The organism is Xanthomonas floridensis, assembly GCF_001642575.1.
Lineage (GTDB): Bacteria > Pseudomonadota > Gammaproteobacteria > Xanthomonadales > Xanthomonadaceae > Xanthomonas > Xanthomonas floridensis.
Genome location: NZ_LXNG01000005.1, coordinates 1 through 57,671, shown reverse-complemented (window position 1 = coordinate 57,671; position 57,671 = coordinate 1). Strand labels below are relative to the sequence as shown.

General features: G+C 64.6%; 47 protein-coding genes (1 of these 47 running past the window's edge). 24 read left to right on the top strand and 23 right to left on the bottom strand.

All coding sequences use genetic code 11. The features are described from left to right. On the top strand, positions 1-1,315 hold the 3' portion of the coding sequence (locus tag A7D17_RS03720; RefSeq protein ID WP_064507867.1) for an Svx/AvrXca family virulence/avirulence protein. The gene continues 539 nt to the left of window position 1, outside the view; the window shows 1,315 of its 1,854 coding nt (coding positions 540-1,854); the start codon falls outside the window, past its left edge; the stop codon is at positions 1,313-1,315. Between the two features lie 243 nt (positions 1,316-1,558). Here A7D17_RS03720 and A7D17_RS03715 read toward each other — a convergent pair whose 3' ends face one another. Next, positions 1,559-1,879, bottom strand: a complete 321-nt coding sequence (locus tag A7D17_RS03715; RefSeq protein ID WP_064507866.1) for a hypothetical protein — start codon at positions 1,877-1,879, stop codon at positions 1,559-1,561. Positions 1,880-2,189: 310 nt separating this feature from the next. Further along, positions 2,190-3,356, bottom strand: coding sequence for a class I SAM-dependent rRNA methyltransferase (locus tag A7D17_RS03710; RefSeq protein ID WP_064507865.1), 1,167 nt, complete (start codon positions 3,354-3,356; stop codon positions 2,190-2,192). Between the two features lie 263 nt (positions 3,357-3,619). Here A7D17_RS03710 and A7D17_RS03705 point away from each other — a divergent pair, with 263 nt between their 5' ends. Both A7D17_RS03705 and A7D17_RS03700 read left to right on the top strand, forming a co-directional pair. After that, positions 3,620-4,576, top strand: coding sequence for a TerC family protein (locus A7D17_RS03705; protein ID WP_064507864.1), 957 nt, complete (start codon positions 3,620-3,622; stop codon positions 4,574-4,576). Positions 4,577-4,967: 391 nt separating this feature from the next. After that, positions 4,968-5,753 (top strand): rhomboid family intramembrane serine protease, encoded by a 786-nt coding sequence (locus tag A7D17_RS03700; RefSeq protein ID WP_064507863.1) that lies wholly within the window; start codon positions 4,968-4,970, stop codon positions 5,751-5,753. 393 nt (positions 5,754-6,146) lie between these two features. Here the strand turns inward: A7D17_RS03700 and A7D17_RS03695 are convergent, their stop codons facing one another. Then, positions 6,147-7,247, bottom strand: coding sequence for a glycerophosphodiester phosphodiesterase (locus A7D17_RS03695; protein WP_064507862.1), 1,101 nt, complete (start codon positions 7,245-7,247; stop codon positions 6,147-6,149). Positions 7,248-7,509: 262 nt separating this feature from the next. After that, the gene (locus tag A7D17_RS03690; RefSeq protein WP_064507861.1) at positions 7,510-9,825 is read right to left on the bottom strand and encodes a TonB-dependent receptor; all 2,316 of its coding nucleotides are present in this window, start codon (positions 9,823-9,825) and stop codon (positions 7,510-7,512) included. Between the two features lie 194 nt (positions 9,826-10,019). Here A7D17_RS03690 and A7D17_RS03685 point away from each other — a divergent pair, with 194 nt between their 5' ends. After that, positions 10,020-10,877 (top strand): acid phosphatase, encoded by an 858-nt coding sequence (locus A7D17_RS03685; RefSeq protein ID WP_064507860.1) that lies wholly within the window; start codon positions 10,020-10,022, stop codon positions 10,875-10,877. Positions 10,878-11,031: 154 nt separating this feature from the next. On the opposite strand, the gene mnmE is transcribed toward A7D17_RS03685, so the two are convergent. The 5 genes from mnmE to rpmH form a co-directional block, all read right to left on the bottom strand. Further along, positions 11,032-12,372, bottom strand: a complete 1,341-nt coding sequence (gene mnmE, locus A7D17_RS03680) for a tRNA uridine-5-carboxymethylaminomethyl(34) synthesis GTPase MnmE (protein ID WP_064507859.1) — start codon at positions 12,370-12,372, stop codon at positions 11,032-11,034. Positions 12,373-12,533: 161 nt separating this feature from the next. After that, positions 12,534-15,239, bottom strand: coding sequence for a polysaccharide deacetylase family protein (locus tag A7D17_RS03675; protein ID WP_064507858.1), 2,706 nt, complete (start codon positions 15,237-15,239; stop codon positions 12,534-12,536). A 79-nt stretch (positions 15,240-15,318) separates the two neighbouring features. Beyond that, positions 15,319-17,046 (bottom strand): membrane protein insertase YidC, encoded by a 1,728-nt coding sequence (gene yidC, locus A7D17_RS03670; RefSeq protein WP_064507857.1) that lies wholly within the window; start codon positions 17,044-17,046, stop codon positions 15,319-15,321. A 25-nt stretch (positions 17,047-17,071) separates the two neighbouring features. Further along, complete coding sequence (gene rnpA / locus A7D17_RS03665) at positions 17,072-17,509, bottom strand: ribonuclease P protein component (protein ID WP_082861703.1); 438 nt, start codon at positions 17,507-17,509, stop codon at positions 17,072-17,074. Positions 17,510-17,547: 38 nt separating this feature from the next. Further along, positions 17,548-17,688, bottom strand: coding sequence for a 50S ribosomal protein L34 (rpmH, locus tag A7D17_RS03660; RefSeq protein ID WP_002805908.1), 141 nt, complete (start codon positions 17,686-17,688; stop codon positions 17,548-17,550). Positions 17,689-17,928: 240 nt separating this feature from the next. Between rpmH and dnaA the strand changes: the two genes are divergently transcribed. From dnaA to A7D17_RS03600, 12 genes are all read left to right on the top strand, one after another. Continuing rightward, positions 17,929-19,257 carry a chromosomal replication initiator protein DnaA gene (gene dnaA, locus A7D17_RS03655; RefSeq protein ID WP_064507856.1) on the top strand — a complete coding sequence of 443 codons (1,329 nt, stop codon included), beginning with the start codon at positions 17,929-17,931 and terminating at the stop codon, positions 19,255-19,257. Between the two features lie 277 nt (positions 19,258-19,534). After that, positions 19,535-20,635 (top strand): DNA polymerase III subunit beta, encoded by a 1,101-nt coding sequence (gene dnaN, locus A7D17_RS03650; RefSeq protein ID WP_064507855.1) that lies wholly within the window; start codon positions 19,535-19,537, stop codon positions 20,633-20,635. A gap of 986 nt (positions 20,636-21,621) precedes the next feature. Beyond that, complete coding sequence (gene recF / locus A7D17_RS03645) at positions 21,622-22,728, top strand: DNA replication/repair protein RecF (RefSeq protein WP_064507854.1); 1,107 nt, start codon at positions 21,622-21,624, stop codon at positions 22,726-22,728. 112 nt (positions 22,729-22,840) lie between these two features. Further along, positions 22,841-25,285, top strand: coding sequence for a DNA topoisomerase (ATP-hydrolyzing) subunit B (gene gyrB, locus A7D17_RS03640; protein ID WP_064507853.1), 2,445 nt, complete (start codon positions 22,841-22,843; stop codon positions 25,283-25,285). Positions 25,286-25,352: 67 nt separating this feature from the next. Beyond that, positions 25,353-26,189, top strand: a complete 837-nt coding sequence (locus tag A7D17_RS03635) for a CPBP family intramembrane glutamic endopeptidase (RefSeq protein ID WP_064507852.1) — start codon at positions 25,353-25,355, stop codon at positions 26,187-26,189. Between the two features lie 343 nt (positions 26,190-26,532). Continuing rightward, positions 26,533-27,339, top strand: coding sequence for a M48 family metallopeptidase (locus A7D17_RS03630; protein ID WP_064507851.1), 807 nt, complete (start codon positions 26,533-26,535; stop codon positions 27,337-27,339). A 280-nt stretch (positions 27,340-27,619) separates the two neighbouring features. Then, positions 27,620-28,816 carry a tetratricopeptide repeat protein gene (locus A7D17_RS03625; protein WP_064507850.1) on the top strand — a complete coding sequence of 399 codons (1,197 nt, stop codon included), beginning with the start codon at positions 27,620-27,622 and terminating at the stop codon, positions 28,814-28,816. Between the two features lie 152 nt (positions 28,817-28,968). Beyond that, positions 28,969-29,640 carry an energy transducer TonB gene (locus tag A7D17_RS03620; protein WP_033897859.1) on the top strand — a complete coding sequence of 224 codons (672 nt, stop codon included), beginning with the start codon at positions 28,969-28,971 and terminating at the stop codon, positions 29,638-29,640. An 85-nt stretch (positions 29,641-29,725) separates the two neighbouring features. Next, positions 29,726-30,487, top strand: coding sequence for a TonB-system energizer ExbB (exbB, locus tag A7D17_RS03615; protein WP_029218134.1), 762 nt, complete (start codon positions 29,726-29,728; stop codon positions 30,485-30,487). A 46-nt stretch (positions 30,488-30,533) separates the two neighbouring features. Next, on the top strand, positions 30,534-30,956 hold the full coding sequence (locus A7D17_RS03610; RefSeq protein WP_005912447.1) for an ExbD/TolR family protein: 423 nt from the start codon (positions 30,534-30,536) through the stop codon (positions 30,954-30,956). 3 nt (positions 30,957-30,959) lie between these two features. Further along, a complete protein-coding gene (locus A7D17_RS03605) occupies positions 30,960-31,373 on the top strand; it encodes an ExbD/TolR family protein (protein ID WP_039411682.1) in 414 nt (137 codons plus the stop codon). A gap of 721 nt (positions 31,374-32,094) precedes the next feature. Beyond that, positions 32,095-32,502 carry an ExbD/TolR family protein gene (locus tag A7D17_RS03600; protein ID WP_064507849.1) on the top strand — a complete coding sequence of 136 codons (408 nt, stop codon included), beginning with the start codon at positions 32,095-32,097 and terminating at the stop codon, positions 32,500-32,502. Positions 32,503-33,071: 569 nt separating this feature from the next. Here A7D17_RS03600 and A7D17_RS03595 read toward each other — a convergent pair. The 3 genes from A7D17_RS03595 to cls form a co-directional block, all read right to left on the bottom strand. Next, on the bottom strand, positions 33,072-33,839 hold the full coding sequence (locus tag A7D17_RS03595; RefSeq protein WP_064507848.1) for a pyridoxine 5'-phosphate synthase: 768 nt from the start codon (positions 33,837-33,839) through the stop codon (positions 33,072-33,074). A gap of 8 nt (positions 33,840-33,847) precedes the next feature. After that, positions 33,848-34,117: a hypothetical protein gene (locus A7D17_RS03590; protein ID WP_029218131.1), complete on the bottom strand. Its 270-nt coding sequence runs from the start codon at positions 34,115-34,117 to the stop codon at positions 33,848-33,850. A 71-nt stretch (positions 34,118-34,188) separates the two neighbouring features. Then, entirely contained in the window at positions 34,189-35,649 is a 1,461-nt protein-coding gene (gene cls, locus A7D17_RS03585; protein ID WP_064507847.1) for a cardiolipin synthase, read from the bottom strand. A gap of 415 nt (positions 35,650-36,064) precedes the next feature. Between cls and A7D17_RS03580 the strand changes: the two genes are divergently transcribed. Further along, on the top strand, positions 36,065-36,784 hold the full coding sequence (locus A7D17_RS03580; RefSeq protein WP_064507924.1) for a helix-turn-helix transcriptional regulator: 720 nt from the start codon (positions 36,065-36,067) through the stop codon (positions 36,782-36,784). Positions 36,785-36,834: 50 nt separating this feature from the next. Beyond that, a complete protein-coding gene (locus A7D17_RS03575; RefSeq protein ID WP_064507846.1) occupies positions 36,835-37,200 on the top strand; it encodes a DUF1330 domain-containing protein in 366 nt (121 codons plus the stop codon). A gap of 140 nt (positions 37,201-37,340) precedes the next feature. Here the strand turns inward: A7D17_RS03575 and A7D17_RS03570 are convergent, their stop codons facing one another. The 3 genes from A7D17_RS03570 to A7D17_RS03560 form a co-directional block, all read right to left on the bottom strand. After that, the gene (locus A7D17_RS03570; protein ID WP_064507845.1) at positions 37,341-38,471 is read right to left on the bottom strand and encodes a PA0069 family radical SAM protein; all 1,131 of its coding nucleotides are present in this window, start codon (positions 38,469-38,471) and stop codon (positions 37,341-37,343) included. 237 nt (positions 38,472-38,708) lie between these two features. Continuing rightward, positions 38,709-39,413 (bottom strand): 2OG-Fe(II) oxygenase, encoded by a 705-nt coding sequence (locus tag A7D17_RS03565; protein ID WP_064507844.1) that lies wholly within the window; start codon positions 39,411-39,413, stop codon positions 38,709-38,711. A 551-nt stretch (positions 39,414-39,964) separates the two neighbouring features. Next, the gene (locus tag A7D17_RS03560) at positions 39,965-41,305 is read right to left on the bottom strand and encodes an outer membrane protein transport protein (protein WP_046962788.1); all 1,341 of its coding nucleotides are present in this window, start codon (positions 41,303-41,305) and stop codon (positions 39,965-39,967) included. 218 nt (positions 41,306-41,523) lie between these two features. Between A7D17_RS03560 and A7D17_RS03555 the strand changes: the two genes are divergently transcribed. The 3 genes from A7D17_RS03555 (at position 41,524) to A7D17_RS03545 (ending at position 43,598) form a co-directional block, all read left to right on the top strand. Next, positions 41,524-42,216: a rhomboid family intramembrane serine protease gene (locus A7D17_RS03555; protein WP_064507843.1), complete on the top strand. Its 693-nt coding sequence runs from the start codon at positions 41,524-41,526 to the stop codon at positions 42,214-42,216. Between the two features lie 75 nt (positions 42,217-42,291). Then, positions 42,292-42,612 carry a DUF1820 family protein gene (locus A7D17_RS03550; protein WP_064507842.1) on the top strand — a complete coding sequence of 107 codons (321 nt, stop codon included), beginning with the start codon at positions 42,292-42,294 and terminating at the stop codon, positions 42,610-42,612. Then, entirely contained in the window at positions 42,612-43,598 is a 987-nt protein-coding gene (locus tag A7D17_RS03545; protein WP_064507841.1) for a D-2-hydroxyacid dehydrogenase family protein, read from the top strand. Before A7D17_RS03550 ends, A7D17_RS03545 begins: the two co-directional genes overlap by 1 nt. A 128-nt stretch (positions 43,599-43,726) precedes the next feature. On the opposite strand, the gene A7D17_RS03540 is transcribed toward A7D17_RS03545, so the two are convergent. Further along, positions 43,727-45,256 carry a S41 family peptidase gene (locus tag A7D17_RS03540; RefSeq protein WP_064507840.1) on the bottom strand — a complete coding sequence of 510 codons (1,530 nt, stop codon included), beginning with the start codon at positions 45,254-45,256 and terminating at the stop codon, positions 43,727-43,729. Between the two features lie 506 nt (positions 45,257-45,762). Then, the gene (locus A7D17_RS03535; protein ID WP_064507839.1) at positions 45,763-47,025 is read right to left on the bottom strand and encodes a murein hydrolase activator EnvC family protein; all 1,263 of its coding nucleotides are present in this window, start codon (positions 47,023-47,025) and stop codon (positions 45,763-45,765) included. Positions 47,026-47,158: 133 nt separating this feature from the next. On the opposite strand from A7D17_RS03535, the gene A7D17_RS03530 reads away from it, so the two are divergent. Further along, positions 47,159-47,815, top strand: coding sequence for a hypothetical protein (locus A7D17_RS03530; protein ID WP_064507838.1), 657 nt, complete (start codon positions 47,159-47,161; stop codon positions 47,813-47,815). Between the two features lie 55 nt (positions 47,816-47,870). After that, positions 47,871-49,682, top strand: coding sequence for a M28 family metallopeptidase (locus tag A7D17_RS03525; protein ID WP_064507837.1), 1,812 nt, complete (start codon positions 47,871-47,873; stop codon positions 49,680-49,682). 310 nt (positions 49,683-49,992) lie between these two features. Here the strand turns inward: A7D17_RS03525 and A7D17_RS03520 are convergent, their stop codons facing one another. The 4 genes from A7D17_RS03520 to A7D17_RS03505 form a co-directional block, all read right to left on the bottom strand. Beyond that, positions 49,993-50,436, bottom strand: coding sequence for a PepSY domain-containing protein (locus A7D17_RS03520; RefSeq protein WP_064507836.1), 444 nt, complete (start codon positions 50,434-50,436; stop codon positions 49,993-49,995). 246 nt (positions 50,437-50,682) lie between these two features. Next, complete coding sequence (locus A7D17_RS03515; RefSeq protein ID WP_064507835.1) at positions 50,683-51,777, bottom strand: glycoside hydrolase family 5 protein; 1,095 nt, start codon at positions 51,775-51,777, stop codon at positions 50,683-50,685. 360 nt (positions 51,778-52,137) lie between these two features. Next, positions 52,138-53,187, bottom strand: a complete 1,050-nt coding sequence (locus A7D17_RS03510; protein ID WP_064507834.1) for a glycoside hydrolase family 5 protein — start codon at positions 53,185-53,187, stop codon at positions 52,138-52,140. Positions 53,188-54,043: 856 nt separating this feature from the next. After that, positions 54,044-55,120 (bottom strand): glycoside hydrolase family 5 protein, encoded by a 1,077-nt coding sequence (locus A7D17_RS03505; RefSeq protein WP_064507833.1) that lies wholly within the window; start codon positions 55,118-55,120, stop codon positions 54,044-54,046. A gap of 308 nt (positions 55,121-55,428) precedes the next feature. Between A7D17_RS03505 and A7D17_RS03500 the strand changes: the two genes are divergently transcribed. Next, positions 55,429-56,487, top strand: coding sequence for an NAD(P)-dependent alcohol dehydrogenase (locus tag A7D17_RS03500; RefSeq protein WP_046962776.1), 1,059 nt, complete (start codon positions 55,429-55,431; stop codon positions 56,485-56,487). An 85-nt stretch (positions 56,488-56,572) separates the two neighbouring features. On the opposite strand, the gene A7D17_RS03495 is transcribed toward A7D17_RS03500, so the two are convergent. Both A7D17_RS03495 and A7D17_RS23885 read right to left on the bottom strand, forming a co-directional pair. Then, complete coding sequence (locus A7D17_RS03495) at positions 56,573-56,974, bottom strand: hypothetical protein (protein WP_153041888.1); 402 nt, start codon at positions 56,972-56,974, stop codon at positions 56,573-56,575. An 87-nt stretch (positions 56,975-57,061) separates the two neighbouring features. Next, positions 57,062-57,565: a hypothetical protein gene (locus tag A7D17_RS23885; protein ID WP_153041887.1), complete on the bottom strand. Its 504-nt coding sequence runs from the start codon at positions 57,563-57,565 to the stop codon at positions 57,062-57,064. Positions 57,566-57,671: the final 106 nt, after the last annotated feature.

Below are 57,671 nucleotides of genomic sequence, written 5' to 3'. Positions count from 1 at the left end.
CGATGTGCATTGCTCGAGCATGCTGGTGAACTACCCGCACGTGTATCTGGGCTCCACCCGCGATCGCTACTGCAACTGGCAATTCATGGAGTACCTGAAGAACCGCTTCGGCTACGCCATCATCAACGACCTGTGGGCCAAGGCGCCCAAGCCCGGCGACGCCGGCCAGCGCACCGCCGATCCATTTTCGGTGATCAAGGCCAACATGGGCTGGAGCCAGTCGCAGATGAACGATGTGTTCGGCGACTGGGCCATGCGCAACGTCAACTGGGACTACACCAACCCCGATGGCAGCGACCAGGGTGCGCTGTACCGCGCCCGCTATGGCAGCAACCTGGCGTTCAATCCGCAGCGTCCACAGGACTGGGACAACCGCGACCGCGCGTTGCGCATGACCGTGCTCGATCCGGTAGCCGGCCAGGCCAATCGCTATCGCGTGCCGTTCGAGTGGGCGCCACAGCGCTGGGGCTACAACCTGGTGCAGCTGATTCCGGCCAGCGGCGCCAGCAGCCTGCAGGTCGCGTTCGAAGGCCAGGTGCAAAGCGCCCCGGCGGTCACCACCCTGCCCGGCCTGGCCACCGACCCGCCCAGCATCCCGCTGCCGGATTCGGACTGGCGCTGGGGCGTGGTGACCATCGACAGTGCCGGCAAGGCGCGTTACAGCACGCTGCAGCGTGGCGCCAAGGCCAGCCTCAGCGTTGCCCTGCGCAGTGGCGACCGCGCGGTGTACCTGATGGTGATGGGTGCGCCCAGCACCATGCAGAAGATCAAGTGGGACCAGTCGTACTACGCCATCTACCGCTACCCGTGGAGCGTGACGCTGACCAATGCCGCCCCGGCCGGCAGCCAGCCCAACGCGCCCACGCCAACCCCGGTGGGCCGCCGCCACGCCAATGGCGGCGGCTGGGTTGCCAATACCGCCAATGTCGCTTCCACCGCCTACGTGGGCCCATTTGCACGGGTACTGGCCGGCAGCGTGCTGGGCAATGCACGCATCGACGGCCATGCCACGGTGATGGGCGGCACCGTGCAGGGCAACGCCGTGGTCGGCGGGCTGACCGTGTGGCATCCGGGCGCCACCATCGGCGCCAACGCCCAGGCCAATACCGTGTTCATGGGCCCGGGCGCATTCGGCACGGTCAGCATCGCCGGTACCACCCAGGTGCGCGGCGATCTGGAATTGCGCGAAGGCACCACGCCCAGCCAGGGCGTGTTCTACGGCTACGCCGATGAAGCGACCATGCGCAATCCCGAATTCGGTGCGGACCTGCGCCAGGCGGTGCCGGAAATCACCGCACGTCCTGCCGGTTGGTGAGCAGGCCACTACCGTATTCATGGGCCCGGGCGCGTTCGGCGCGATCGACGTGGGCGAAACCGCACAGCTGCGCGGCGACATCGAGCAGCAGGGCGCCTCGCCTGTGCAAGGCGTGTTCTACGGCTTGGTCGATTCGGGGACGATGCTCAAGCCCTGGTTCGGTGCGGATCTGCGCCAGGCGGTGCCGGAGATCACCGCTCGCCCGGCCGGCTGGTGGGCGCGTGCTGCGCGTTCACCGCCTGCTCAATCGTCCAGCTCTGCCAGCCGCGCACGCACGCTGTCCACATCGATGTGCTCGCGCACATGCGGCCATTGCCGCGCCCACACCGAGCGGAACACGATCCACGCACCGAACACGCCCAGACAGGTCGAGCCCAGCGCCAGCAGCAACGGGTGCAGCGGCGAACCGTCGCCAGTCTGGAACAGGTACATGAAGGCACCGGAAAACAGCAGCCACACGCCGAACACCGGCCAGTTGCTGGCCAGCAGGCTGGCATTGGGCCGCTCGATCTCGCGCAGCAACCGGCGCAGCGCCTTGCGTTCGTCTTCGTCGGTGGACCTCATCGGCTGCCGCTCCCCAGTAAATGTCTAGCTTGAATCCCGGCTGCAGCGCGCTGCGATCCACCATTGCCGTCGCGCACGGGTTACGCCTGTCGCACGATGACGAAGGTCGCATCGCGTCATCTGTGCTGCATGCACCCTCGCACGCCAGGCGATGCGGCAGCTACTTGCCAGTGCCCGCCCTGCACCGCTTGCCGACAGCCGGCGTCGCCACGTGTGGCGTCATCGTGCCGGCCACGCCTGCAATGCCCTTTGACCTGCACAAGCACGCAGCGGGCGTTACGCATCGCCCGCTGCCTCATGGCCACCGCCATCACACCACGCGGCAGAACACCGCCTTGAGGTAGCGCGATTCCTGCACGTGCGCCATGAACGGATGATCGGGGCCGGCGCCGGCCACCTTCAGGATCTGGATGGTGCGGCCGGAGAAATACGAGGCGCGCCGCAGCATGTCCAGAAACTCCTGCTCGGCCACCAGGCCGGTGCACGAGAAGGTGGCAAACAGGCCGCCTGGCTTGACCACGCCCAGGGCCAGCTTGTTCATGTCCAGGTACTTCTTCAGCGCCGGGATCACCTGCTCGCGGTCGCGGGTCATCTTGGCCGGGTCCAGGATCACCACATCGAACTGTTCGCCGCGATTGGCCGCATCGCGCAGCCACGGAAAGATGTCGGCCTGCACGAACTTGGGCCGCACGTTGTTGAGCTTGGCGTTGCCCTTGGCGATGGCGATGACGTCTTCGTCGATATCCACGCCCAGCACCTCGGCCGCACCGCGCGCGGCCGCGTACACCGCAAATCCGCCGGTGTTGCAGCACAGGTCCAGCACGGTCTTGCCGTCCACCTGCTCGCTCAGCCACTGGCGGTTGTCGCGCTGATCGGCAAAGAAGCCGGTCTTGTGCGCGCCGGCCGGGTCGGCGCGGAACTTGATGCCATGCTCGGTGATCACCGCCGCTTCGGTGGTGGTGTTGCTGTGGAAGTCGAAGCTTTCCTGCTTCTGCACGTGCTCGTCGGCAAAGCTGTGGAAGCGGCAGCCCGGGAACTGCTCGCGCAGCGCCTCGTAGATCCATTCGCGGTGGCGGAACATGCCGGCGGCGAAGAACTCCACCACCACCAGGTCGCCGTAGCGGTCCACCACCAGGCCGGACAGGCCGTCGCCTTCGCTATGCACCACGCGCCAGGCGTCGGACACTCCGTCGAGCTTGAGCCAGTCCCGGCGCAGGCTCACTGCGGCGGCGATCTTGCGCGAGAACCAGCCCGCATCCACCGGCACCGCCTGGTCGGTTTCCAGGATGCGCACGGCGATGCGCGAGTGGCCGTTGTAGAAGCCGCGGCCGATCCATTCCCCATCCACGCCGACCACATCGACGATGGTGCCGGGCTTGGGCTTGGCGGCGGGCTTTTCCACCAGCTTCTGGAAGATCCACGGGTGGCTGGAGCGCCACGCATTCTTGAGTCGGACGACGGGGACAGGAGTATTCATTCACCTATTGTATCCGGCTGGATTGACGTGCCTGGCCCCTGCCCGCAGAATCGGCGCCAGAAGGGGAGTAGCTCCCAGCGTTGTCGCCGTCATTCCGAGTCCTGGCATCAGGCGCTCCGGTGCAACGGCAGCCGGCCCAGCCGGCTGCGAGCGAGACCTTCGCCGCGCAGGCGAAGGTCCGTCACCCGGAATCCACGATTTCCGTGTCACAAGGCCTCAGCCCAACCGGCTGTCCAGGTCGTTTCACTTTTCGGGATTCTTTTATGCAAACCATTGGCAATGTCTGGTTATGGGGCGGTTTCGGGGTCGTGGTGATCGCCGCGCTGCTGATCGATCTGGTGCTGATGCGCCACGGCGGCGCCCACAAGGTGACCTTCAAGGAAGCCACCTGGTGGAGCATCGGTTGGGTGCTGCTGGCGCTGGCCTTCAACGCCGGGCTGTGGTGGTACCTGCAGGGCAGCGTGGGCGATGCGCAGGCCGACCAGATCGGGCTGCAGTTCCTCACCGGCTACCTGGTCGAAAAATCGCTGGCGGTCGACAACATCTTCGTGTTCCTGATGGTGATGACCTACTTCGGCGTGCCCGAGGAACAGCGCCAGCGCGTGCTGATCATCGGCGTGCTGGGCGCCATTGTCCTGCGCGCGATCATGATCTTCGCCGGCTCGATGCTGCTGGCCAAGTTCCATTGGCTGCTGTACGTGTTCGGCGCGTTCCTGCTGCTGACCGGCATCAAGATGTGGTTCTCCGCCGGCAAGGAACCGGACCTGGAAGCCAACCCGGTGCTGCGCTGGATGCGTGGCCACCTGCGCCTGAGCCCGCAGTACCACGGCAACCTGCTCAGCGTGATCAAGGACGGCAAACGCTGGTTCACGCCGCTGTTCGTGGTGCTGATCCTGATCGCGGTGATCGACGTGATCTTCGCGGTGGACAGCATCCCGGCGATCTTCGCGATCACCACCGACCCGTTCATCGTGCTCACCTCCAACGTGTTCGCGGTGCTGGGCCTGCGCGCGATGTTCTTCCTGCTGGCCGGCATGGCCGACCGCTTCCACCTGCTGCCCTATGGCCTGGCGGTGATCCTGGTGTTCATCGGCACCAAAATGATGATCATCGATCTGTACAAGATTCCGGTGCTGGTCTCGCTGGGCGTGGTGGTGGCGATCCTGGTTGCCACCATCGTGCTGAGCCTGCTGCGCCCGCCCAAGCCGGCCGGGCACTGACCGGCCGGGAATCGGGAATCGGGAATCGGGAATCGGGAATCGGGAATCGGGAATCGGGAATCGGAGTTGTGCTTGGCTGTAAGTGGTGGTGCAAGGGATGCCGCGGTTTTGGCTTGGTCTCTTGCCACTGAGCCCGGTCGGGGTCTTCAGCCTTGATCGTTTGCTACGCCGCCTACTGCTCGGCTGGGCTGCAGCGCACCACAGGCGATACCGGAACCTCGGTGCTGCGCCCGGGTTGCCACCCCAACTGCGGTGAATGCGTTGCTGCCGCGGCCTGCCTGCCGGGCTTCGTATCGGCCCGGCGGGCAGCAGGATTATCCCGCCGCCGGATCTGGTTATCCCGCGCAAACGGGGCTTGCAAAGGCAAAACCACGCCGCCATCCGTGAATGCATGACAACGCATTCCCTCGCCTCCGACCCCGCCACCCAGAGCCGCCTGGACCGCTCGCGGGTGCTGCGTGCCTTCAACATCAGCCTGGCTGCCGTGTTGCTGCTGGTGGCGGTATTTACCGCGCAAGGCATGTTCGACTGGCGCGCCTGGGCGGTGGCGCCGCTGCAGGCCGACGGGCTGATCGGCATCCTTACCGCTCCGCTGCTGCACGGCTCGCTCGCGCATCTGGGCGCCAATGCGGCCGCGCTGCTGATCCTGGGCACGCTGGCCGGCAGCGTGTATCCGCGCGCCACCGCCATGTCGCTGCCGTTGCTGTGGCTGGGCTCGGGATTGGGAGCGTGGTTGTTGGGCGAACCTGGCAGCCGCCACCTGGGCGCCAGCGGCATCACCCACGGGCTGATGTTCCTGGTGTTCGTGCTGGGCCTGCTGCGCCGCGACCGCCCGGCGATCGCCACCAGCATGATCGCCTTCCTGTTCTATGGCGGCATGCTGATGACCATCCTGCCGCATGAAGCCGGCGTGTCCTGGCAATCGCATCTGGGCGGCGCAGTGGCCGGCCTGATCGCCGCCCTGCTGCTGCGCCTGCGCGACCCACAGCAGGCCAGGCCGCGCTATAGCTGGGAAGACGAGGACGAAGACGCTGCCTGGGAGGTGAGCAACTCCGAACACGCGATGCTGGAGCCACCGCCACCGCGTCAGGTGCCGGTGCTGTGGCAGCGCCAGGACGATGGCTCGGAAAACGTGGTGCTGCACTTCCCGCCGCGCGAACGGCCACCGGGCAGTTAGTTCCCGCGTGCAGCGAAGCCCGAGACGGCCCTGGGTTTTCCGTGGGAGCGTGCCTGCGCGCGACAGGGCATTACCTGGATGCCCAGCCACGCGCGCGCACGTTCTTATCGACGCGGTGTCATATGTTCGCGCGCGTGATCGCCCGGCACAGTCACTCTCTTCAGGCGAAGATCAGGCCCATCGATGCCGTCATGCCGCGTTGCATGGCGGCGTGCCCAGACGATGACGCATTACCGGTGATGCCGTGATCGGGAGCGCTTGGGACACTGCAACGAATGTGAGCTGGTGCATCGCCATCGGGCCGGTGTCACCGTACCGCGTACGCTCGCCTGCGCGCTGAAGCTCACTGGCAACGTCCCGTCGCGCTCGGGCGTGCTCCTACCAAAACATTGCCTAGCGCGATGCTGGCCCGCTCAATGCACGCCGCGCCAGGCCCGGATCATCGGCGAAGAAGGCATCGATGCCGGTAGCCAGATACCGTTTCAATTCCGCCAGCGCACCGGCCTCGTTGCGTGCGGTCGGCGCGTCGCCGCTGCGGTGATCGGCGGCCAAAAAATAGTTTTCAGGCCGGAACGTATACGGCTGCACCTGCAACCCGACCGCGTGCGCATCGCGCACCAGGCTGGTGGGCTGGCCCAGGCGCTGCTGCGTGTCCAGCGGAATGATGGCGCGAATGTCCGGCCCGATCGCATCGGCGTAGGTGGCCACCTGCTTGAGCCCCGCGGGGGTCATCAGGTCCGCATATGTCCCCGGCGCATCGCCCTTGCCTGCATCCGGCAGCGGCATCTGCGCTCCACCGAGCAACTGCAGCAGACGGATGTTGCCTTGCCGCCCGATCTTGCCGCGCAGGTAGCGCAGGTTGCCGGTCTCGAACGACTGGATCACCACCGGTGCGATACGTGTGTATGCATGCGCCTGCAAGGTGGCCAAAACCTTGTCTTCCATCGGCAAGCCCAGCGCACTGAAATAGCTCGGATGCTTGATCTCCGGAATCAGCCCGATCGTGCGCCCGGTCGCTGCCGATTCTGCCGCGACGAAATCGATGATCTCGTCGAAGGTCACGATCTGAAACTGCCCGTCCCAGCGCGTGCCACGCAACTGCGGCAATCGCTCGCGTGCGCGCAGGGTCTTCAATTCGGCCAACGTGAAGTCCTCGGTGAACCAGCCATCCATTGCCTGGCCATCGATGGTCTTGCGCGTCTTGCGTGCGGCGAACTCCGGATGGTTGGCCACATCGGTGGTGCCACCGATCTCGTTCTCGTGACGCGCCACCAGCACACCATCCTTGGTGGACACCAGATCCGGCTCGACAAAATCCGCGCCATCGACAATGGCTTTGGCGTAGGAGGCCAAGGTATGTTCCGGCCGCAACGCACTGGCGCCACGGTGCGCAAAGATCTGCACCGTCTTGGCCAACGGCGCCTCTGCCAATGCGGGCACGCTCATGCCAACCATCATCGCTCCCACCAGCCAGATACGCCCGAACTGCATCATGCCTCTCTCCAACGAAAAACAGCTACCGAATCGACGCTGGCCACCAAGTCGGCGTGGCCGATGAGCCACGCAGGAGGCACGACTGTCCATCCCGCGCCCGCACCTGCCCGACAACCACTGGTGACGTCTTATTGACCACTCTAGCCGGTCCCGCATCGACGGACCTCGGAAATCAGACCTCAGAGAGCAACAGCAAAACCCGCTCTTGCGATTCCCAATTCCCAATTCCCAATTCCCAATTCCCAATTCCCAATTCCCGTCCTCAGAACTTGGCGTCCAAGGTCAAAAACACCTGCCGCGGCGCGCTGGCGTGGAAGGCCAACTGCCGTCCATTCGGATCGCTGTTGGCGAACGCGGTGAGGTTGGAGGCGTAGCGCTTGTCGGTCAGGTTGGTGACGTTGAGCGAGAGCTTGAGCGCCTGCAGCACGCCGACCTGGCCGAATTCATAGCCGGCACCGGCGTCGAACGAGGTGTAGCCGCCAAAGCCCTGGTCGTTGGTGTAGGTGTAGAAGCGCTCACCGGTGTACTTGCCGCGCAGGTTGACGTTCCAGCCTGCGTAGTTGAAGGCGATTTCGCTGGCCAACATGCGCTTGGGCGTGTCTACCGTGTACTTGCCGGCGGTGGGAATCACCACGCCGTTCTGCACGTAGTTGTCGTCGTAGGTGGAACGGTTGATCGAAGCCGAGTTGTACCACTGCAGGTAGCTGGTCGGCTTCCAGATCACCGTCAGCTCGCCGCCGCGGCTGCTCACCGAGCCCACGTTGAAGAAGCGCGTGGTGCAGGCCGGCGTGGTGCCCTGCTGGATGCTGGCGCAGGGGTTGAGCGAGAGCAGGCGGTTATCGAAGGTCACGTCGTAGCCGACCAGCGAGGCCTCGAAGCGGTCACGCACGAAGCGGTAACCGGCTTCCAGCGTGCGCGACTTTTCCGGTTCCAGCGCGCCCACGCTGGCATCGAACGACGCCTGCGTCACCAGCAACGGGCCACCGGCACCGCCGCCCTGGAACGCGGCGATATTCTCCGCGTACGAGGCAAACACTTCCTGGCCCTCGGCGATGCGATAGCCCAGCCCGATCTGCGGCAACACCGATTCGCTGGCCTTGAGCGAGCCGGTCGCCACCGGTGCTTCCACCGCCACGCCCGGCGTCTCGCGCGCGGTCATTTCGGTGCTGGGGCTCTTGATGCCCAGGTCCAGGCTCAGGCGCTCGTCCAGGAACTTGAAGTTGCCCTGCACGTAGAACTGCCGCGTGGTGATGATGTAGTTCTGCGAGAACAGCCGGCGATCGGGATTCTGCAGGAACTTGTCGTCGCTGACCGGGCCATCGATCCAGTAGAAGTTGCGCTCCACATCGTGGTGGTTGCGCTCGTACCACAGGCCGGCTTCCAGATGATGCGGGCCCAGGTCCCAGCCCAGCGAGGCGATGCCGCCGGTACGATTGATCCAGTAGTTGGTGCTGCGGATGGAGATCGGCAGTGCCTGCGGCGTACCCGGATTGGAGGCCTGGCCCGGCGACCACCAGTGGCCCTGGCCCTTGTTTTCGTGGTGATAGACCTGGGTGTGCAGGCTGATCGCGTCGTTGGGCTGGAAGTCGCCGGCCACGTAGAACAGGTCGTCGTCGCGCAGCGCGCGGCTCTGGTAGTACGCATCGTCGATGTTGTCCACGCCGCCACTGAAGCCGCAGCGCGCCGCATTGCGTGTGGCCGGCGCGCAGTACGCCGCTGCGAGGGCGCGGTTCCAGTCCGGCGCATACAGGTTCCAGTCCCAGCCCAGGCCGCGCGCCATGCCGCTCTTGGACAGATAGGAATAGTCCGCCTGCGAGGTGCGCGACGTATCGGCAAAGGCGGTCAGCTTGCCGCCGTCGAACTGGTACACGCCCTTGGCGTTGAACTGCCGCGTGGTGGTCGGCGATTCCGGGCGCGCCCACATGTCCGCTTCTGCATTGATGCCGGACAGGTACGCCGAAAAGCCGTTGTAATCGCCGGTGTCCACGCGCAGGAAGGTGCGGCGGTTGGCGTCCGAACCCACGGTCTGCGACACCTGCCCACCGAACACGCTGGACGGATCGGCCGAGTAATACTGGATCGTGCCACCCAGGTTGCTGGTGGACGCGGTGCCCAACGCACCGATGCCCGAGGCCAGCTCCACGCCACCAAAGTTTTCTGCGATCAATGCGCGGCTGATGTTGAGGCCGTTGTAGTTGCCGTAGGCGTTGTCGCCCAACGGCAGACCGTCAAGCGTATAGCCCAGGCGCGTACCGTTGAAGCCGCGCAGGCTGATCGTCTGCGACTCTTCGTTGGCGCCGAAGGCATCGTTGGATTGCACGTTGACGCCCGGCATGCGGTTGAGCAGCTTCTGGATGCTGGTGCCTGGCGGCAGCACCGGAATGTCCTGCTGGGTGATGCGCTGCACCTGGCGCGTTTCGCCCTGGCCGATCACCGACACCGCATCGAGCTGCTGCACGGTGTCCGCGGCGGCGGAGACATCGGCCGATCCGTCGGCCGGTGTATCGGCCGCCTGCACGGCCGGCGACAACACGAGCGCGGTGAGCACGGCAGCACTGAGGAGATGAGTCTTGGGCATGGGAGGCGTGGGGGACGAGTCAAAAGATGGCGGCAAGCGTGCGACAGCTGTCTTGCGTCGATGCGACGAGCAGATGACAGTGCCGCGACAGTCGGTGCGCATGCCGCGCCGCAGCTGCGTCGTGCCGGCATGCAGCTGTCATCTGCACGTCGTAATCTGCGAGCTCTTCCATGCGCGTTGTTGAGGGTTGGTCCATGTCCCATCGCATTGCTCGCCCTTATCGTCGAACGCTGACCGGCATCGCCATCGCCGCGCTGATGCTCGGCAGCGGCATGCTGAGCGCGCGGGAAAAGCCCGCGGCGGCAGGCTCGGTGATCGCGACCGATGCGCGCGGCTATCTTGAAAAAGACCAGCTGCCCGACAGCCTGCGCCTGGTGCCACCGCCACCGGCGGACAGCAGCGCCGCGCTCGCCAACGACGAAGCCGTCGCCAAGGCCATGCTCGCGCTGCGCGACACACCGCGCTGGAACTTGGCCACACAGGACGCCGCATTGAGCTTCCCCGCCGCCGCCACCCACTTCAGCTGCGCGCTCGGCGTGCAGGTCGACCAGGCCAGCACCCCGCACCTGCTGCGCCTGCTCGAACGCAGCATGCGCGACGCCAGCAGCAGCACCAGCGCCGCCAAGGCGCACTTCCAGCGCCCGCGTCCGTTCATGCGCAACGCGCAGCCGATGTGCACGCCCGACGACGACGCCAGCCTGCGCAAGAACGGCTCCTATCCGTCCGGCCACACCGCCATCGGCTGGGCCTGGGGATTGATCCTGTCGGAAATCGCCCCGGCTCAGCGCGATGCATTGCTGGCACGCGGCCGTGCCTTCGGCGACAGCCGTCTGGTCTGCAACGTGCATTGGCAGAGCGATGTCCTGCAGGGCCGCGTCATGGGCGCGGCCACCGTTGCCGCCTTGCATGGCGATCCAGCGTTCGAGAAAGACCTGGCCGCGGCCCGCAAGGAGATCGACGCCGCGCGCGCAACGCCGTTGCCTGCCGCTGCCGCAACAGCCTGCGCCGCAGAGAACGCCGCATTGCAGACCGTATTACCGGGCGTGATGTAACGCACCCCGGCGTGGAGCCTCCAGGCACTGAGGCTCGCCTGTCGATGGATGCATGACGCCGCCGCGCTCAACGCCGGCAGGCCACGCCGTCGTCAGACGACGTTCCAGGGACGCAAGGTGGTTCGGATGGCGAATTCAACATCGCCACGTCGTTTCACTTGCCGATGCAGAAGCTCGAGAAGATCTGGCCCAGCAGTTCGTCGGCGCTCATCTTGCCGGTGATCTCGCCCAGCGCTGCATGCGCCAGGCGCAGTTCTTCGGCGGCCAGTTCGAGTTGTTCGAAGCCCAGTTCCAGGTCGGCGGTGTCGGCGTGTTGTTGGGCGCGGCGCAGCGCTTCCACATGGCGGGTGCGTGCGGAGAACTCGCCGTCGACGCTGTCGCTTGCATCGCCAAGCGCCAGGTCGCGCAGCCGGGTGTGCAATTGCTCCAGCCCGTATCCGGTGATGGCCGAAACCGCAATCGCATCGCTGCCCAACGGTGTGCTGTCGGCCAGCAGGTCGCATTTGTTGTGGATCCATAGCTGGCGTGGCACTGCATCGATGGCATCGCCGATTGCCTCACGCGCAGCCTGCGGGTCGCGCGCATCCAGCACCACCAGCGCCAGGTCGGCACGTTCGAGCTCGGCGCGCGCGCGGCGCATGCCTTCGCGCTCGATCGCATCGCCGCCGTCACGCAGGCCGGCGGTATCGACCAGGGTCAATTCGAAACCATCGAGCTGGATGGCTTCATGCAAGGTATCGCGGGTGGTGCCGGCGACATCGGTGACGATCGCACGGTCGCTGCCGGCCAATGCATTGAGCAGCGAACTCTTGCCGGCGTTGGGTGGGCCGATCAGCACCGCATGCAGGCCATCGCGCAGCTTGCGTCCGCGCTCTGCGTCACGCAGCAGCTGCTCCAGCCCTATCCGCGCCTGCTGAAGCCCGTCGCGCACCTGCGAGCCACCCAGGGTATCGAGCGGCTCGTCGGCGAAATCGATCGCCGCCTCCACATGCACGCGCAGTCGGGTCAGCCGCTCGCTCACCGCCTCGATGCGGCGCGAAAACACACCATCCAGCGAGCGCCGCGCGGCACGTGCGGCGCGCACGTCGCCAGCGGCGATCAGGTCGGCGATCGCCTCGACCTGGGCCAGGTCGAGCTTGCCGTTGAGGAAGGCGCGCTCACTGAACTCACCCGCACGCGCCTGGCGTGCGCCCAGCGCAACGCAGCGCGCGACCAACTGGCGCAACAGCACGGGGCTGCCGTGGCCCTGCAGCTCCACCACGTCTTCACCGGTAAAGCTGCGTGGCGCCTTGAACCACAGCGCGATGCCATCGTCGATGACCTCGCCCTGCGCATCACGAAAGCGCGCGTACTGCGCCTGCCGTGGCTGCATCGGCGCAATGCCCAGTCCCGCCGCGATCTGCAGTGCCTGCGGCCCGGACAGGCGCACGATTCCTACGCCACCGGCTCCGGCGGCACTGGCGATGGCAACGATGGTGGACGTGGAAGACGACATGGGCACTGCTCTGACGTGGAGTGAAAAAAACCGGCGCGGCGACGCATCGACCGCGCGGCCGGCGGTGGCATCCAGCCGATGCGCATCCTTGGCGTATCACGCCTCCATCCCGGGGCGCGTTCTGCTGACAAGCGTCGCTGCAATGGGTCAGCCGTATGGAATCACAGCGACTGCAGCTGGGTACGCGCCTGCTCTGCACCGCTGCCTTGCGGTTGCAGTTCCAGATAGGTGGAGTACGCCTTGCGCGCCTTCTCGCGATCACCGGCCTTGGCATAGGCATCGCCAAGATTGAGATAGGCCACTGCACGCGAGGGGTCGATCTTCAAGGTGTTTTCCAGCCAACGCGCCGCTTCGGCATAACGTTGCTGACGGTAGTACACAAAGCCCAGGTTGTTGGCAGCCAGCGCGAAGTCCGGACGCAGCTTCAATGCTTCGGCAAATTGTTCGGCGGCGTCGGCATAGCGCTTTTCCTTGTACAGCTGCAGGCCACGTTCGTTGGCCAGCTGGGCGCGCTGGCGGTCGCTGCTCTTCACCGCCGTCGGCAGCACCAGCTTGGCTTCGCCGCCTTGCAGCGTCTTCACCGTGACCGGCGCCGCGGGGGCAGCGGTACCGGCCGGGGCCGGCGCGGGACGTGCAGCATCCACGCGCCCGTTGAGCGCAATGGCATCAGCCGACAGCTGCGCGGTATCGGCAGTGAGGAATTCTTCACCGCTCGGCACCTGGAACACGAACTCACCGCCCTGCGATCCGGGCAGGCTGCCGAACGCCGGCGTCTGCGCCGATACTGCCGACACTGCCGGTGCCACATATGCGGCCAGCTCGGTGCCGGTGATCAGGCCATCGCCGTTGAGATCACCCTTGCCGGCCAGCGCCTGCAGCAGCACCCAGGTAAACACCGAATGTCCGTTCGGGCCGCTATCGGCCACTTGTTGATCGGCACCACCGGCGGTGAGCATCTGGCGCGCGATGCGGCGCGCGTTTTCGCGCAGATAGGCGCTTGAAGTCGGCCCGCCCCGCGTCAGTCCCAAGCCGCTATAGCAGGCATCCATCACGAACAACACGTGCTTGGCCTGCAGGCTCTCGGCGATGTTCTGCAGATCGCTCATCGCGATTGCGTCGCTGGCCAGATGCTCCGGGTCCGAATCGACCGGAATGATGTAGCCCAGGTCGCGCCCGGAGGCGAGCCGACGCGTGGCGCCATGCCCGGCGAAGAACACGAACACGCGGTCGTTGGTCTGCGCGCGGCCTTCACCAAGGCGGTCGTGGAACGCGGCGAGGATATTGTTGCGCGTGGCCTGTGCGTTCTTGAGCACGATCACCTGCGAGGACGGAAACCCCAGCGGCCCGGTCAGGGTATTGGCAATCGCTTGCGCATCGTTGGCTGCATATTCCAGCTTGGGCCAGTGCGCGTAATCGTCGATGCCGATCACGATCGCCCAGGATTTCGCGTACCCGGTGGTCACCGTGGCATCGGCCACCGCGCTGGGCGAACGCGCCACGGAAAACTCGCGGCCATTCCAGCCGGCAAACTGGTAACCATCAGCGATAAGACGATCAAGAATCTGCGGCAGCGCTTTGACCGCGCGGTCGTGGATGTCATGGAACAACACGATGCCGCGCTGCTCCTTGTTCACCTGGTCGAGCACGCGCTGCACGATCGATTCCGGCACCGGGTCGGCCCAGTCCAGCGAATCGATGTTCCACATGATCGATTTCAGCCCCGCTTCGCCCAGGAGCTGCAGCCCTTCGGCATTGCGCGCGCCATACGGAAACCGGAACAGCGGCGCGCGCTTGTCGTCCACCGCACGCAGCAAGGTGTCGGTATCGAGCACCTGGCTGCGCAGTGCATCGCCGGTGGTCTTGGACAACTGCGCATGGGTCAGGCTGTGATTGCCCACCGCATAACCTTCTTCCATCAGCGTGTGGCTGATCTTGGACAATGGCGCCAGCTTCGGTTTGCCATCGGCGTCCAGGCTGCCGAGATTCCGCCCCACTTCGAAGAACACGCCAGGAACGTCGTAGCGCTTGAGAATCGCCACGATTTCTTCGGTGTAGGCCTTGTGTGGGCCATCGTCGAAGGTCAGCACCACCGTCTTGGGCGGCAGGTCGCGGCCGAAGACTTCGCTGTCGCTGTCGCGCGCGGAGAACGGATACGGCTCCACCACGCCGTGGTCGCGCAGAATGGTCTCGCGCGTGTACAGCGTGCGCAGATGCGCCACGTAGTCGTCCCACTTCTCGCGCTTGGGCACGATCGCGCGGCTACGGTCGAAGCGGCTGAAGATCTGGGTCAGCTCGGTGTTGTAGCTGCGCTCGATCTCATCCAGCGCTTCCAGATCCTCACCAATGCGCTGGTGCAGTTTGACGGCCGGCAATGCCGAATCCTTGCCGATGCGCGCATGCAGGTCGCGTAACACCTCACGGAATGCCAGGCGGTCGGCATCGTACAGATCCGGCGCCGATTCCACTTCGTCCAGCACCGTGGCAATGGTGGTCAGGCGGGCTGGGTCCTTGGATGCCAGAACCGTGTCGAAGCGTGCGGCGATGCGTTCACGCTGTTCCAGATTTTCATGGAACAACTGCTGCCCCACGCTGCTGGACGTGGCGCGATCGCGTGGGCTTTGCTTGGCCTCATCGGCCAGCAGCACGATGATGCGGCGATGCCGATCCAGCTGTTCGCGCAGCTGGGCAATCAGCGCACGCGCATTGTTTGCCTCGCCCGTTTGCGCAGCAGCATTGGCAGTGCCATCGGCCGCTGTTGCCGAAGCCGGTGCCGGGGTGCCGGCATCGCGCCGCCCACAGCCGGCCAGCGCCAGCAGTCCCGCGCAACTTGCGCACAGCAACAGGCGATGCAACGGCGATGAGGTCACGACGGCGTCCTTGGCGATGGAGACAACAGATTGCGCGGCGGCATGCAGAAAGCCCGCCTTGCGGCGGGCCTTTTTGAACTTACTTGGCGTTGGCCTGGATGATCTTGCTCGGCTTCTCGCCGTGCTGGCGGATCATCCACCACTGGATCAACAGACCCAGGCCGCCGTTGACCACCCAGTACAGCACCAGGCCGGCCGGCATGAAGGCCATCATGACGCCGAACACCAGCGGCATGAACTGCATCATCTTGGCCTGCATCGGGTCCATGCCCGGGGTCGGGGTCAGCTTCTGCGTCGCCCACATGATGGCGATGTTGAGCACCGGCAGGATGAAGTACGGGTCGCGCGCAGTCAGATCCTGGATCCAGCCCAGCCACGGCGCCTGGCGCAGTTCCACCGATTCCACCAGTACCCAGTACAGCGCGAAGAAGATCGGCATCTGGATCAGCAGCGGCAGGCAGCCCCCCATCGGGTTGATCTTTTCCTTCTTGAACAACTCCATCGTCGCCTGCTGGTACTTGACGCGATCGTCGCCGTAACGCTCCTTGAGCTGGGCCAGGCGCGGCTGGAAGCGACGCATCTTGGCACCGGACTTGTACTGCGCGGCAGACAGCGGATAAAGCGCCAGACGCAGCAGCACCACCAGGCCGATGATGGCCCAGCCCCAGTTGTGCAGGAAGCTGTGCAGGTGGCTCAGCACCCAGAACAGGCCCTGGCCGATGATAGCCATGATCGAGAAGCGGCTGTAGTCGACCACACGGTCCAGCCCCTTCACGTCTTCCTTGGCGATCAGGCTGACCAGCTTCGGGCCCACCCACAGGCGTGCCTCGGTGCTGGCGGTCTGGCCCGGCGCCACGGTGAATGCCGGTCCGCGCAGCTCGGCCACGTCACGCGGGCCGTCCTGGGCCAGTACGTACAGCGACGCTTGGTCCTTCTGCGGAATCCATGCGGTAAAGAAGTGGTGCTGCAGCAGCGCCACCCAGCCACCGGTGATCTGGCGGTTCAGGCCACCGTCGTCCATGTAGTCCTTGAACGCGCGGCGCTCGTAGCCTTCCTGGGGGCTGTACCAGGTCGCGCCGTTGAAACTGAAGGAATCCGGATTGGTCATGCCACGGCTGAGGATGGTCGGCACCCGGCTCAGCTTGCGGAACACATAACCGTTCCACGGTGCGCCGCTCTTGTTGATCACCTCATCCTTGATCGAGATCGCGTAGCGGCCGCGTTCCAGGGTGAAGGTGCGGCGAATCGACACGCCATTGGGGCCATTCCACACGAACGGCACCACCAGGGTGTTCTGACCCTTGGCCAGCTCGAATGCGGTGCCTGGCTGTTCGGCACGGAAGCCGCCCACGCCCGGCACCGGCGAATGATTCTCGCTGGCCCAACCGCTGGTGGCGTTGTAGGGGTGCGCTGCATCTTCGGTCAGCAGGCTGACCGGTTCGGTGCCGTCCTTGGTCTGCGGGAACTGCAGCAGCTCGGCGTCCAGCACGCTGCGGCCATCCAGCTTCAGGCGCAGCACATCCGAGCTCAGCGTGATGACCGGCGCAGCGCCAGCCGCTGCCGGCGTCGCTGTCGTGGTACTGGTGGCCGTCGGCGCTGCGCCCGGCACACCCGCCTGCGGGATCGCCTGGGCGGCGGGCACATTGGCCGCCGGCGCCGAGGCATCCGGGTCACGTGCAGCCGGTACCGATTGCGTGGCGACTGCGGCAGGTGCGTTGGCCGCCGCCTTGTCCTTGCCCCACTCCATCCACAGCAGCGCCGCGACCATCAGCCAGGCAAAAATCAGGAAAACACGGGTCTGGTTCATCGGGCAGCAACTCGCTCAGTCGGAACTACAGTTCCGGCTCTGTCGGGGAAAGGGAGGATGGGTGCATCGTCCTGGCGGGCGGCATTGTGCCGGGCGCGGCAGGCAGGGGCAATGCGCCGGCACGGCGCAGCAGACGCACGAAGGCGTCGCGAATCTGTGGGTTGGTCGCCTTGGCGGCTGCCGAACGCGCCACAATCACGTAGTCGCCGCCGGCCAGCTCGGGCAGCAGGTGGCGCATCGCATCGCGCAGGACGCGCTTGATGCGGTTACGGCCGACCGCACGGGTATCGACCTTGCGCGACACGGCCATCCCCAGGCGCGGCGGCGTATCGCCAGTGCGCCAGTGCAGACTGAGCAGCGGATCGGAGGTCCGACGCGCGGTGTCGAAGACAACCGTATATTGCGCACGCGTACGAACCCGCGCAGAGCGAGGAAATCGCCTGCACGGGTTCGATGCGTTCACGGGTGGGACTGCCTCGGCCGCAGGGAGCGGCGCGGCAATCAAGCGCTCAGGCGCTTGCGGCCCTTGGCGCGGCGGCGAGCCAGGATCTTGCGGCCGTCGGCGGTTGCCATACGTGCGCGGAAACCATGGTCGCGTGCTCGCTTCAGGTTGCTGGGTTGGAAAGTACGCTTGGTGGCCATGGGGCCCTCTGCATGAATGGAAACGGTGAACCGGCAATTTTATAGGACCGCGTCGGGCCGGGTCAACTCCCCTGGTGCTTTGACCATGACGAACAGAGCTGCATCCTGTGGATGGACCTGTGAATAAGTCTGGGAAAAGCCGGCCTGCGGTGCTAGGCTGGTCCATCCTCTTTTCACTTCCGGGCTGCGTGCACGGCGCCTTGCTGCGCGCCGCAGCCAGCAACAGATGATCACACTTTGATGGATGCTTGGCCCCGCTGTCTGGAACGTCTCGAAGCCGAATTCCCGCCCGAAGATGTCCACACCTGGTTGAAACCCCTGCAAGCCGAAGATCGCGGCGACAGCATCGTGCTGTACGCCCCGAACGCCTTCATCGTCGACCAGGTCCGCGAACGCTATCTGCCGCGCATCCGCGAACTGTTGGCCTATTTCGCCGGCAACGGCGAGGTCGCGCTGGCGGTGGGGTCACGACCGCGTGCGCCGGAACCGCTGCCAGCACCGACATCGGCGCCCAGTGCGCCGGTTGCCGCGCCAATCGTGCCGTTCGCGGGCAATCTGGATTCGCACTACACCTTCGCCAATTTCGTCGAAGGCCGTAGCAACCAGCTCGGCCTGGCGGCAGCGATCCAGGCCGCGCAGAAGCCCGGCGACCGTGCGCACAACCCGCTGCTGCTGTACGGCAGCACCGGTCTGGGCAAGACCCACCTGATGTTTGCCGCCGGCAACGCGCTGCGCCAGGCCAACCCGGCCGCCAAGGTGATGTATCTGCGCTCGGAGCAGTTCTTCAGCGCGATGATCCGGGCGCTGCAGGACAAGGCGATGGACCAGTTCAAGCGCCAATTCCAGCAGATCGATGCGCTGCTGATCGACGATATCCAGTTCTTCGCCGGCAAGGACCGCACGCAGGAGGAGTTCTTCCACACCTTCAACGCGCTGTTCGACGGCCGCCAACAGATCATCCTGACCTGCGACCGCTACCCGCGCGAAGTCGAGGGCCTGGAGCCGCGGCTCAAATCGCGTCTGGCCTGGGGCCTGTCGGTAGCAATCGATCCGCCGGATTTCGAGACCCGCGCCGCCATCGTGCTGGCCAAAGCACGCGAACGCGGCGCCGATATTCCAGACGACGTGGCGTTCCTGATTGCCAAGAAAATGCGCTCGAACGTGCGCGACCTGGAAGGCGCGCTCAACACCCTGGTGGCACGCGCCAATTTCACCGGACGCGCCATTACGGTGGAATTTGCCCAGGAAACCCTGCGCGACCTGCTGCGCGCGCAGCAACAGGCCATCGGTATCCCCAACATCCAGAAGACCGTGGCCGACTACTACGGTCTGCAGATGAAGGATCTGCTGTCCAAGCGCCGTACACGCTCGCTGGCGCGCCCGCGCCAGGTGGCGATGGCGCTGGCCAAGGAACTCACCGAACACAGCCTGCCCGAGATCGGCGATGCCTTCGCAGGCCGCGACCACACCACCGTGCTGCATGCGTGCCGGCAGATCCGCACCCTGATGGAGGCCGACGGCAAGCTGCGCGAGGACTGGGAAAAGCTGATCCGCAAGCTCAGCGAGTGAGGGTTTGATGCCCTTTTCGCCCTGCTTGGAAAAAAGCGTGGATGAGTTGGGGTCAAATGCGGGAGAATCTGTGGATAACGTTGCCTCGCAGGTCGGGCGGAAAACTATCCACAGGTTTTACCGCTAGACCAGGGGCACTAGTCCAACGACTTTCAGGCGCTAATTTGTCTTTGGAAACAAACAGTTATGGTGGTTATCCGCTGAAAACGGCCCTACCATCACCACCAAGCTTTTGATTTATTCCATTATTTTTTAAAGCATAGGGGCACGGAACCACATGCGTTTTACACTGCAGCGCGAAGCCTTCCTCAAGCCATTGGCCCAGGTGGTCAATGTGGTCGAACGCCGTCAAACCCTGCCGGTTCTGGCCAATCTGCTGGTGCAGGTCAAGGACGGACAGGTCTCCTTGACCGGTACCGACCTGGAAGTGGAAATGATCTCGCGCACGATGGTGGAAGACGCGCAGGACGGCGAAACCACGATTCCGGCGCGCAAGTTGTTCGACATCCTGCGCGCCCTGCCCGACGGCAGCCGCGTCACCATCTCGCAGACCGGCGACAAGGTCACAGTGCAGGCCGGGCGTAGCCGCTTCACCCTGGCAACGCTGCCTGCCAACGACTTCCCGTCGGTCGACGAAGTCGAAGCCACCGAACGGGTCGCCGTGCCGGAAGCGGGCTTGAAGGAGCTGATCGAGCGCACTGCGTTCGCGATGGCCCAGCAGGACGTGCGCTACTACCTCAATGGCCTGCTGTTCGACCTACGTGATGGCTTGCTGCGTTGCGTCGCCACCGACGGCCACCGATTGGCCTTGTGTGAAACCGAGCTGGAGAAATCCGGCGGCGCCAAGCGCCAGATCATCGTGCCGCGCAAGGGCGTGACCGAGTTGCTGCGCTTGCTGGAAGCGGCTGATCGTGAGGTGGAACTGGAAGTCGGCCGGAGCCATATACGCGTCAAGCGCGGCGATGTCACCTTTACCTCCAAGCTGATCGACGGGCGCTTCCCGGATTACGAGGCAGTGATTCCGATCGGCGCCGATCGCGAGGTCAAGGTGGATCGCGAAGCCCTGCGTGCCTCGCTACAGCGTGCGGCAATTCTGTCGAACGAGAAGTACCGCGGCGTGCGTGTGGAAGTGTCGCCGGGTCAGCTGAAGATCAGTGCCCACAACCCCGAGCAGGAAGAAGCCCAGGAAGAGATCGAGGCAGACACCAAGGTCGACGATCTGGCCATTGGCTTTAATGTGAACTACCTGCTGGATGCCTTGTCTGCGCTGCGCGATGAGCACGTCGTCATCCAGCTGCGCGATGCGAATTCGTCAGCACTGGTGCGTGAGGCCAGCAGCGAAAAGTCACGTCATGTGGTGATGCCGCTGCGTCTCTGACGCTGCGTTCCACGTGGAACACCGAAGCCCGGCGAGAGCCGGGCTTTTTTGTGGGTGGGGCTCTACGACATTGACCCTCGCAGACAGAGTCGAGCTTGTAAACGGGAAGACGTCCCGGGGCCGATTGTGTTCGCGGTCGCGCATTGATGTGCTCAAAGCATCGGTAATTCCAGGCTCAGGCGTGGCCGGGGTGTGCCCATTGGTCGATGAGCGCCTCTGACTCGCTGTGGGGTCGACGGACAGCATTGGTTGGTCACGGAGTGGCTGTTGCAGGACGCCCTTGGCTGCAGTGCGATGTGTTGCTGTCGCGATGTGCAATGACGTGATGCGCTAGCCGTGAAGACCAGGTTTCCCGGAGCAGTGATCGAGATTGAATCCGTTGGAGGAGTGGAGCTTCTCGTCATTACCTGGTTCGATCGCATCAGACGCCGACCAACCTGCAAACACGAACAACGTGAAAGAGACCAGGTCTCAGTGCTTGGTTCAAGGGGCAAAGCGATCAGACGACATGAAACGACGGGCAGAGAAGCGAATCGAGGTCAACCAAGTCTCACAGGTGTGAGAGACAACTCTGCCGAATTCGGAACTGTTGTGTATTTCGACCATCGGGTTGAAGGTCCCACCTGTGGTCCCCGGCCGTCTCAGCAAGTTGCCAGTTTTGACTTATGCACATCTGCTTTTGCTTTTAAATCTATAAATAACTTAAGAGCTTTGTGGTGATGGTAGGAGCAGATTTCGCCTAAAAGTAGGTTAAGTGTTTGTTTTAAAAGGATTTTTACGCATCGAAACCCTGTGTTTTAAGGTGGGTTTTGGGCCTGATAGCTTGTGGACAAGTGTGGTGAGGGTCTCCAGCAGCTTTTTTGTCCCCAAGTTATCCCCAGGCCATTCTCGGAAGATCGCGGGCGCTGGCTGCGCGTAAACTGTCCAATCACGTATCCTCCGCTGCGACCGGAAGCGCCGGATCACAGCCCGGAGTACACCGATCGATGCACGTAGTGCGGTTGTCCATCCATCGACTTCGTCGATTCGAGACGGTTGAGCTCTACCCGGCCAGCTCGCTGAACCTGCTGACCGGCGACAACGGTGCAGGCAAGACCAGTGTGCTCGAGGCACTTCACCTGATGGCCTACGGCCGTAGCTTCCGTGGCCGAGTGCGTGATGGATTGATCCAGCAAGGCGCCAGCGATCTGGATGTCTTCGTCGAATGGCGCGAGGGCAGCGGCACGGCACAGGACCGCACGCGGCGTGCAGGCCTTCGCCACAGTGGACAGGAATGGACCGGGCGGCTCGACGGAGAAGATGTCGCGCAACTCGGCACCCTCTGCGCCGCGCTTGCCGTGGTGACGTTCGAGCCGGGGAGCCACGTCCTGATCAGCGGTGGCGGCGAACCGCGTCGGCGCTTTCTGGATTGGGGGTTGTTCCACGTGGAACCTGACTTCCTGGCGTTATGGCGCCGCTATGCGCGTGCACTCAAGCAGCGCAACGCCCTGCTCAAACAGGGGGCGCAGCCTCGGATGCTGGACGCTTGGGACCATGAGCTTGCCGAGTCGGGAGAAACGCTCACCTCCAGGCGAATGCGCTACCTCGAACGACTGCAGGAGCGCTTGATTCCGGTGGTGACTGCCATCGCCCCGTCGCTCGGCCTGTCTGCGCTGAGCTTCGCCCCGGGGTGGAAACGTCACGAGCTGTCGCTTGCAGATGCCTTGCTGCTAGCACGCGAGCGTGATCGCCAAAACGGCTATACCTCGCAAGGGCCACACCGCGCCGACTGGGCGCCGCAATTCGATGTGCTCCCCGGCAAGGATGCGCTGTCGCGAGGACAGGCCAAGCTCACGGCCCTGGCCTGCCTGCTCGCTCAGGCGGAAGACTTTGCCCAGGAACGTGGCGAATGGCCGGTGATTGCGCTGGATGACCTGGGGTCCGAACTGGATCGACACCACCAGGCAAGCGTGTTGCAGCGACTGGCGCAGGCCCCCGCACAGGTGCTGATCACAGCGACCGAGACCCCGCCTGGGCTGGCCGAAGCCGGCGGGTTGTTGCACCGGTTCCACGTGGAACACGGAGCGCTCGCCCACCAGGCGGCGCTGCAGTGAGCCAACGGCCAATGCGGGCCGACTGGTATAATTTCCGGGCTATCCCCCTTTTCCCACGGTGCGAAGCGGCTCCCGCCGCCAGCGCCCGTGTTGTGGAGCCAACGGCACGCGCATGACCGACGAACAGAACACCCCGACGACCCCCAACGGCACTTACGACTCCAGCAAGATCACCGTGCTGCGAGGCCTGGAAGCCGTCCGCAAGCGGCCTGGCATGTACATCGGCGATGTCCATGACGGCACCGGCCTGCACCACATGGTCTTCGAGGTGGTCGACAACTCGGTCGACGAAGCCCTGGCTGGCCACGCCGACGATATCGTGGTGAAGATCCTGGTCGATGGCTCGGTGTCGGTGTCCGATAACGGGCGCGGCGTGCCGGTCGACATCCACAAGGAAGAAGGCGTCTCCGCGGCCGAGGTGATCCTCACTGTGCTGCACGCCGGCGGCAAGTTCGACGACAACAGCTACAAGGTGTCCGGCGGCCTGCACGGCGTGGGCGTGTCGGTGGTCAATGCGCTGTCCGAGCACCTGTGGCTGGATATCTGGCGCGATGGCTTCCACTACCAGCAGGAATACGCGCTGGGCGAGCCGCAGTACCCGCTCAAGCAGCTGGAAGCCTCGACCAAACGCGGTACCACGTTGCGCTTCAAGCCCGCGGTGGAGATCTTCAGCGACGTCGAGTTCCATTACGACATCCTGGCCCGCCGCCTGCGCGAATTGTCCTTCCTCAACTCCGGCGTCAAGATCACCCTGATCGATGAGCGTGGTGAAGGTCGGCGCGACGACTTCCACTACGAAGGCGGTATCCGCAGCTTCGTGGAGCATCTGGCCCAGCTCAAGACCCCGCTGCACCCGAACGTGATCTCGGTGACCGGCGAGCACAACGGCATCGTGGTCGACGTCGCCCTGCAATGGACCGACGCCTACCAGGAAACCATGTACTGCTTCACCAACAACATCCCGCAGAAGGACGGCGGCACCCACCTGGCCGGCTTCCGCGGTGCGCTGACCCGTGTGTTGAGCAACTACATCGAGCAGAACGGCATCGCCAAGCAGGCCAAGGTCTCGCTGACCGGCGATGACATGCGCGAAGGCATGATCGCGGTGCTGTCGGTGAAGGTGCCCGACCCCAGCTTCTCGTCGCAGACCAAGGAGAAGTTGGTCAGCTCGGACGTGCGCCCGGCGGTGGAAAACGCCTTTGGCGCGCGCCTGCAGGAGTTCCTGCAAGAGAACCCGAACGAAGCCAAGGCCATCACAGGCAAGATCGTCGACGCCGCGCGCGCGCGCGAAGCCGCGCGTAAGGCGCGCGACCTGACCCGCCGCAAGGGCGCGCTGGACATCGCCGGCCTGCCCGGCAAGCTGGCCGACTGCCAGGAAAAGGATCCGGCGCTCTCGGAACTGTTTATCGTCGAGGGTGACTCGGCAGGCGGCTCGGCCAAGCAGGGCCGCAATCGCAAGAACCAGGCAGTGCTGCCGCTGCGCGGCAAGATCCTCAACGTCGAACGCGCCCGCTTCGATCGCATGCTGGCCTCCGACCAGGTCGGCACGCTGATCACCGCGCTGGGCACCGGCATCGGCCGCGATGAGTACAACCCGGACAAACTGCGTTACCACCGCATCATCCTGATGACCGACGCCGACGTCGACGGCTCGCACATCCGTACCCTGCTGCTGACGTTCTTCTACCGGCAGATGCCGGAGCTGATCGAGCGCGGCTACATCTACATCGGTCTGCCGCCGCTGTACAAGCTCAAGCAGGGCAAGAGCGAGCTGTACCTGAAGGACGATGCGGCGCTCAATGCCTATCTGGCCAGCAGCGCGGTCGAAGGCGCGGCGCTGATTCCGGCGGCCGACGAGCCGCCGATCACCGGCGAGGCGCTGGAAAAACTGCTGCTGCTGTTCGCCGGTGCCAACGATGCAATCGCCCGTAATGCCCATCGCTACGATCCGGCCCTGCTCACCGCGCTGATCGACCTGCCGCCGCTGGACGTGGCCCAGTTGCAGGCCGAAGGCGACGTCCACCCCACCCTGGATGCGCTGCAGGCAGTGCTCAATCGCGGCACCCTGGGCACGGCGCGCTATCAGCTGCGCTTCGATCCGGCCACCGACAGCACCGCGGCGACGCTGGTGGCGATCCGTCGCCACATGGGCGAGGAATTCACCCAGGTGTTGCCGATGGGCGCGTTCGAGAGCGGCGAGCTGCGTCCGCTGCGCGAGGTGGCGCTGGCGCTGCACGGTCTGGTCCGCGAGGGCGCGCAGATCGTGCGCGGCAACAAGTCCCACCCGATCGCCAGCTTCGGCCAGGCGCAGGCCTGGTTGCTGGAAGAGGCCAAGAAGGGCCGCCAGGTGCAGCGCTTCAAGGGCCTGGGCGAAATGAACGCCGAGCAGCTGTGGGAAACCACGGTCAACCCCGATACGCGCCGGCTGTTGCAGGTGCGCATCGAGGATGCGGTGGCCGCCGACCAGATCTTCAGCACCTTGATGGGCGATGTGGTGGAACCACGTCGCGACTTCATCGAGGACAATGCGCTGAAGGTCTCCAATCTGGATATCTGAGCCGCCGTTGTCGTAGCGGCGCAGCGCTCCGGTGCTGCGTCGGCGATGCGGCGTTCGCAGGACGACGATGCGCACAGATCTCCCCTCTTCCCCGGCGCCGTCCGGTGCCGCGGGCAAGCCGCCGCTACTGCCCGTGTTGCTCGGGTTCGGCATCGATGCGCTGATCGCCATCGGCCTGTTGCTGAGCCTGAGCGTGGCCGGTTTCGCGTTATGGGGCGCGTTCCGCGGCATTGCCCATGTGCAGGCAGCCAAGGCGCAGGGCCTGACGCCCTCGCCGGCCGATGTCATGGCGGCGATCGGCCAGCCCGGGGTGATGGTGCAATTGCTCACCGCACTGGTCAGCACGGCCACGCCGGCGGTGTTGCTGTATTACTGGCGCCGCCGCGCAAGCGCGAGCGAGCAGGCTGCCTCGCGCGCAGCGGTACGGCGGACTTCTACCTGGGGCTGGACAGCATTGATCGCAGCGGCGGTCTTCCTGCTCAGCAACCTGGTCAGCGTGGCGGCCTCGGCGCTGGGCATCAAGCCGGTGCCGACCAACCTGCCGCTGATGGAAGAAGCCATCAAGCAATGGCCACTGGCGCTGACGATCTTTGCGGTGCTGATCGCACCGGCGTACGAAGAACTGCTGTTCCGGCGGGTGCTGTTCGGCCGCCTGCTGGCCGCCGGCCGCCCCTGGCTGGGCGTCGTGCTCAGCGGCGTGCTGTTCGCGTTGGTGCATGAGGTGCCGGGTATCAGCGGCAATGGCCCGGCCGCCATCGCCCAGCTGTGGCTGGTCTACGGCAGCATGGGCGCGGCATTTGCGTGGTTGTACTGGCGCACCGGCACCTTGTGGGCGCCCATCGCCGCCCACGGCGTCAACAATGCCACCGCCCTGGCGGCGCTGTATTTCTTCGGCTTCGGCTGAGCGTAGCGAACCGAACGGCCGCGCCACCGGACTGCGGGCGCGGCCGGGGTCTGGACGTCCTCAGGACGGGTCATCCCTCCGGATCCCATGCGTGGTCCACCCTATCCCGGCAATCGCCCACGACGATCTCGCCGCTACCGGTCAGCCCATCGCCTTAACCATTATCCAATCGTCCTGCGCAGGCGTTGGCCGGCGCGGATGCATCGCCCACGTGCGCCGTTCTGGCGCGTCAGCGGTATGCGCTGGGCTACCGTTGACTATGTTTTTACGGGCATTCCAGCTCGCTTGACGAAAAGTTAAGACGAGCCTGCCAAAATGTCCCTCAGGGTTACAGGGGGATCGAATGAAAGCCAAGCTGTTGATCGTTGTTGCCGTCCTCGCGTTGACGGCGTGTGCCACCACGACCTCGCCGACCGGCCGTCGCCAGGTTGTGGGAGGCGTGTCGCAGGAACAGCTTGACCAGTTAGGCGCGCAGTCGTTCGCGCAGACCAAGGCCAAGGAGAAGGTCAGCACCGACGGCAGGCAGAACGCCTACGTCCAGTGCGTGGTCAATGCGCTGGTGGCGCAACTGCCGCCGCAGTGGCGTGAGACCAAATGGGAAACCGCGTTGTTCGTCGATGACGAAGCCAACGCATTCGCCCTGCCCGGCGGCAAGGTCGGGGTCAACACCGGCATCTTCACCGTGGCCAAGACCCAGGACCAACTGGCAGCCGTGCTCGGGCATGAAATAGGCCACGTTATTTCACGGCATCACGAAGAACGCATTACCCGCCAGCTTGGCGCGCAGACCGGGCTGGGGATCATCGGTGCCCTGGCCGGTGCGGCGTACGGCGACGGTGCGGCCAGTGCGGTCAACCAGGTCGGCGGCATGACGGCGCAGACAGTGTTCCTATTACCCGGCTCGCGCACCCAGGAAAGCGAGGCTGACGTCGTCGGACAACGGCTGATGGCGCAGGCCGGCTTCGATCCGGCCCAGGCGGTCAACCTGTGGCAGAACATGATGGCCGCCAGCGGCAATCGTCAGCCGCAGTGGCTGTCCACCCACCCCGACCCGGCCAACCGCATTCGCGAACTGCAGGCCGACGTCAACCAGCTCGAGCCCGTCTATCAGCAGGCGCAGCAAGCTGGGCGCAAGCCGAAGTGCGGCTGATCGCGCGACCCGGGCAGCCGGCTCGGCAGCACCCGCGCAGCACCGGCAGGCGCGAATCGCCCTGCGAGGGCGAAGTCACATCGCCGCAACCATGCGCTCACTGCCGATGACGTAGCGTTAGCCCTCCTAAGCAAGTGCCGTTCATCCTGTTTGCCGCACCACAGCATGGAAACCGTTTTCGGGAACTGGGACTTTCTGCTAAGTTTGCCGGCTCAGATTTTTCGTACAGCTTCCATTCCGCTTTTCGTACCGCCCGACGGCGGCTCGTCCGAGGTGAAACATGAAACTGCTCAACCGCAAGCAAGCCCTGTTGTCCCTGTTTATCGCAGCGTCCCTGGGCGGGGCTGTCATCACCGATGCGGTCGCGCAGTCGGACCGCTCGTCCGAGCGTGCCAGCCGCAAGTCCAAGAACAGCGGCAAGGCCGAAGAGCTGTACCCGCAGTCGACCCGCCAGGCACCGACGATCAAGCCGTCGTCCAAGCTGAGCAGCAAGCTGCAGAAGCTGATCGAAACCTTCAACAAGGGCGAAGACTATCCGGGCGTGCGCAGCCAGGCCGATGAGATCCTGGCCAACAGCGCCGCCAACGAAGCGGACAAGGCGCTGGCCGCACAGCTCGCTGCGCAGGCCGCCTATAACCTGGACGACACCGCCGGCGCCAAGAAGTACCTGCAGCAGGCCATCGGCCTGAATGCGCTGGACAACAACGGCCAGTTCCAGTCGATGCTGATGCTGGCCCAGCTGCAGATGCAGGACGACCAGCAGGCCGAGGGTCTGGCCACGCTGGACAAGTATCTGGACGAGAGCAAGTCGCAGCGTCCGGAAGACCTGATCCTCAAGGGTCAGGCGCTGTACCAGGCCGAGCGCTACAAGGAAGCGATTCCGGTGTTGAAGCAGGCCATTGCCGCCTCGCCCGAGCCGAAGGACACCTGGAACCAGCTGCTGATGGCGTCCTACGCCGAAGCCGGCCAGACCGGTGAAGCGGTCGCCGCAGCCGAAGCACTGGCGGCCAAGACGCCGAACGACAAGAAGGCCCAGCTCAACCTGGCCAGCATGTACATGCAGGCCGACCAGATGGACAAGGCCGCGGGCGTGATGGACAAGCTGCGTGCCGCCGGGCAGTTGACCGAAGAAAAGGAATACAAGCAGTTGTATTCCATCTACGCCAACACCGAGAACAAGGAAAAGGACGTCATCGCGGTGATCAATGAGGGTATGCAAAAAGGCATCCTCAAGCCTGATTATCAGACATACCTCGCGCTGGCCCAGTCGTATTACTACAGCGAGGACGTGCCGAAGGCGATCGAGAACTGGCAGAAGGCTGCACCGCTTTCCAAGGACGGCGAGACCTATCTGAATCTGGCCAAGGTGCTGCATTCGGAAGGTCGCATCCCGGAGGCCAAGCAGGCCGCGCAGCAGGCGATCGCCAAGGGCGTCAAAAAACCCGAAGACGCCAAGAAGATCATCAACCTGAAGTAAAAAAGAAAATAAACCCCCGAAATCCCTGTGTTTTTAGTGGTTACAGGACTCGGGATTGGTATAAGCTTGGGAGTTCCTGCGGTGTCAAAACCGTCCGAAAACCTGGGGATCATCACAGTGATCCGGGCCCCCACTGAAAGAGCCATTGGCGCATGACGGAACAACTCGTTATCCACAGGCATGACTATGATGCCGGGAACCAGGGTCTGAGCTGGGCCCGCATTATCGGTATTGCTTTTGTAATTGCCCTGCACCTCACTGCACTGATGATGTTGCTGATCCCTGCAGTGGCGCCGAAGGCTCCGGCAGAGAAGGAGCGCACCACCATGGTTACCTTGGTGGATGCACCGCCTCCTCCCCCGCCGCCGCCGCCGCCGCCGCCGCCGGAAGACAAGCCGCCACCGCCGGTCAAGAATCTGTCGCCGCCGAAGCCGTCACCGGTTCCGCCGCCGCCGGAAGCGCCGGTCGTCGATGTTCCCGAACCGCGTCCGAGCGATATCGTCACGCCGCCGAGTCCTCCGTCTCCGCCGCAACCGCCGAGTGACATCGGCGCCAGTGTCGATATCTCGTCCAAGAACATGAACCCGCCGAAGTACCCGCCAGCAGCATTCCGTGCCGGCGTCCAGGGCGAGGTCATCCTGATCGTGGATGTGGATGCCAGCGGCAACGTGACCAACGTGTCGGTCGAAAAGTCCAGCCGCAACCGCGACCTTGACCGTGCCGCGATGGACGCAGCACGCAAGTGGAAGTTCAACGCCTCCACCGTCAACGGGCAGAAAGCCGCCGGACGCGTCCGCGTCCCGGTCAACTTTGCTCTGAACTGATCCCACGGGCCGGCTACGGCCGGCCCAGGATCCTGTCTTCCTTTCGCTCCACCCTTCATCACCACACACAACAAAGGTAAGCGTCATGCTGCAGGAATTCTTTATCGCCGCCGCTGCAGGGGGCTCCAATCCGTCGGCCGCTCTGTCGCAGATGGGCTTCGAGCACTTGATCACCGAAATGACCTCCAGCCCCGGCGACTTCGCCGTGTCCTGGGTCGTGTTGATCACCCTGATCGCCATGTCCGCTGCCTCCTGGTACTGGACCGTCATCAACATCTTCCGCGCCACCCGCCTGAAGAGCGCGGCTGACCGCGTGACCACCGCGTTCTGGGATGCCCCGAATGCACAGGACGCCATCCGCGCCATGGAAGAACAGCCGGCTTCCGAGCCGTTCTCCAAGATCGCACTGGACGCAGCCCAGGCTGCTGCCCACCACCAGCGCGCCGAAGGCAACACCGGTGGCCTGGGCGAGAGCCTGAGCCGTTCGGAGTTCGTCGACCGCGCCCTGCGTCAGGCCGTGACCCGCGAAAGCACCAAGCTGCAGTCGGGCATGACCCTGCTGGCTACCGTCGGTGCGACCGCGCCGTTCGTCGGTCTGCTCGGTACGGTGTGGGGTATCTACGGTGCGCTGATCAAGATCGGTGCAACCGGTTCGGCCTCGATCGACGCCGTTGCCGGCCCGGTGGGTGAAGCGCTGATCATGACCGCGATCGGTCTGTTCGTCGCCATCCCGGCCGTGTTCGCCTTCAACTTCTTCTCGAAGGTCAACAGCTCGGTGATCGCCAAGTTCGACACCTTTGCCCACGACCTGCACGACTTCTTCGCCACCGGTTCGCGCGTTCGCTAATCCGGTCGTAAAGAACGCCTTCGCAACGATTTAGACGGAGCCCGTTATGGCCTTCAGTAGTGGAAACAGCGGCGGCCCGATGGCCGACATCAATGTGACGCCCCTGGTGGACGTCATGCTGGTGCTGCTGATCATCTTCATCATTACGGCACCGCTGATGTCCCACAAGGTCAAGGTGGAGCTGCCAGAGGCCAACTTGATCCAGAAGGAAGATGCGGAGAAACGCGCCGCGCCGATCACCCTGGCCGTCAAGGAAGACGGGTCGCTGTACTGGAACGACGAGCCGATCTCCAAGGAAGCCCTGGAGTCGCGGCTGTCCACCGCCGCACAGCAAACCCCGCAGCCGCCGCTCAACTTGCGTGGCGACCGCACGACCAAGATGCGTACGATCAACGAGATCACCAAGATCGCGCAGGGTCAGGGCATGCTGGACGTCGGTTTCGTTGCAACCAAAGTGAAGGGGCAGTAAGCCATGGCATTTAGTACTGGTGGAAGCCGTGGGCCGATGGCCGACATCAACGTCACGCCCCTGGTGGACGTGATGCTGGTGCTGCTGATCATCTTCATCGTGACTGCGCCGATCATGACCTACCCGATCGCCGTGGATCTGCCGCAGCGGGTGCTCAACCCGCCACCGCAGACGACCGAACCGCCGCCGCCGATCGAGCTGCGTATCGACGCTAGCAACCAGGTGTTCTGGAACAACAGCCCGACGCCGGTGGATCAGTTGCAGCAGAAGATGGAAGAAGTGGTCCAGGCCGATCCGACCAATCAGCCCGAACTGCGCATCGATGCAAATCAGGATGCGGAGTACGAAGTGATGGCGAAGGTGCTGGCCGCTGCGAAGAACTCGCAGATGAAGAAAATCGGCTTCATGCAGCAATAAACGTAGTTGCGAGACCGCAACACAACAGTCATGACGCGACTGCAACGCCACCGGAAACGGTGGCGTTTTTTTTGTGTGTCACCTGGGCGATCGGGCTGCGATAGCGGCGGCCATGCGATGCATGGCGGGGACGAAGCAGAAGTCGTTGTGGGCGGGCGGCCTGTCATGCGCTGTGGGCTCGTCGCACATCAGTCCGATGCCGCTGCCCTATCAAAACAAGCGACGACCCTTGCCCGTGTGCCCTGGTAATGCCGAGCCCGCGCGGCCTGCCTGCGACGGAAAATCATCAGCGGCCTGTTTGCGATCGCAGGAGACCAAGCCGATGCAACCAGCCTTGGACACGCAGACAAGCCGATGTGTGACCTACTAGTTGGGCACTGTGGCTCTTCATCGCAGATCGCTGTGGCCCAAGACCTCGCATTGCCATCTGCCCTTTTTTGCAAGCATGGATTTTCTACGCAGACATCGATGCGTGCCGCATGCCGGAATGACCACGCTGCGGGCGCCGGTCTTGTCGGCTGGTGAGTTGCCGGACACCTCTGTGTATCCGTCCGACCACGGACTGGCAATCCGAACTCACCGTACCGATACACGCCACCACACCGATACACGCCACCACAGTGTCCGCACTGGTGGGCGCCCCTCCAGCCTCCTTCCCGATTGCCGCAGCAAGCGTACGCTCGGAAGTGCAGCACCCACGATCACAGAACCGGAGGCAGTCATGGCTTTCAGTACGACAGGGAATCGGGGACCGTTGGCGGAGATCAATGTCACCCCGCTGGTGGATGTCATGTTGGTGTTGTTGATCATCTTTATCGTCACCGCACCGATGGTGACGCGCACGATCACGCTGGACCTGCCGCAAACCACCCACCAACCGCGCGTACCACTCGAGCCGCCTGCACCGATCGCATTGCGACTGGATGCCGATGGCCAGGTGTTCTGGAACGCCGGTCCGGTCAGTTTTCAGGAGCTGCAACCACGCCTGATCGACACGATGCGCGAGACGGCCGGTAATCAGCCTGAGCTGCGTATTGCTGCCAACCAGGATGCCGAGTACGCGGTCCTTGCCAAGGTGCTTGCCGCCGCCAAGAACGCACAGGTGCAACGCATCGCGTTTGTGCAATGAATGTGCACGGATGGCGCAGGCAGTAACCGTGATGCCTGGATCATTGACTGCTCACGCTGCGGTGGTTTCGGCCACCGCAGCGCTTTCTGGCAGGCGACATCGCTGCGTTGTTCATCACCTGCCGTGCCGCCCCATGCCTGTCACTCAGCACGTAGCGGATCGGTCGGGCGAGCGGCACCCATGCGGCCAATCTGTTTGACGATTCGCCGCTGTTGGCGCGTTGTCGGATTCGTCAAATACGCAATTTCTACGTCGCCGCGGTAGGCTCTTTCGAAGCTTTCGCACTTGCTCGCCCACGCTACGTGACTGGCTGGCCACCGCTCAAAACGCAGGTGCCGGGCATGGCGAACAAGACGGCGAATGTGCCCGATTGCGAATCCAAGACGACTTTGCTCACTTCGGAGCGACCAACCCCAGCTGGCGAGCAACCCTCAAGCAGATGTGGGCTGCGTATGGCAACCAGGCGCACAGAGGCACTTGAAGAGTGCGGACACAGGCCGCGACACCGGTGTTTTGTCAGCCGCTTTCAGGCAATGGCGAACACCATCCACCAGCGCAGCGCAGGCGCGCTATGCCTGCGCGCTTGCCCCGCGTAGCAGCTGCACATACGCGCGCACCGTGGCATCCAGTCCCTGGTACAGCGCTTCGCCGATCAAGGCGTGGCCGATCGATACTTCCAGCACACCCGGCACGGTGGCGAGAAACTCGCCAAGGTTGGCTTGCGATAGATCGTGCCCGGCATTGATCCCCAGGCCGTGTCCTGCGGCGCGACGCGCGGCGTCGGCGAACTCGGCCAACGCCTCGGCTGGCTGTCCGTCGGCATGCGCTTGTGCATACGGGCCGGTGTACAACTCGATGCGGTCCGCACCCAGCACCGCTGCCTGGCCGATCTGGAGATTGCCGGCATCGACGAACAGGCTGACGCGGCTGCCCAGTGCCTTGAATGCGGCGATCAATTCGCCCAGCCCGGTGGTGTCCTGTGCGAAATCGAAGCCATGGTCGGAGGTGAGCTGGCCGTCGCCGTCGGGCACCAACGTCACCTGCTCCGGACGCGTGGCACGGCACAGCTCCAGCAACCCCGGGTAGCCGGGGCGCGGCGGCGCGAACGGATTGCCTTCGATATTGAATTCGACCCCGTGCTCGCGGGTCAGCGTACCCAGTGCCAGCACGTCGTCGGCGCGGATATGCCGCTGGTCCGGACGCGGATGCACGGTGATGCCGTGGGCACCGGCAGCGATGCACGCACGTGCGGCCTCTACTACGTCCGGGTCGTGGCCACCGCGCGAGTTGCGCAGCACTGCAATCTTGTTGACGTTGACGCTGAGCCGGGTGGTCACGGGCGCGCTCAGGCCTGCGGCTCGCCGTCACGCGCCGCGGCCAGTGCCGCCGCCTTGCGGGCTTCGGCCACTTCGCGCAGGCGGCGCAGCTCGGCCGGGTCGATCATGCTGCTGGTGTCGCGCTGGGTATCGCCCATGCGCGAGGCAAACCAGCCGCGTGTCCACAGCAGCAACAGCACCAGCGCCACCAGCAGCGAGACCACCAGCAACCACACGTGCGGCGTGCTGAAGGCCAGCACCAGCGCACCCAGTGCCATAAGCAGAAACAGCCAGTGCATGACGAGCTCCCCGTTGAGTGGCGGCAGTGTAGCGCTGCGCCCGGTCCGGTTCCACGTGGGCCGGCGCGGGCTCACAGCAGCGGCGACAATAGCCGTGCGAAGGCCTCGGGCAGGCGCGAGCGCCACAACGGGCGCAGGCGCACGAAGCGGACTTCCTGCGCCTGTTGCAGATCGGTGCCGATCATGCCGGCCAGCTCGGCGGCCACCGCCTGGTCGCGGAACAGCATCGATAGTTCGAAATTGAGGCGGAAGCTGCGGCTGTCGAAATTGGCGCTGCCGACGATGCAGACCTCGTCGTCGGCCAGTAGCGCCTTGGTATGCAGCATGCGCGGACCGTACTCGTAGATGCGTACGCCGGCTTCCAGCAGCTCGTCGAAATACGAGCGTGCCGCGTAGGTGACCAGGCGCGAATCGCTGACCCGCGGCACCAGCAGGCGCACGTCCAGTCCGCCCAGGGCGGCCGAGGTCAACGCCATCCGGGCCGCCTCGCCGGGCACGAAGTACGGGGTGACCAGCCAGACGCGATGCTTGGCCTCATGGATGGCAGCCACCATCAGCCGATGGATCGCCTCCCACGACGAATCCGGCCCGGACACCAGCACCTGCGCATCCACCGTGCCCTGCGCGCGGGTAGGCACATCCTCCGGCCACAGCTGCTGGCCGTGGAAGGCAGCGCGGCCCTGGCCGGTGGCATACAGCCAGTCTTCCAGGAACACCAGCTGCAGGCTGCGCACCACGTGGCCCTGCAGGCGGACGTGCAGGTCGCGGTAGGCATCGGCACGCACCTGCTCGTTCTCTTCGTCGGTGACGTTGATGCCGCCGGTGAAGCCGACCCGGCCGTCGACCACCAGCAGCTTGCGGTGGGTGCGCAGGTTGAGCCAGGGCCGCTTGAACGGCTTGAGGAACTGCGATGGATGGAACCAGGCAGTCTCCACCCCGGCCTCGCGCAGCGTGCGCAGGGCGCGCCGGGTCATCGCCGAGGAGCCGATCGCATCCATCAACAGCCGCACCTTGACCCCGGCGCGGGCGCGTTCCATCAGCGCATCGCAGATCGCAGTGCCGCTGTGGTCGGGCTGGAAGATGTAGTACTCCAGATGGATGTGGTCGCGCGCGCCGGCAATGGCGTCGATGATGGCGGCGTAGGTGGCCGCCCCATCCACCAGCCAATGCACTTCGGTGGCGGTGCTGGGTGCCAGGCCGGTGGTGGATTGGCCGATCTTGGCCAGCTCGGTGCAATCGGCATCCGGTGGACACACGCTGCTGTAGCTCTCCATGCCCGAGCGCGAGCGGCCGCGGCGCAGGCGCTGCCGTTTCACCTTCTGCGGGCCCAGCCAGTAATAGATCAGCAGGCCCAGGTACGGCAGTGCCGCCAGCGACAATACCCAGCTCAACGTGGCCACCGGTTCGCGCTTCTGCAGCACGATCCAGCTGGCGATCCACAGCAGGTAGAGCACATAGGCAGCCAGAAGGAGCGCTTCGAGGTGGGGAAGGTTGGCCAGCCAATCCCACGCGCCCTGTGCAAGTGCGGGCATGCGCGGATTCTACGGGGCGCACGCGGTGTTGCGATGACCGTTGGCGACAGGTGCCCATGTCCGATCCGGTGCCTGCCGCAGGCCGCCCGCGCTGCCTGCCTCGGAGTGGGTGGGCGTCATCCCGTCAGACCGATGCCGCTCACGCGGGGCTGCAGGCAGGACATCCTCTGCGAAGTGAACCTGCGATCAGGCCAGCTCTGGAGGATGGCGGTTTGCCGGCACGCAGGTGCTGGGTCTCCATCGGCCAGCAATGTGGCGATCGAGGCGCTGCAGCGCGTTGTTGCAGGCACCGGCAGGTGCCGCCCTCGACCGCCTGAGGAGCGGATTTCGCCACGCATGCGCGGCAAGCTGCGCGTGCGAACACGATAGGATGAGCGCCCGGAACGTGACGGTGCTGGACGAAGAAGGCCGATGGATGTCCAGGACAAGTCGCCTGTTTGAACTGCTTGGTCTTCTGCGCGCGCACAGACTGCCGGTGTCGGCAGCGTCGCTGGCCGCCGAGCTGGGCGTTTCACAGCGAAGCGTCTACCGCGACATCGACACCTTGCGCGCGCTCGGCGCGCCGCTGGAGGGACAGGCCGGGGTGGGCTATTGCTTGAAGGAAGGCTTCTTCCTGCCACCGCTGGCCTTCTCGCAGGAGGAACTGGATGCAGTGACCCTCGGCCTGGACTGGGTGAAGCAAAGGGCCGACCCTGCCCTGGCCAGATGCAGTGAAAGCGCGTTGGCAAAGATACTGTCCGCCCGAATGCAGGGTGCGGCCACCGACACGGCGACGCCGGCGATTCTGACCGCTGCCTCGATCTGCGAGCTGACCGACCATCCGCAGACCGCCACGTTGCGCGACGCCATTCGTCGGCAATGCAAACTGGCCATTGGCTATGTCAATGCGCAAGGCCTGCAGTCGGAGCGCGTCATCTGGCCGATCGCGCTGGTCTACTTCGACGATGTACGCGTGCTGGCGGCCTGGTGCGAGCGACGCTCCGGGTTCCGGCATTTTCGTGTCGATCGGTTGCAGGTGAAGGCGCTGCTGGACGAGCGTTACCCGCAGTCGCGCCATGCGTTGGTAAAACAATGGCGGCAACAGGACCGGGACTGGCGTTCGCTGCTGACAGCTTCTGACACGGTGCCACGCTAGCCTTTGCAGCAGGCGTCCCATCCCGAGAACGCCAGCCCGAGGAGACCTGCATGGTGGCGTTTTCACCCGACGCGCTGAGCGCATTCCTGGACGCCGACGACACGTCAGCGATCGTCATGTTGAACCTGATCCGCTTCGAACCCGATGCTGGCCGCGAGCGATACCACCGCTACCTGCGGATGGCCGAGCCCATCCTGGCCCGGTTCGGCGCGGGCATCGTCTTCAGCGGCGATGGCCTTCCGGTGCTGACTTCCGGGCAGGCGCAGGCATGGGATGCCGTGACACTGGTGCAATATCCGAACCGCGCTGCCTTCAAGCACATGATTGCCGATGCGGAGTATCAACGCGCCTTCGAGGTCGGTCGTTCGGCGATTACCGACATCGTGCTTCAACCGTTCAACGGCATCAGCCTGTAACCAGACACGGCAGGTGATGCGCCCTGCTTGCCGGCGATGGCGTACCAACGCCGGCAACCGAAGGTGCCACACACGCAATTTGGAGTCGACGCCGAGGCCGGCATTGCGGCGTGGCGCGTGCAAGCGCACACCGAGCGGTATCAAAACAGCGCCAGCTGCGGTGTCTGCGGCCTGGGCGCATGGAACTGGCTGGTATCGAGCCTTGGCAGTCGCCCGAATCCAAGGCGCCGATACGCGATGGAAAAGCGTTGCGCGATCAGCTCCGCAAACGGGCCCTCGCCGACCATGCGTTGGCCGAAGCGGCTGTCATAGTCCTTGCCGCCGCGCATTTGCCGGATCAGGCTCATGACGTGTCTGGCGCGATCCGGATAATGCAGCTCGAGCCATTCGCGCCATAGCTGGGTGAGCTCGTGCGGCAGGCGCAGCACCACATAGCCGGCCGAGCGTGCGCCATGCGCGCTGGCCGCTTCCAGAATGCGCTCAAGTTCGGTGTCGTTGATCATCGGGATCACTGGAGCCACCAGCACGCCCACCGGCACGCCGGCGGCGTGCAACGCGCGCATTGCGCGCAGCCGTGCATGCGGCGCCGCCGCGCGCGGCTCCATCTTCGCTGCCAACCGATTGTCGAGCGTGGTCACCGAGAAATACACCGACACCAGGTTGTGCTGGGCCATCTCGGCAAGCACATCGATGTCGCGTTCGATCAAGGCCGCCTTGGTCACGAAGCTCACCGGGTGCCGAGCCTCGGCGAGGACCTCCAGGCATTGCCGGGAAATGCCATGCCGCCGTTCGGCAGGTTGGTAGGCGTCGGTATTGATGCCCAACGCAATCGGCGAGCACTGGTAGGACGGGCGGGCGATCTCCGCACGCAGCAGCGCTGCAGCGTTGGGCTTGGCAAAGATCCGCGTCTCGAAATCCAGCCCGGGCGACAGATCTAGATAGGCGTGCGATGGCCTGGCGAAGCAGTAGACGCAGCCGTGCTCACAGCCGCGGTAGGGATTCACCGACTGCGAAAACCCGATGTCGGGCGAAGCGTTGCGGCTGATGATGCTGCGCGCGACCTCCTCGGTCACCACCGTTTTGGGACGCACAGCGGTGTCGGCCTCGGCCTCGACCGTGCCCCAGCCATCATCGATCTCGCTGGCGGTGGTGACCGAAAAGCGTCCCGGCACGTAGGACGTGGTGCCGCGCCCCTTGATCACCGTCCGCGAACTGCGAACATCCCGATCGGCCCCGCCGCTGGCGCCCGCTTGAGAATTCTTGGTAGGCATGTCGTTAGTATTAATGCTAACAACCCGCGCAGCAAGCACAGCAATGGAAATGGTCATATCAGCACAGAGGCGCACGACCACCCCCCTGCCGCTCAAAACGTGCCTGCGAAACACAGCCAGCCCGCACCGCCGATCAGCGCTTAAAGCGCACCGCCCACCAGGACCAAGGACTCAAGCGGCCAAGCCGGAGCCGCCGACCAACCGGCCGTTAACCAATCCCCAATCCCGACTCCCGAATCACAGCTCAGCTCCATACAGCACCTGCGCCGACTGAAACAGGATCCAGCTGGTGGCAATGAACTTGTCGCCGCCGACCGGGCGGTTGCCGCGGTGGGTGTGGGTGAAGGCGGTGGGAGCGATCAGCAGGCTGCCGGTGCGCGGGCGGGCCTTGCGTTGCTGGAACAGGAATTCGGTTTCGCCCTGTTCGAACGCGTCGTTGAGGTACAGCGTCCACAACAAATGCCGGTGCAGCGTGTCGGCACTGGCGTCGCGTGGGTACAACTCGCAATGCCAGTACGGGTAGCCGCCTTGATCGGCGGCGTACCACTGCAGGTTGATCGCGCCCGGGCGCAGGCAGGTGCGGGCCAGATCGCCCAGCGCCTGGTCGCTCATCTGCACGATGTCCTCGGCCACCAGCCGGTGCGGTGTGCCGTCGGCGGTGGTGACCTGCAGCATCAACGGAGAAATCAGCGCTTGTGGATAGGTCCGCAGATAGGTCAGCACGCCGTCGAAAACAGCCTGCTGCAGGCGGCCTTCCACCGCGGCCCATGCGTCCACGCCGCTGATGCGCAAATCGCGGCTGTGTTTGAGCTCGGGAAACACGCCGCCGCCGATTCGGCCCGGATGCAGCTGCTGGCTGTCGCGCATGCGTTGCACGATGGCCGCACAATCGCTGGCCGGGATGGCGTTGTCGGTGATCTGGATGAAGTCGGGTTGGCTCATGCGCCGACCATAGCAATCTGTCGCCTGGCCTGCACGGCCCCTACCGCGTGGCGCAACCGGCACTGCCTGGCGCTTGGCGTCGCGTCTCAACGGCATCTCGTACGTCCACACCGCGCATGTGCTGTGCCCAATGCGCGATCGATCGCATCGTAACGGCGGCGATGCATGCCATCGTGCGTCGCGACGGCGGCCGGTGTTGCAGCAGGCACGCGCCGCTGGGCAGGCACGTGGCCTAACCAGTGCAAGCGAGCGTTCTGCACGACACATTCTGCAGCGGTCTCGCACTGCGCACAGCTCGAGCCGCGTGCAGTCGCAGGTGGTTCTGCCGTTCAATGCACGCCGCACTCGCACTCGCACTCGCACTCCGCAGGTTGGCCGGTCGGCCGTGTGCTCGCGGCTGTTCCGATCCATGACACATGCGCCACACTCGTCGCGACTGCGTGCCCGCACTGCCGCGCATGGCGCCAATACGCGACGCAATCCGGCGCAGTGCAAAGAAAAACCCCGCCGAAGCGGGGTTTTTCAGTGTGCAGTGCGTGGTGGTGCGACGATCAGAACTTGTAGTTGATCGAAGCGGCCAGCACGTCGCCCTTGACGTTGTAGCTACCTGCCAGGCGGTCGCCGGTGGCGCTGCGGGTGTCGCTGGTCGGGTCGCTGGTGAACAGGTGGGTGTAACCGAAGTTGTATTCGGCCTGCTGCGACGGACGCCAGCTCAGACCCAGCGAGACCCACTTGCGGCTCGCATCGGGCACGCGCACGTCGCGGTGCTCGGCGGTGGTCGGGGTCTGGTCGTAGGCCAGGCCGCCACGCAGGGTCAGCGTGTCGCTCATGCGGTAGTCGGCACCGATCGATGCGAAGGTGGTGTCGCGGTAGGAGAAGTCCAGCACGCTGTCGGGCTGATTGGACGCGAAGTCCACGGTCACCTGGTCGAACTTGCTCCAGGCGGTGCGGGTGACGTCGGCCATGATCGACCACTGCTCGTTCACGTTGTGCGTGAAGCTGGCGGTGGCGCTGGCAGGCAGCTTGACGGTGGCGCGGCCCTTGGTGTCGACGAAGGTGCCCGGTGCGGCAACGCCCAGCACGGCAGCGGCGTTAGGCGGAGTGGTGAAGTCGGCGGTGCCGTCGGTGATCTTGTGCTCCACTTCCGAGCGGTAGCTGAAGCCGATGTGGGTGTTCTCGTCGATGCTGAACAAGCCACCGAGGGTGAAGCCCACTTCGGTGCTGTCGCCCTTGATGCGCGAGTAGCCGTCGGCGCTGCCCGGCGCGAAGCCCGGCACGCGGCGCGCAGCCAGGATGCTGCCGAAGTCCACGGCGTTGGCCAGGTCGATGTCCAGACGCTCGGCGAACACCGAAGCGCCGAATGACACGTACGGGTTCACGTCGTAGGAGAAGGCGACGTTGAAGTCGATTGCCTGCAGCTCGGTCTTGGTGCCGTGATAACGGCCGGCCCAGTCACGGTCGTATTCGGTCTTGAAGCCGAACGGCACGGTGAGCGAGGTGCCCAGATGCATGTTGTTGTTTTCGCCGAACGGCACATGGAAATACATGGCCGGAACCGGCGCGATCATGCCGGCGTCGCCGCCATTGCCGCCGGAGACCGGGGCGCCGTTGGCATAGTTGGCGGTTTCGGGATCGAACTTGGCCGAGAAGCTGATGGCGCTGACGTCGGCCTGGAACAGGCGGCCGTCCAGCTGGCGCATGCCGGCCGGGTTATTGGCGATGATGGAGGCGTCGTCCGGGGCGCTGCCCGAACCTGCGAACGCGCGGCCGAGGCCCTTGGCGCTGTTTTCCTTCAGCTGGAATGCGGCGCCGTGTGCCTGGCCAACGGCCAGAACGCCAGCGATACCAACGGCCAGCAGGGTGGCGCGGCTGAGAGTGGAAGCGGTAGACATGAGTTGTAGCTCTCCGGATAAAGACTGCAATGGTCGGTTCAGCGCCCGCGCCCAGCACCAATCCAGTGCCTGGAGCGCGCCGGAGACCCCCCCCCGACATACGACGCCGTACGCAGTATACCCACCACGATTAACCGAACAATAACGACTTTAGTCCTGAACGCGCGGCTGGATTGGGGCTGGGTTCAGGCCCGTGGACCGGCTATTGTGCGACTCCGATGTTCGTCTCCCTCCCCTCCCGCAAGAAACCCACCCGGCGCTGGGCGGTGCCGCTGTTGTTCGCCACGGTGTGGCTGGCCTACCTGTGGTCGATCAGCCGGCCGGGCGAGGCGCGCAATACGCTGTGGCTGGACTGGGGCGCGCTGTCCAGCGGCGTGTCCAACCTGGGCGACTGGTGGGCGACGCTGCGCGACGGCAGCGTGCTGCGGCTGTTCACGGCGCTGTTCCTGCACGCCGATTGGTCGCACCTGCTCGGCAACCTGGTGTTCCTGCTGATCTTCGGATTGCCGGCCGAACGCATCCTGGGGCCGTGGCGGCTGCTGTTGCTGTTCCTGGTGGGCGGCGCGGCGTCCAACCTGGCGGCGATCTTTGCGATCGGCACGCCCGACCGGGTGATCATCGGCGCCTCGGGCGCGGTATCGGCCTTGATCGGTACCTACCTGGCGTTGTTTCCCGGCGCCAAGCTGGGGGTCGTGCTGCCGCTGGGGCTGTTCCTGGAGTTCATCCGGGTGCCGGCGCCGCTGCTGATCGGTGCCTGGGCACTGCTGCAGGTGGTGTTCGCCTATATCGGCCCGGCGTTCGGCATGGTGGCGTGGTCGGCACATATCGCCGGCTTCGTGTTCGGCATCGTCTATGGGCTGTATGTGCGCGCGGCCATCGCCCGGCGCCTGCGCAAGCGGCACGGGTTCTAGCGCGGCGCGACTGCATGCGCGTGCCAAGTCGTGTGCGCGCTGCGTCCACTGCACTGGCGCGCCTATAATCGGCGCATGGTCAAGCCTTTGTACAAAGTCACCTTCCTCAATCACGGCAAGGTGTATGAGCTCTACGCACGCGAAGTGACCGGCAGCCATCTGTGGGGCTTCAACCAGATTGGCGAACTGGTGTTCGATGTGCACGATGGGCTGGTGGTAGACCCCACCGAAGAACGCCTGCGCGAGGAGTTCGGCAATACCCGAACCCTGCACTTGCCGATGCAGAGCATCGTGCGCATCGAAGAGGTGGAAAAGAAGGGCCAGTCGGTGATCCGCGATGCGGCCACCGGCGACAAGGTGGTTACCCCCTTCCCGCTGCCGGGCAAGCCACGCTGATGCGCATTGTGGTGCCCGACGACTACCAGGGCGCCGTGCGTCAGCTGCACTGCCTGCAGCGCTTGCAGGGGCATGACGTGCAGGTCCTCGGCGCGCTGGCCACCGATCCCAACGAATGGGCCGAGCGCCTGGTCGAAGCCGATGCGCTGGTGCTGATCCGCGAGCGCACGCGCGTGGATGCCACGCTGCTGCGGCGGTTGCCACGGCTCAGGTTGATCAGCCAGACCGGGCGCGTCGGCGCGCATGTGGACGTGGCTGCCTGCACGCAGTTCGGCGTGGCGGTGGCCGAAGGCGTGGGCTCGCCGGTGGCGCCGGCCGAACTGACCTGGGCGCTGATCCTGTCGGCCAGCCGTCGCCTGCGCGACTACCAGCGGGCCCTGCATCAGGGCCGCTGGCAGGCGCTTGGCGATCCCGGGCTGGGCCGCGTGCTGCATGGGCGCACATTGGGCATCTGGAGCTACGGACGCATCGGCCAACGCGCGGCGCAATTCGGGCGCGCATTCGGCATGCAGGTGCTGGTGTGGGGCGGCGAAGCATCGTGCGCGCAGGCGGCGCGCGATGGGTTCGCCATCGCCGACAGCCGCGAGGCCTTGTTCGAACGCAGCGATGTGCTGTCGCTGCATCGCCGGCTGACCGCGCAGACCCGCCACCAGGTCACCGTGCAGGATCTGGCGCGCATGCGCACCGATGCCTTGCTGGTCAACACCAGCCGCGCCGAACTGATCGCTCCCGGTGCCTTGCTGGCCGCGCTGGAGACCGGCCGGCCTGCGCAGGCGGCCGTGGATGTCTTCGAGCGCGAGCCCGTGCTCGATGCGCGCGATGCCCTGCTGCAGCATCCGCGCGTGCTGGCCACGCCGCATCTGGGCTATGTGGAGCGCGACAGCTACGAGCAGTATTTCGAGGCCGCGTTCGACAACGTGCTGGCGTTCGCCGCTGGCGCACCGCGCAATCTGGTCAATCCTGACGCACTGGGTGTGGCGCGTTAGCACTTGATTGCGCGGCTGGCCGGGTATGACGCAGCTGCTCCCCGCCCCGCTGGTATCCAGGCGACACCGCGGTCCTTTGCGCCACCCGTCCTTACCTCACCACTGCGCGCGCCAGCCAATGACCCGGCTTACTTCGCAGGCTCGGTCGCCGCCGGCTTGTCCGTCGCAGCCGCCGGTTGTGCAGGCGGTGCCGGTTCGGCGGGTGTGGCGGGCTGTTGCTTCTCGCCCGGTGCGGCCGGTTTGGCCTTGTCGGGTGCCGCCGGACGCGCTGCCGCCGGCTTCGCCTCGGTTGCAGGCTTGGCGGCGGCCTTTGCTTTCTGTGCCGCCTGGGCCTTGGCCTTCAGCGCGGCTTGCGCCTTGGCGGCAGAGCCGGGCTGCTTGAGTTCGGACAGGGCCGCGGCAATCGGACCATCGCCCGGCAGCACGTCGCCGGCGCTGTAGCCCTCCTCGCCTTCGTCATCGCCACGCAGATGGCCCGGCAAGGTGGCTTCGCTGTAGTCGGCCAGGCTGGCCGGCACATCCGCATCGCCCGGCTGCGGTTCGGGCATCAGCTGAACTTCCGGCACGATGCCGCTGGCCTGGATCGACTTGCCGCTGGGCGTGTAGTAGCGCGCAGTGGTGAGCTTGACCGAGTCGCCGTTGTCCAGCGGCAGCACGGTCTGCACCGAGCCCTTGCCGAAGGTGCGGCTGCCGATGATGCGCGCGCGCTGGTTGTCGCGCAGCGCGCCGGCCAGCACTTCCGATGCGCTGGCCGAGCCGGCGTCCACCAGCACCACCACCGGTGCGCCGCCGAGCAGGTCGCCCGGGGTGGCATCGAACTTGGCATCGCTGATGGAGATGCGCCCGCGGGTGCTGACGATGTTGCCCTTGTCCAGCAGATCGTCGGCCACCTGCACCGCCGAGGTCAGCAGCCCGCCCGGGTTGCTGCGCAGATCCAGCACCAGTCCGCGCAGTTTTCCGCCGGCCTGCAGCTGCTTGAGGTTCTTCTGGAAATCGGCTCCGGTATCGGCCTGGAAGGTGCTGATGCGGATGTAGCCATAGCCCGGCTCCAGCAACTTGCTGCGCACGCTGGCCACGCGGATGGTCTGGCGCTGCAGGGTCACATCGAAAGGCTTGGGCGCCTTGTCGCGCACGATGGTCAAGGTGACCTTGCTGCCGGATTCGCCGCGCAGCGGTTCCATCGCCTTGCTGGCATCGATCGGCTTGCCGTCGATGGCCACGATCACATCGCCTGCGCGAATGCCGGCACGCGCGGCCGGGGTGTCGTCGATCGGCGCGATCACCTTGAGCGTGTTGTCCTGTTGCTGCAGCAGCTCCACGCCGATGCCGTCGTAGGCGCCGGTGGCCTGCTCGTCGAAGGCTTCGGCGTCTTCCTTGTCGAAATAGGTGCTGTGCGGATCCAGGTCCGAGAGCAGGCCGCGTACGGCTGCGTGCATCAGCTTCTTGTCTTCGACCGGGTCGACGTAGGCCTGCTTGACCGCGTTGTACACCGCCACGAAGCGGCGGATTTCGTCCAGCGGCACCTTGGAGACGGCGGCTTCATTGGCTTCCGGGTCGTCCGCAGTGGCCTGGGCGGCGGCGGGACGGGCGGTCTGCGCCCAACCAGGCGACGCGAACAAGGCCAGCGACAGGGCAACGGACAGGACGGCTACGCGCATGAAGCACTCCGGCAAAGAGACAAGACGCCCCGCACGACGGAGCTGACCGGATTATGCGCGAAGCAGCGGTAAATCCGCGTTGAATCGCGCGCAGCTGGCAGCGGCAGTTCGGTGGCGGCCAGCTGGCAGGCGGCTTGGACGTTGGGTGCGTGATGCCCGGGCGAAGGCAGGCACCTGCCAGCGGCCTGCTGCCTGCGTGCAGCGCATGGGTGTCTGGCTGCATCCGTGGGGTCAGCGATCGAACGCGGCCTCACGCACTGCCCCGTGTGTTGGCGGACACCACGGCGCGGCAGGTTCACGCGGATCGGTCGGTCTCTCGCAGCGGCCAGACAGGCTGCATCCGTGGCATACCGCTGCCACGCACTGGCGAACAATGCCTGGTCCATGCGATGACCTGACGCTGGCCGAGAACCCCCGACGCTGATCGACCACTGCGTCACCGCGCTGCAGCGCAGGCGCGCACCATGCGATGCGCCGCGTCGGCACAGGCGCACCACTGGGCAGCGTCAACGCCGCTGCAACCAGCTCGACGGGTCGACGGGCTGCCCATTGCGCCGCAATTCGAAGTACAGCGCCGGCACGCCCTGCCCGCCCGAACTGCCGACCTTGGCCACTGCTTCGCCGCGCTTGATCGCCGTGCCGGCATCGCGCAGCAAGGTGTCGTTGTGCGCGTACAGACTCATGTAGCCGTTGCCGTGGTCCACGATCAGGATCATGCCGTAGCCGGTCATCCAGTCGGAAAACACCACCGTGCCGTCGGCCACCGCAGTGACCGTGCTGCCCTTGGGGGCGCCGATCAGCACGCCCTTGCTGGTGTGCCCATCGGGCAAGGTGGCATTGAAGCGTGCCAGCAGATTGCCCGACACCGGCCAGCTGAGCCCACCGACCTTGGGTGCAGGTGCGCTGGCGATGACCTTGGGCGGGGTTTTGCCGGCACGCTCCGGGCGATCGGTCTTGCCGCGTTTGGCCTGCGCAGCGGCCTCGGCGGCGGCGCGCTTTGCAGCCGCGCGGCGTTCGGCTTCGGCCTTGGCCGCGGCCGCACGCAGATTGGCGAGCAATTGCTCCAGCGACTTGGCATCCTGGCCCAGCGCCTTTTCGCGCTCGGCACGTTGTTTGTAGCGGTCGTCCAGTTGCGCGACGGTAGCCGCCTGCTGCGAACGGTCTTTCTGCAAGGTGGCGGCTTGTGCCTTCTGCTGCGCGCGCGCGGCATCCAGTGCCTGGCGCCGGGTGGCGATGTCCTGTTCCACCTTGGCCAGTGCATCCAGTTGCGTGGTCAGCGCATGGATCCGCTGCGCGCGTGCGTTCTGCACATAGCGGTGATCGGCGAGCATGCGCGTGGCATCGCCCACGGTGTCCTGCGACAGCAAGACCTTCAACGGTGCGTTGCGGCCCACCTGGTCGGCGGCGCGCAACAATGCGGCCAGCTGCGCGCGCTGGTTCTGCAGGCCACGCTGTAATTGCGCACGGTCCTGCTGCAGCGTGGACAGATGCTGTTCCTGTGCGCGCATCGCCGCCTCGGTTTCGCTCAGGGCACGCGCGGTCCTGGCGACCTTTTCGTCGGCCTGGCGCAGTTGCTGGGCCGCGGTGCCGCGCTTGCCTTCCAGCTCGCGCCGGTCGGCGCTGATGGTCTTGAGCTCATCGCGCAGCTGCTGCAGCTTGCGCTCGGTCTCGCGCTGGCTCTGCGCCGCCGCGCCGGCGCTGCCCAGCAGCGAGCACGCCAACGCGGCAGCGGCCAGCCACGCGCGGCCACGGCCGGTGACGAAGGCCAATGGTGGGCGCGGCAGCGGTGCGGGCGAAGAGGCCAACGAAAGATCCAGTGACTTCAGGCAGGTGCGCGATTGTAGCCACCCATGGTGTGATCGCCGCCACGTCCCAGACTGCCGCTACCGCGCGAGGTTCAGCATGAAGCCCCACGTTTTTCTTCTGACATTGTTCCTGGCCAGCGCGAGCGCCTGGGCCGACGACGACATCAGCAAGGTCAATGGCCGCATCAGTGCCGAAGCCGGCAAGGTGTATGGCGACCTGGAGACCGTCAACGGGTCCATCGAGGTCGGCGCCGGCGCGCAGACCAAGGACGTGGAAACCGTCAACGGGGGTATCCAGATCGGCAACGGCGCACGCACCGGCGGTGTGTCCACGGTCAACGGCGCGATCTCCCTGGGCCAGAAGGTGACCGTGTCCGGCGGGCTGGAAACGGTCAACGGCAGCGTGCTGGTGGAGCGCGGCAGCCAGGTCAGTGGCGGCGTGGAAACCGTTAACGGCAGTGTCGGCCTGGTGGAAACCGAGCTCGGCAAAGGCATCGAGACGGTCAATGGCGACATCACCGTCGGGGTGGGCTCGCATGTGCATGGCGGCATCACGGTGACCAAGCCGAACTTCGGTTTTTCGTTCAAGCCGGCGCGCAAGCCGCGCGTGGTGATCGGCCCCAAGGCGGTGATCGACGGCCCGCTGCGTTTCGAGCGCGAGGTGGACCTGTATGTGCACCGCAGCGCCAGAATCGGTGCGGTCAGCGGAGCCACCGCCCGCAGCTTCGACAGCGACGTGGCGCCCAAGGACTGACGCGCTCACCACACGGACGCTCTAAGATCGGAACTCCGTTGCACGAGGAGTTCCGATGCCCCGCAAGATCCTGTTGTGCCTGGCTGCGACCCTGGCCGTGGCCGGTTGCAAGCGCGAATCGGCCGAGGCGCCGGCCACCCCGGTGACGCAGACGCCAGCCGATGTCGCGCCCAACGCTCCGGTCAGCCGGCACGCGTTCTCGCCGGAGTTGACCAGCGGCGACTTCGCCGAGCTGGTCAAGACGCTGGCCTCGGATGCGTTCGAAGGGCGCGGCCCGGGCACGCCCGGCGAGGAAAAGACCGTCACCTACATCCGCGACCAGATGCAGCGCATCGGCTTGCAGCCGGGCAATGGCGACAGCTGGTTCCAGGACGTGCCGATGGTGGAAACCACCGCCGATGCGGCTACCGCGCCCAGCCTGCGCAGCGGCGAGCAGACCCGCACCCTCGCCTTCGGCACCGACATCGTAGTGGGCACGCGCACCGGCCAGCCGGAGATCAAGCTGGACAACAGCGAACTGGTCTTCGTCGGCTACGGCGTGGATGCGCCCGAGCAGCAGTGGAACGATTACGCCGGCCAGGACTGGAAGGGCAAGACGGTGGTGATGTTCGTCAACGACCCCGGCTTCCACAGCAATGACCCCAAGCTGTTCGACGGCAAGCGCATGACTTACTACGGGCGCTGGACCTACAAATTCGAAGAAGCCGCGCGCAAGGGCGCAGCGGCGGCGTTGATCGTGCACGACACGCCCGGCGCCAGTTACGGCTGGGATGTGGTCAAGAATTCCTGGTCCGGCCCGCAATACGATCTGCCGGCCAAGGACGACCCGGACCCGCGCCTGCCGGTGCAGGGCTGGATCAGCGCCGACACCGCCAAGCAGCTGTTCGCCAACGCCGGGCTGGACCTGGCGCAGGCCTACAAGGATGCCGGCAAGCGCGGCTTCAAGCCGGTGCCGCTAAAGGCCAGCTGGTCGGTGGACCTGAAGAGCAGCATCGCTGAAAAGACTTCGCGCAACGTGGTCGGCGTGCTGCCGGGCACCAGTCATGCCGACGAGGCGGTGCTGTACATGGCGCACTGGGATCACCTGGGCAAGCACCCGGGCGAGAGCGGCGACAACATCTACAACGGCGCGGTGGACAACGCCACCGGCGTGGCCGGCATCCTGGAAATCGCCGATGCATTCGCGCATCAGGACCCCAAGCCGGAGCGGTCGGTGGTGTTCGTGGCGGTGACCCTGGAAGAATCCGGCCTGCTCGGCTCCAAGTATTACGTCGCCAACCCGAGCTTCCCGCTGGACAAGATCGCCGCGGTGATCAACATCGATGCGATGTCGGTGGCCGGCCGCGCGCGCGACATGACCGTGGTGGGCATGGGCAGTTCGGAGCTGGAGGACATCCTCAAGCCGATCGCCGCGATGCAGGGCCGCACGCTGCACGCCGAGGCCACGCCGGAAAGCGGCTCATATTTCCGCTCGGACCACTTCAACTTCGCCAAGGCCGGCGTGCCGGCGCTATATGCCGACGGCGGGGAAGACCTGCGCGACGGCGGTACCGCGGCCGGGCGTGCAGCGGCCGAGGACTACGGCCGCCATCGCTACCATGCACCCGGCGACCAATACGATGCAGCCACCTGGAAACTGGACGGCACCATCGAAGACCTGCAGGCGATGTACAGCGTGGGCAAGGAAGTGGCAGTGGGTGGACGCTGGCCGAACTGGTATGCAGGCAATCCGTTCAAGGCCGCGCGCGACCGCATGATGGCCGGCAAACCAGCCGCCACTGCGACCACGGCGCAGCCGGCCGACGGCGAATCTGGCGCCATCAACGGCAAGGCTGCGGAAACGAAAAAGGCCGCATCCGCGCGCTGACGCTTGTGGATGCGCCGCCGCCGCGACTGTGGCGGCGCAGCCCTGAAAACAGTTCGCGTAGCCGGTGGTGAGTGGTGATGCGTCACGCAAAGGGGCCTCCGATTGGAGGCCCCTTTGCGTTTCCGGGATGGTGTGACGCATTGGCTGGTCGCCAGGCGATGCCGGTAGTACGCACGCCACCGCGCAATGGATACGGGGCTGCGTCGGCAGGCGTACATCCATCCATCGCATCGTGGCAGGTCAATCGCAGCACCCGAGCGTTAGCGGTAATGCCTCACGCACTCAGCGTCCGGGCACGATCCCGTCGTGCTCAATCGCCGTCGACGCTGACAACATGGCCATCGTCCGGATCGACATGCAGCTCGACCTCCTGTCCATTGCGCTTGGCATCGGCCTTCCACAACCCGTCTTTGAACTTGAGGTCGTGCACATCGCTATAGCCGCCGGTGGACAGCGCTGCGCGCACATCGGCCTCGCTCAGGCGCGAGGTGGTCTGATCGCCGTACACGCGGCCGGTCACCGGATCGATGTGCACGTCTACATCCTTGCCGTCGCCACTACGCGCATCGGCGGTCCACACGCCATGCTCGAACTTGACGTCGTGCACCTTGGTGTAGCCCTTGGCGGTCAGCATGCTGGTGACTTCGGTGGAGGTCAGCGCCTTCGCCGGCTTGGCCGCGTCCTGTGCGAACGCGCCGTGCGAGGCCAGTGTCAACGCGCCGATCAATGCGGTGGTCATCATGCGATGTGCCATGAGAGGCTCCTGCTGTTGAAGTGGAGCCATGCTGGCCGCGCCAGTATCGTGAAAGGGTGAAGAAATCGCCGGGGCGGCACCCAGAGTTCAGCTAACTGAAGGTGCCGTGCATCCGGCGGCCACCGTCCATCGGGGATTCACCCTGTACGTTGCGGCGCAGTGTCACTCCAGTGGATGCACTGAGTATCACCAGACGCAAACAAGCCGCCCTGCGGCGGCTTGTTCAACCCATCCGACGAAATGCTCTCAGCGGGTTTTTGCAGCAGGTGTGCGTGCTGCGGCAGCGGCAGGTGCACGTGTCGCGCGTGTGGCCTGCGGTGACAGGATCGTCATCTGTGGTTTGTCGGTGCCGTCCTTGTTCGGATGCACGTTGTAGGCATACGACAGGTTCCACCATGAACCCGCCGCCCACCATGTCCAGCCCATCCACACATCGGCATTGCTCTCCATGTAGCTCAGCATGCCTTGCAGCGCGGTATTACAGACCGCGTTGTGCGCGGTGCCGAACTCACCGAGAAAGCCGCGCTTGCGATTGGCGCGTAGCCATTCGGTAAAGCTGCGCAGACGCTCCGCGCCGATGGTGGCGCTGACGCAGACGCTGCTGGTACCGCTGGAATCGGCATCCAGATACTGATGCACCTCGAACGCGTAGTGGTTGAGCGGGTCGTTGATCGATGCCAGCGCGGTGGCGTTGGACTGACCGTCGCTGGTGGGCGAATACCAACTGTGCGCACCGGTCCATAGCGCGCCGGGCACCAGGATCAGATTGTTGGCACCGGTCCTGCGGATTGCATCGATGGCGGCCTGCGCAGTTGCGGCCCATTCGCCGGACGAGATGTTGTTGGGCTCATTCATCAGCCCGAAAATCACTGCGTTGTCGCTATTGAAAGCCAGTGCAAGGCGACGCCAGAGATCGGTAAACGTGGCGACCGGGACTTCCGGCCCGCCGATCCTGTAGCCGTAGTACTTGGCATAGTTATGGATATCGATCACCAGATACATGCCGGAGGCCTTGGCACGCGCCACCGCCTGTTGCAGCAATGCCAGCTGCGCAGGATCCAGCTCGCCACGCGCGCTGGGTTGCAGACGCTCCCAGAGGATGGGCAGGCGGATGGTATTCATGCCAACGCCGGCGAAATAGGTGTAGTCGCTCGCCGAGGCGTACATGTAATCCTTGTTAAGCACGCCTGGTTTTTTCGAGGATGCGAATTCGGCACCGGAGAGATTGACGCCGGCGTAGGTAAGCGCGCGCGTCTGCGCGTGGGCAGATTGCCCGGCCAGTAACAGGACACACAAGGCGCATGCGGCGAGATGGCGCAGTGAAAAAGAGAGACGTGACATGAAGCAACTCCTGGACGGGGAAGATGCATCGCCGCCCCGTTGGCGCGCGATCGGCGCAAGGTGCGCTGCATCTGCCTGTTGCGATGCATCACGTGTGCCAAAGGACACCACTGCGATGAACCGCGTCAGAAGTGCAACCCACTGCACACTTACGGCGGTTGAGCACGTTCATTTCGGCCTATCACGTCTGTCTCAAAGGCTGCGTGATTTCGACAACATGCCGAATGCGCCGACATGCTGGCGTCGCGGGGCGTTGTGCCAGTTGCGTGGCGCCATTCCAGTGGCGCATCGGTCGCGCACTCCCTAAACAGCGATGCCGTCGCAAGACGGCATCGCTGGGACATCTGGAGTTGCGTGGGATCAGCGCGTGATACGGCGCGCGTGCGCACTCAGGATGGACAGCTGCGGTTTGTCGCGTCCGTTTGCATCGGGCTGTAGCGTGAAAGGGTAATCGGCGCGCCACCACGCACCGGCCGCCCACACGCTGGAGCCCACCCAGACATCGCGATTGGCTTCCAGGTAGCGCAGCATGTCGTCCAGTGCACGCATGCATGTCGGGTTGCTGGAAGCGCCGAATTCACCGAGAAATCCACGTTTGCGCTGGCTACGCAGCCAGCCGGTGAAACTGCGCAGACGTTCCGAACCGATGGTGGCACTGACGCATCCGGCGCTGGTGCCGCTGGAATCGGCGTCCAGGTACTGGTGCACTTCGATGGCGTAGCGGTTGAGCGGATCTCGAATAGTGGCCAGCGCAACGGCGTTGGATTGACCGGCAATGGTGGAGTACCAACTATGTGCGCCGGACCAGAGCGCGCCGGGCACCAGGATGACGTTGTTGGCACCGGTGGCGCGAATGCTGTCGATCGACGCTTGCGCGGCGGCAGCCCAGTTTTGCGGAGCGATGTCGTAGGGCTCGTTCATCAGCCCGAACATCACCGCGTTATCGCTCTTGAACGCCACCGCCAGGCGTCGCCAGAGATCGGTGAAGGTCTTGATCGGCACGCGCGAGGTCCCGATCTTCTGGCCGTAATACTTCGCGTAGTTATGGATATCCAGGATCAACACCATCCTGGCGGCCCTGGCGTTGGCCACTGCCTGCCGAATCAATGCCAGCTGCGCGGGATCGAGTTCGCCCTGGGCCTTGGGTTGCAGGCGTTCCCAGGCGATGGGCAAACGCACCACGTTCATGCCGGTATCGGCGAAGTGCTGGTACTCGCTGGCAGCGGGATAGCGATAGTCGACATTGATGATGCCAGGGCGCTTGGCTGAGGCGATTTCTGCGCCGGAAAGATTGATGCCTGCATAGCGCAGTGCACCGCTTTGGGCCTGCGCCTGCGGAAGCGCGGCCACAAACAGTAGCAATAGCGCACAGCACAGCAGCTGGCGCGGCCAGGTGGGGGAGGGGAACATGGGGGAACTCCTAAAGCATCTGCGGGGGAGATGCGTTACAGCTGCCTTTCGCTCGGCAACACAACGCATCGCCATCAGCGTATGCGCATATGTCACGCACAACTACGGATGCGAGGTATCACTGGATCAAGCTGTGCCCGACTTCGCAGTCCGGATTGGCCGTGGTCGATGCAATGCGTCTATCGCAAACGACGAGCATGCCGATGTTGTCCGCTGCAACTTCGCATCGCATTCAATGCACTGCAGGTGATCGCTGGCGTCGGTGAGTGCCAGCAAGTGCGCCTGCATTTCAGCACGCGAGCGCACCAGCAAGGAGGGCGAAGTGACGCTGCAATGCACGGAGCCGCATGACATCTCTGAAAGAATGACGGTGTGGCCTGATGCCTGATGCCTGTTGCATGCGGGCTGCGCGGGTGCGGATTCTGCCACGCGTGCCGACGCCTGTTCATGAGTGCAGTGCGGCCGACGCGGTACACCGATGGCAAGTGCTGGATCGACAACATTGCGGTCATCGGCACACCTGGAATGCGGAATGGCTGCGATACCCGAGCGAGAACAGGTTCGCCTGTCCCGGTGTATTGCCGATGCAAATAACAGCGGCGCGCCAATGATGCGCCAGGGCGCCAGGGCGCCAGTGCCTGATTGCCGAAGCACCGAAGCACCGAAGCACCGAAGCACCGAAGCACCGAAGCACTAATAGGCTACACAGCGTGTGTTGCCGCGCGACGACAGCGGCGTGGGTGATCTGGTGTGCCAGTGCCGCCCCACGAAACGCCTGCACAGCAGGACTGCTGGCAAGCGGCACGTGCGGGCAATCGCCACTGTATTGCCGCACGTGCCTGCTACTTCATGGGTGTCAGTTCTTGCCGGCGCGCCGCGCGTACTTGCTCAGGATGCGCATTTGCGGCTTGTCGCTGCCATCCTTGCCCGGTTGTACGGTGAAGAAGTAATCCGGCTTCCACCAGGCGCCGGCCGCCCACCAGGTCCAGCCCAGCCACACGTCGCTGTTGTTTTCCATGTAGGTCAGCATGCCTTCCAGCGCCTTGTCGCAGACCGGATTGTTGGCGGTGCCGAATTCGCCCAGGAAGCCCTTCTGCTTGTTCTCGCGCAGCCAGTCGGTAAAGCCGCGCAGCTTTTCTTCGCCCACGCTGTCGCTGGTGCACTGCGGCTTGGTGCCGCTGTAGTCGTTGTCCAGATACTGGTGCGCTTCGAAGGCCAGGTTGTTGCCGGGATCCTTGAGGATGGCCAGCGCCTTGGCGTTGGAGACGCCATAGCTGCTGCTGCGCCAGCTGTGCGCTCCGGTGTACGCAGTGCCCGGTACCAGGATGAGATTCTTTGCGCCGGTCTTGCGGATTGCATTGATCGCGCCCTGCGCCGCCGTGGCCCAGTCGGTTGCGGAAATGCCGTTGGGCTCATTCATCAGCCCGAAGATCACCGCCTTGTCGTCCTTGAATTCCAGCGCCAGCCGGCGCCACAGGTCGGCCAGGGCGGCGGGGGGAACCTCGTCGGTACCGATGCGCTTGCCGTTGTACTTGGCGTAGTTGTGCAGATCCAGGATCAGGAACTGCTTGTTGGCTTTGGCCGCTGCCAGCGACTTCTTGATCAGGCCCAGCTGGGTCGCATCCAGATCGCCGTTGAGCGCGGGCTGCAGACGCTCCCACAGAAACGGCAGCCGCATGGTATTCATGCCCTTGCCGGCGAAATAGCTGAAGTCCGAGGCGGCAGGGTAGGTGTAGTCCTTGAACAACACGCCGGGTTTCTTGCGCGAGTTGAATTCCGCGCCGGACAGATTGACGCCGACATATTTCAAACCGGCAGAGGTTTTGTGCGGGCCGCCTGGCTCCTTGGCGTAGGCCAGCGGTACCGCTGCAAGCAGGGAAAGCGCCAGCGCAGCAGTACGCAGGCGGGCAAGCTGTGGGGGAGCGCGGAACATGGAAGCCTCCTTCGGCATCGACGTGGTGGCCGCGGGGGGAGGGCACGGCCAGGTGGGATGGTGCAGGGCGACAGGTGACCCGACGAGACTAGAAGCTCGCGCGTTAGCGCGCCATTCACGCGTGCAACACGGATTTGATCGCGCAAAAACACCTGCACGGCGCATGCTGTGCCAACGGTAGCGTTCGCAAGAGGACAGGTAAGACGCACTGTCGCACGAGCGCGACGCGTCGCTGTCTTAAGCTATCAAGCCTGTTTTCCCGTCGTTCGCGCCTCGTGCGCACGGCCCAATGCCCCCCGGAGTCTCCCATGAGCCAAGCCCACGCCTTTGCCGCCCAAGCCGCCGACCAGCCGCTTGCCCCGTTCGTGTTCGAACGCCGCGCGCCGGGTCCCGACGATGTCCAGATCGAGATCGCCTACTGCGGCGTGTGTCACTCGGACCTGCATACCGCACGCAACGAATGGCACAACACGCGGTATCCGTCCGTGCCGGGCCACGAGATCGTCGGCCGCGTCACCGCCGTGGGCGATGCCGTCACCGGCTTCAAGGTGGGCGACCTGGCCGGCGTCGGCTGCATGGTCGACAGCTGCCGCAGCTGCGCCTCCTGCCAGGAAGGCGAAGAGCAGTACTGCGAAGCCGGCTTCACCGGCACCTATAACGGCCCGATGTTCGGCGGCGGCGAGAACACCTATGGCGGTTACTCCGACCATATCGTGGTCGACCAGAAGTACGTGCTGCGCATCTCCCACACCGACAACCTGGCCGCCGTGGCGCCGCTGCTGTGCGCCGGCATCACCACCTACTCGCCACTGGCGCACTGGAAGGTGGGCCCGGGCCAGAAGGTGGGCGTGGTTGGCCTGGGCGGCCTGGGCCACATGGGCGTGAAGATCGCCAAGGCGATGGGCGCCACGGTGGTGCTGTTCACCACCTCCGAGAGCAAGCGCGCCGATGCGATGCGCCTGGGCGCCAGCGAAGTGGTGATCTCCAAGGACGAAGCGCAGATGGCGGCGCAGTACAACACCCTGGACTTCATCCTCAACACCGTGGCCGCACCGCACAACCTGGACCCGTTCCTCAATGCGCTCAAGCGCGACGGCGCGATGGTGCTGGTGGGCGTGCCCGAGGAGTCGCACCCCTCGCCGTCGGTGTTCAACCTGGTGATGAAGCGCCGCACCCTGGCCGGCTCACTGATCGGCGGCATCCGCCAGACCCAGGAAATGCTGGACTTCTGCGCCAAGCACAACATCGTCTCGGACATCGAAACCATTCGCGCCGACGAAATCAACGCCGCCTACGAGCGCATGCTCAAGAGCGACGTGAAGTACCGTTTCGTGATCGATATGGCGACGCTGGATAAGGCGGCCTGATTGGTTGTTGCGTTAGGCTTTAATGCTGCCGCCTGCGTCGTCGTTCGGCGCAGGCGGTGGTAGGTCTTGCTATTGCGCAGGTGGGTTAACCAACGATGTGCACAGAGGGTTCCTTCGTGCATAGAACGTTGACGCACTCATAGTGGTCAGCGATAAGAAACTCCATAACTTCGCCGTAAAATCCTGTTGGAACATACGACTCACGTATTTCATCGTGCTGGCTCCATCCGCCAGAAAGAACCTGCGAGACGATCGCACCCTCTATCTCATCGAACGATTCCATGTTGCAACGCCAGAATTCGGAGAAGTCACGTTCGTCCAATATCTTTACGCCGACAACATCACTGAAAACAATTTGGACAGTCCTGTTTGAGGCAGCGGCAATCAAATGCACGACGCAGCTGTTTTTTTCATAAACAATCTTTGAAATTGATGTGTATTCAGTTAAAGCTGAGCTGGGTAAGTCACGTAAGGTCAATCTCTTCATGTCTCATGCCTAATCGACCCGAGTCTAGGTTTGGTTTGTGCTGATGCTTGTTAAGACCAAACGTGCGGACCCCAGCTGGAAAGGAGATTACGTCGGATACTCAAACGTAGTCGCGTGGGCTTTGCCCAAGATATCTCCGTAAAGTATCCACTGCGATTGATCTTGTGTTGTTGTGAAAACAAACCATAGCGCGCCGATCCGAAGAGTTGGAATCCTCAGCTCCCGATGATCAAAGGTGCCTTGGCGATTTAGGAATATGCCAACAGTGAGTGAATTTGAAGAGTATTTTGTCAAGCCATCAATGATCGCCTGAATGGTGGACGAGCTGTTGAGTGATTCCGGAACGAGCTCCTTGAGTTGAATTGGTGCAAAGTGCCGTGTACTTCTCTCTTCCCAGGTTGCAATGAAATCATAATCAGACGCCTCGACGGGACAGAAGCGTACTGGCACTCCAAGGTTACGTGACATGCCCAGGCTAAAGAGCGCAGCCTGCCTGTACTCTCGTGCACTTTTGAGCTCGTTCGTGCGTAAATGTCGAATACGAGGCGGAACATCCAGCCCAATCGCTAAGGAAGGTCTGAACAACTCCATCTGATACTGCCACAATGGATCAACGAACCGAGCGGACGATCTCGATGCAGCTGAGCTTTGGCGACGCGGAGTACAACGGCAAGCGCAAGCAGACACGGCGCGAGGT

Coding starts and splice junctions, on each gene's coding strand:
- A7D17_RS03555 (WP_064507843.1), top strand. CDS start 41,524: ATGTTCGTCTCCCTCCCCTCCCGCAAGAAACCCACCCGGCGCTGGGCG.
- dnaA (WP_064507856.1), top strand. CDS start 17,929: ATGGATGCTTGGCCCCGCTGTCTGGAACGTCTCGAAGCCGAATTCCCG.
- A7D17_RS03545 (WP_064507841.1), top strand. CDS start 42,612: ATGCGCATTGTGGTGCCCGACGACTACCAGGGCGCCGTGCGTCAGCTG.
- A7D17_RS03495 (WP_153041888.1), bottom strand. CDS start 56,974: ATGAAGAGATTGACCTTACGTGACTTACCCAGCTCAGCTTTAACTGAA.
- A7D17_RS03505 (WP_064507833.1), bottom strand. CDS start 55,120: ATGTTCCGCGCTCCCCCACAGCTTGCCCGCCTGCGTACTGCTGCGCTG.
- A7D17_RS03700 (WP_064507863.1), top strand. CDS start 4,968: ATGACAACGCATTCCCTCGCCTCCGACCCCGCCACCCAGAGCCGCCTG.
- A7D17_RS03590 (WP_029218131.1), bottom strand. CDS start 34,117: ATGCACTGGCTGTTTCTGCTTATGGCACTGGGTGCGCTGGTGCTGGCC.
- A7D17_RS03560 (WP_046962788.1), bottom strand. CDS start 41,305: ATGTCTACCGCTTCCACTCTCAGCCGCGCCACCCTGCTGGCCGTTGGT.
- A7D17_RS03630 (WP_064507851.1), top strand. CDS start 26,533: ATGAAAGCCAAGCTGTTGATCGTTGTTGCCGTCCTCGCGTTGACGGCG.
- A7D17_RS23885 (WP_153041887.1), bottom strand. CDS start 57,565: ATGGAGTTGTTCAGACCTTCCTTAGCGATTGGGCTGGATGTTCCGCCT.
- gyrB (WP_064507853.1), top strand. CDS start 22,841: ATGACCGACGAACAGAACACCCCGACGACCCCCAACGGCACTTACGAC.
- recF (WP_064507854.1), top strand. CDS start 21,622: ATGCACGTAGTGCGGTTGTCCATCCATCGACTTCGTCGATTCGAGACG.
- A7D17_RS03635 (WP_064507852.1), top strand. CDS start 25,353: ATGCGCACAGATCTCCCCTCTTCCCCGGCGCCGTCCGGTGCCGCGGGC.
- A7D17_RS03570 (WP_064507845.1), bottom strand. CDS start 38,471: ATGCCTACCAAGAATTCTCAAGCGGGCGCCAGCGGCGGGGCCGATCGG.
- A7D17_RS03715 (WP_064507866.1), bottom strand. CDS start 1,879: ATGAGGTCCACCGACGAAGACGAACGCAAGGCGCTGCGCCGGTTGCTG.
- A7D17_RS03605 (WP_039411682.1), top strand. CDS start 30,960: ATGGCATTTAGTACTGGTGGAAGCCGTGGGCCGATGGCCGACATCAAC.
- A7D17_RS03705 (WP_064507864.1), top strand. CDS start 3,620: ATGCAAACCATTGGCAATGTCTGGTTATGGGGCGGTTTCGGGGTCGTG.
- A7D17_RS03580 (WP_064507924.1), top strand. CDS start 36,065: ATGTCCAGGACAAGTCGCCTGTTTGAACTGCTTGGTCTTCTGCGCGCG.
- A7D17_RS03690 (WP_064507861.1), bottom strand. CDS start 9,825: ATGCCCAAGACTCATCTCCTCAGTGCTGCCGTGCTCACCGCGCTCGTG.
- mnmE (WP_064507859.1), bottom strand. CDS start 12,372: ATGTCGTCTTCCACGTCCACCATCGTTGCCATCGCCAGTGCCGCCGGA.
- A7D17_RS03610 (WP_005912447.1), top strand. CDS start 30,534: ATGGCCTTCAGTAGTGGAAACAGCGGCGGCCCGATGGCCGACATCAAT.
- A7D17_RS03550 (WP_064507842.1), top strand. CDS start 42,292: ATGGTCAAGCCTTTGTACAAAGTCACCTTCCTCAATCACGGCAAGGTG.
- A7D17_RS03565 (WP_064507844.1), bottom strand. CDS start 39,413: ATGAGCCAACCCGACTTCATCCAGATCACCGACAACGCCATCCCGGCC.
- A7D17_RS03575 (WP_064507846.1), top strand. CDS start 36,835: ATGGTGGCGTTTTCACCCGACGCGCTGAGCGCATTCCTGGACGCCGAC.
- A7D17_RS03620 (WP_033897859.1), top strand. CDS start 28,969: ATGACGGAACAACTCGTTATCCACAGGCATGACTATGATGCCGGGAAC.
- A7D17_RS03710 (WP_064507865.1), bottom strand. CDS start 3,356: ATGAATACTCCTGTCCCCGTCGTCCGACTCAAGAATGCGTGGCGCTCC.
- A7D17_RS03695 (WP_064507862.1), bottom strand. CDS start 7,247: ATGATGCAGTTCGGGCGTATCTGGCTGGTGGGAGCGATGATGGTTGGC.
- yidC (WP_064507857.1), bottom strand. CDS start 17,046: ATGAACCAGACCCGTGTTTTCCTGATTTTTGCCTGGCTGATGGTCGCG.
- A7D17_RS03510 (WP_064507834.1), bottom strand. CDS start 53,187: ATGTTCCCCTCCCCCACCTGGCCGCGCCAGCTGCTGTGCTGTGCGCTA.
- A7D17_RS03530 (WP_064507838.1), top strand. CDS start 47,159: ATGAAGCCCCACGTTTTTCTTCTGACATTGTTCCTGGCCAGCGCGAGC.
- exbB (WP_029218134.1), top strand. CDS start 29,726: ATGCTGCAGGAATTCTTTATCGCCGCCGCTGCAGGGGGCTCCAATCCG.
- cls (WP_064507847.1), bottom strand. CDS start 35,649: ATGCCCGCACTTGCACAGGGCGCGTGGGATTGGCTGGCCAACCTTCCC.
- A7D17_RS03500 (WP_046962776.1), top strand. CDS start 55,429: ATGAGCCAAGCCCACGCCTTTGCCGCCCAAGCCGCCGACCAGCCGCTT.
- A7D17_RS03525 (WP_064507837.1), top strand. CDS start 47,871: ATGCCCCGCAAGATCCTGTTGTGCCTGGCTGCGACCCTGGCCGTGGCC.
- dnaN (WP_064507855.1), top strand. CDS start 19,535: ATGCGTTTTACACTGCAGCGCGAAGCCTTCCTCAAGCCATTGGCCCAG.
- A7D17_RS03540 (WP_064507840.1), bottom strand. CDS start 45,256: ATGCGCGTAGCCGTCCTGTCCGTTGCCCTGTCGCTGGCCTTGTTCGCG.
- A7D17_RS03685 (WP_064507860.1), top strand. CDS start 10,020: ATGTCCCATCGCATTGCTCGCCCTTATCGTCGAACGCTGACCGGCATC.
- A7D17_RS03520 (WP_064507836.1), bottom strand. CDS start 50,436: ATGGCACATCGCATGATGACCACCGCATTGATCGGCGCGTTGACACTG.
- A7D17_RS03600 (WP_064507849.1), top strand. CDS start 32,095: ATGGCTTTCAGTACGACAGGGAATCGGGGACCGTTGGCGGAGATCAAT.
- A7D17_RS03625 (WP_064507850.1), top strand. CDS start 27,620: ATGAAACTGCTCAACCGCAAGCAAGCCCTGTTGTCCCTGTTTATCGCA.
- rpmH (WP_002805908.1), bottom strand. CDS start 17,688: ATGGCCACCAAGCGTACTTTCCAACCCAGCAACCTGAAGCGAGCACGC.
- A7D17_RS03515 (WP_064507835.1), bottom strand. CDS start 51,777: ATGTCACGTCTCTCTTTTTCACTGCGCCATCTCGCCGCATGCGCCTTG.